This window comes from Thioalkalivibrio halophilus (assembly GCF_001995255.1).
In the GTDB taxonomy this organism is placed as follows: Bacteria; Pseudomonadota; Gammaproteobacteria; order Ectothiorhodospirales; family Ectothiorhodospiraceae; genus Thioalkalivibrio; species Thioalkalivibrio halophilus.
Genome location: NZ_MUZR01000040.1, coordinates 1 through 44,476, shown reverse-complemented (window position 1 = coordinate 44,476; position 44,476 = coordinate 1). Strand labels below are relative to the sequence as shown.

At 67.3% G+C, this 44,476-nt stretch carries 45 protein-coding genes, 5 tRNA genes and 1 pseudogene; 6 read left to right on the top strand and 45 right to left on the bottom strand.

Features of this window, described 5'->3' with window-relative positions; all coding sequences use genetic code 11:
• From B1A74_RS09880 to B1A74_RS09815, 14 genes are all read right to left on the bottom strand, one after another.
• On the bottom strand, positions 1-765 hold a 765-nt coding region (locus B1A74_RS09880), incomplete at its 3' end, for an FAD-dependent monooxygenase (RefSeq protein ID WP_077244526.1).
• A gap of 34 nt (positions 766-799) precedes the next feature.
• Positions 800-1,891 (bottom strand): lipoate--protein ligase family protein, encoded by a 1,092-nt coding sequence (locus B1A74_RS09875; RefSeq protein WP_018946875.1) that lies wholly within the window; start codon positions 1,889-1,891, stop codon positions 800-802.
• Positions 1,884-3,068: a radical SAM protein gene (locus B1A74_RS09870; RefSeq protein ID WP_077244524.1), complete on the bottom strand. Its 1,185-nt coding sequence runs from the start codon at positions 3,066-3,068 to the stop codon at positions 1,884-1,886. The genes B1A74_RS09875 and B1A74_RS09870 overlap by 8 nt, the downstream gene beginning before the upstream one ends.
• A gap of 107 nt (positions 3,069-3,175) precedes the next feature.
• Positions 3,176-3,613 carry a glycine cleavage system protein H gene (locus B1A74_RS09865; protein WP_077244523.1) on the bottom strand — a complete coding sequence of 146 codons (438 nt, stop codon included), beginning with the start codon at positions 3,611-3,613 and terminating at the stop codon, positions 3,176-3,178.
• 32 nt (positions 3,614-3,645) lie between these two features.
• Positions 3,646-4,053 (bottom strand): DsrE family protein, encoded by a 408-nt coding sequence (locus B1A74_RS09860; RefSeq protein ID WP_077244522.1) that lies wholly within the window; start codon positions 4,051-4,053, stop codon positions 3,646-3,648.
• Between the two features lie 9 nt (positions 4,054-4,062).
• Positions 4,063-4,509, bottom strand: a complete 447-nt coding sequence (locus B1A74_RS09855; RefSeq protein ID WP_077244521.1) for a biotin/lipoyl attachment domain-containing protein — start codon at positions 4,507-4,509, stop codon at positions 4,063-4,065.
• Between the two features lie 102 nt (positions 4,510-4,611).
• Positions 4,612-5,523: a CoB--CoM heterodisulfide reductase iron-sulfur subunit B family protein gene (locus B1A74_RS09850; RefSeq protein ID WP_018946872.1), complete on the bottom strand. Its 912-nt coding sequence runs from the start codon at positions 5,521-5,523 to the stop codon at positions 4,612-4,614.
• On the bottom strand, positions 5,516-6,232 hold the full coding sequence (locus B1A74_RS09845; protein WP_018946871.1) for a 4Fe-4S dicluster domain-containing protein: 717 nt from the start codon (positions 6,230-6,232) through the stop codon (positions 5,516-5,518). Before B1A74_RS09845 ends, B1A74_RS09850 begins: the two co-directional genes overlap by 8 nt.
• Positions 6,233-6,285: 53 nt before the next feature.
• Positions 6,286-7,158, bottom strand: a complete 873-nt coding sequence (locus B1A74_RS09840) for a hypothetical protein (protein WP_018946870.1) — start codon at positions 7,156-7,158, stop codon at positions 6,286-6,288.
• On the bottom strand, positions 7,097-8,146 hold the full coding sequence (locus tag B1A74_RS09835) for a CoB--CoM heterodisulfide reductase iron-sulfur subunit A family protein (RefSeq protein ID WP_018870322.1): 1,050 nt from the start codon (positions 8,144-8,146) through the stop codon (positions 7,097-7,099). Before B1A74_RS09835 ends, B1A74_RS09840 begins: the two co-directional genes overlap by 62 nt.
• On the bottom strand, positions 8,146-9,552 hold the full coding sequence (locus tag B1A74_RS09830) for a heterodisulfide reductase-related iron-sulfur binding cluster (protein ID WP_018946868.1): 1,407 nt from the start codon (positions 9,550-9,552) through the stop codon (positions 8,146-8,148). The genes B1A74_RS09835 and B1A74_RS09830 overlap by 1 nt, the downstream gene beginning before the upstream one ends.
• A 42-nt stretch (positions 9,553-9,594) precedes the next feature.
• On the bottom strand, positions 9,595-10,269 hold the full coding sequence (locus B1A74_RS09825; RefSeq protein WP_018870324.1) for a 4Fe-4S dicluster domain-containing protein: 675 nt from the start codon (positions 10,267-10,269) through the stop codon (positions 9,595-9,597).
• A 182-nt stretch (positions 10,270-10,451) separates the two neighbouring features.
• Positions 10,452-10,682, bottom strand: a complete 231-nt coding sequence (locus B1A74_RS09820; RefSeq protein ID WP_018870325.1) for a sulfurtransferase TusA family protein — start codon at positions 10,680-10,682, stop codon at positions 10,452-10,454.
• 104 nt (positions 10,683-10,786) lie between these two features.
• A complete protein-coding gene (locus B1A74_RS09815) occupies positions 10,787-11,116 on the bottom strand; it encodes a rhodanese-like domain-containing protein (protein ID WP_024328731.1) in 330 nt (109 codons plus the stop codon).
• A gap of 235 nt (positions 11,117-11,351) precedes the next feature.
• Here B1A74_RS09815 and B1A74_RS09810 point away from each other — a divergent pair, with 235 nt between their 5' ends.
• Together B1A74_RS09810 and B1A74_RS09805 are read left to right on the top strand one after the other, a co-directional pair.
• Positions 11,352-11,663: a hypothetical protein gene (locus tag B1A74_RS09810; protein ID WP_018946866.1), complete on the top strand. Its 312-nt coding sequence runs from the start codon at positions 11,352-11,354 to the stop codon at positions 11,661-11,663.
• 55 nt (positions 11,664-11,718) lie between these two features.
• On the top strand, positions 11,719-13,146 hold the full coding sequence (locus B1A74_RS09805; protein ID WP_077244520.1) for a M48 family metalloprotease: 1,428 nt from the start codon (positions 11,719-11,721) through the stop codon (positions 13,144-13,146).
• Positions 13,147-13,182: 36 nt separating this feature from the next.
• Here B1A74_RS09805 and hepT read toward each other — a convergent pair whose 3' ends face one another.
• The 6 genes from hepT to B1A74_RS09775 form a co-directional block, all read right to left on the bottom strand.
• Positions 13,183-13,596, bottom strand: coding sequence for a type VII toxin-antitoxin system HepT family RNase toxin (gene hepT, locus B1A74_RS09800; RefSeq protein WP_018946864.1), 414 nt, complete (start codon positions 13,594-13,596; stop codon positions 13,183-13,185).
• Entirely contained in the window at positions 13,583-14,002 is a 420-nt protein-coding gene (gene mntA / locus B1A74_RS09795; RefSeq protein WP_018946863.1) for a type VII toxin-antitoxin system MntA family adenylyltransferase antitoxin, read from the bottom strand. Before mntA ends, hepT begins: the two co-directional genes overlap by 14 nt.
• 174 nt (positions 14,003-14,176) lie before the next feature.
• Positions 14,177-14,252: transfer RNA gene (locus B1A74_RS09790), tRNA-Lys, on the bottom strand.
• Between the two features lie 27 nt (positions 14,253-14,279).
• Positions 14,280-14,355: transfer RNA gene (locus tag B1A74_RS09785), tRNA-His, on the bottom strand.
• Positions 14,356-14,398: 43 nt separating this feature from the next.
• Positions 14,399-14,475: transfer RNA gene (locus B1A74_RS09780), tRNA-Arg, on the bottom strand.
• Positions 14,476-14,521: 46 nt separating this feature from the next.
• A tRNA-Pro gene (locus tag B1A74_RS09775) sits at positions 14,522-14,598 on the bottom strand.
• Between the two features lie 174 nt (positions 14,599-14,772).
• On the opposite strand from B1A74_RS09775, the gene folD reads away from it, so the two are divergent.
• Entirely contained in the window at positions 14,773-15,636 is an 864-nt protein-coding gene (folD, locus tag B1A74_RS09770; protein ID WP_018946862.1) for a bifunctional methylenetetrahydrofolate dehydrogenase/methenyltetrahydrofolate cyclohydrolase FolD, read from the top strand.
• A gap of 25 nt (positions 15,637-15,661) precedes the next feature.
• Here folD and gltX read toward each other — a convergent pair whose 3' ends face one another.
• Positions 15,662-17,104: a glutamate--tRNA ligase gene (gene gltX, locus B1A74_RS09765; protein ID WP_077244519.1), complete on the bottom strand. Its 1,443-nt coding sequence runs from the start codon at positions 17,102-17,104 to the stop codon at positions 15,662-15,664.
• A 153-nt stretch (positions 17,105-17,257) separates the two neighbouring features.
• Here gltX and B1A74_RS09760 point away from each other — a divergent pair, with 153 nt between their 5' ends.
• Together B1A74_RS09760 and B1A74_RS09755 are read left to right on the top strand one after the other, a co-directional pair.
• A complete protein-coding gene (locus B1A74_RS09760) occupies positions 17,258-17,770 on the top strand; it encodes a peptidylprolyl isomerase (RefSeq protein ID WP_026279534.1) in 513 nt (170 codons plus the stop codon).
• A 4-nt stretch (positions 17,771-17,774) separates the two neighbouring features.
• Entirely contained in the window at positions 17,775-18,530 is a 756-nt protein-coding gene (locus tag B1A74_RS09755; protein ID WP_077244517.1) for a UDP-2,3-diacylglucosamine diphosphatase, read from the top strand.
• Between the two features lie 29 nt (positions 18,531-18,559).
• On the opposite strand, the gene B1A74_RS09750 is transcribed toward B1A74_RS09755, so the two are convergent.
• From B1A74_RS09750 to rnr, 15 genes are all read right to left on the bottom strand, one after another.
• Entirely contained in the window at positions 18,560-19,384 is an 825-nt protein-coding gene (locus B1A74_RS09750; protein ID WP_077244516.1) for a ferritin-like domain-containing protein, read from the bottom strand.
• Between the two features lie 25 nt (positions 19,385-19,409).
• Positions 19,410-20,966 (bottom strand): multicopper oxidase family protein, encoded by a 1,557-nt coding sequence (locus B1A74_RS09745; protein ID WP_208855992.1) that lies wholly within the window; start codon positions 20,964-20,966, stop codon positions 19,410-19,412.
• Positions 20,963-23,479, bottom strand: a complete 2,517-nt coding sequence (locus B1A74_RS09740) for a heavy metal translocating P-type ATPase (RefSeq protein ID WP_077244515.1) — start codon at positions 23,477-23,479, stop codon at positions 20,963-20,965. Before B1A74_RS09740 ends, B1A74_RS09745 begins: the two co-directional genes overlap by 4 nt.
• Positions 23,480-23,491: 12 nt before the next feature.
• The gene (locus B1A74_RS14255; RefSeq protein ID WP_158076024.1) at positions 23,492-23,644 is read right to left on the bottom strand and encodes a hypothetical protein; all 153 of its coding nucleotides are present in this window, start codon (positions 23,642-23,644) and stop codon (positions 23,492-23,494) included.
• 108 nt (positions 23,645-23,752) lie between these two features.
• Positions 23,753-24,097 carry a hypothetical protein gene (locus B1A74_RS14250; RefSeq protein WP_158076023.1) on the bottom strand — a complete coding sequence of 115 codons (345 nt, stop codon included), beginning with the start codon at positions 24,095-24,097 and terminating at the stop codon, positions 23,753-23,755.
• 65 nt (positions 24,098-24,162) lie between these two features.
• Positions 24,163-25,635 carry a cardiolipin synthase gene (gene cls / locus B1A74_RS09730; protein WP_077244513.1) on the bottom strand — a complete coding sequence of 491 codons (1,473 nt, stop codon included), beginning with the start codon at positions 25,633-25,635 and terminating at the stop codon, positions 24,163-24,165.
• A 27-nt stretch (positions 25,636-25,662) separates the two neighbouring features.
• Positions 25,663-26,856 (bottom strand): O-succinylhomoserine sulfhydrylase, encoded by a 1,194-nt coding sequence (locus B1A74_RS09725; protein WP_077244512.1) that lies wholly within the window; start codon positions 26,854-26,856, stop codon positions 25,663-25,665.
• Positions 26,857-26,911: 55 nt separating this feature from the next.
• Positions 26,912-28,018 (bottom strand): alanine racemase, encoded by a 1,107-nt coding sequence (gene alr, locus B1A74_RS09720; RefSeq protein WP_077244511.1) that lies wholly within the window; start codon positions 28,016-28,018, stop codon positions 26,912-26,914.
• Between the two features lie 7 nt (positions 28,019-28,025).
• Positions 28,026-29,390 (bottom strand): replicative DNA helicase, encoded by a 1,365-nt coding sequence (gene dnaB, locus B1A74_RS09715; RefSeq protein WP_024328719.1) that lies wholly within the window; start codon positions 29,388-29,390, stop codon positions 28,026-28,028.
• A gap of 85 nt (positions 29,391-29,475) precedes the next feature.
• A complete protein-coding gene (gene rplI, locus B1A74_RS09710) occupies positions 29,476-29,925 on the bottom strand; it encodes a 50S ribosomal protein L9 (protein ID WP_018946848.1) in 450 nt (149 codons plus the stop codon).
• 94 nt (positions 29,926-30,019) lie between these two features.
• Complete coding sequence (locus B1A74_RS09705; RefSeq protein WP_077244510.1) at positions 30,020-30,958, bottom strand: YybS family protein; 939 nt, start codon at positions 30,956-30,958, stop codon at positions 30,020-30,022.
• 52 nt (positions 30,959-31,010) lie between these two features.
• The gene (gene rpsR, locus B1A74_RS09700) at positions 31,011-31,235 is read right to left on the bottom strand and encodes a 30S ribosomal protein S18 (RefSeq protein WP_018870342.1); all 225 of its coding nucleotides are present in this window, start codon (positions 31,233-31,235) and stop codon (positions 31,011-31,013) included.
• A gap of 38 nt (positions 31,236-31,273) precedes the next feature.
• The gene (rpsF, locus tag B1A74_RS09695) at positions 31,274-31,672 is read right to left on the bottom strand and encodes a 30S ribosomal protein S6 (RefSeq protein ID WP_018870343.1); all 399 of its coding nucleotides are present in this window, start codon (positions 31,670-31,672) and stop codon (positions 31,274-31,276) included.
• Between the two features lie 84 nt (positions 31,673-31,756).
• The gene (gene rlmB / locus B1A74_RS09690; protein WP_018946846.1) at positions 31,757-32,539 is read right to left on the bottom strand and encodes a 23S rRNA (guanosine(2251)-2'-O)-methyltransferase RlmB; all 783 of its coding nucleotides are present in this window, start codon (positions 32,537-32,539) and stop codon (positions 31,757-31,759) included.
• An 82-nt stretch (positions 32,540-32,621) separates the two neighbouring features.
• A complete protein-coding gene (rnr, locus tag B1A74_RS09685) occupies positions 32,622-35,378 on the bottom strand; it encodes a ribonuclease R (RefSeq protein ID WP_077244509.1) in 2,757 nt (918 codons plus the stop codon).
• Between the two features lie 211 nt (positions 35,379-35,589).
• On the opposite strand from rnr, the gene B1A74_RS09680 reads away from it, so the two are divergent.
• Positions 35,590-35,676, top strand: a tRNA-Leu gene (locus tag B1A74_RS09680).
• 174 nt (positions 35,677-35,850) lie between these two features.
• On the opposite strand, the gene B1A74_RS09675 is transcribed toward B1A74_RS09680, so the two are convergent.
• The 9 genes and pseudogenes from B1A74_RS09675 to B1A74_RS09635 all read right to left on the bottom strand — a co-directional run.
• The gene (locus tag B1A74_RS09675; protein ID WP_018946844.1) at positions 35,851-37,146 is read right to left on the bottom strand and encodes an adenylosuccinate synthase; all 1,296 of its coding nucleotides are present in this window, start codon (positions 37,144-37,146) and stop codon (positions 35,851-35,853) included.
• A complete protein-coding gene (locus tag B1A74_RS09670) occupies positions 37,146-38,336 on the bottom strand; it encodes an ATP phosphoribosyltransferase regulatory subunit (RefSeq protein ID WP_077244508.1) in 1,191 nt (396 codons plus the stop codon). The genes B1A74_RS09675 and B1A74_RS09670 overlap by 1 nt, the downstream gene beginning before the upstream one ends.
• 129 nt (positions 38,337-38,465) lie before the next feature.
• Complete coding sequence (hflC, locus tag B1A74_RS09665) at positions 38,466-39,365, bottom strand: protease modulator HflC (RefSeq protein ID WP_018946842.1); 900 nt, start codon at positions 39,363-39,365, stop codon at positions 38,466-38,468.
• On the bottom strand, positions 39,365-40,561 hold the full coding sequence (hflK, locus tag B1A74_RS09660; protein WP_077244507.1) for an FtsH protease activity modulator HflK: 1,197 nt from the start codon (positions 40,559-40,561) through the stop codon (positions 39,365-39,367). Before hflK ends, hflC begins: the two co-directional genes overlap by 1 nt.
• A 37-nt stretch (positions 40,562-40,598) precedes the next feature.
• Positions 40,599-40,886: pseudogene (locus tag B1A74_RS09655) on the bottom strand (rhodanese-like domain-containing protein); the annotation flags it as partial.
• 43 nt (positions 40,887-40,929) lie between these two features.
• Entirely contained in the window at positions 40,930-42,303 is a 1,374-nt protein-coding gene (gene hflX / locus B1A74_RS09650; RefSeq protein ID WP_018946840.1) for a ribosome rescue GTPase HflX, read from the bottom strand.
• A gap of 50 nt (positions 42,304-42,353) precedes the next feature.
• Positions 42,354-42,617: an RNA chaperone Hfq gene (hfq, locus tag B1A74_RS09645; RefSeq protein WP_018870352.1), complete on the bottom strand. Its 264-nt coding sequence runs from the start codon at positions 42,615-42,617 to the stop codon at positions 42,354-42,356.
• 72 nt (positions 42,618-42,689) lie between these two features.
• A complete protein-coding gene (gene miaA / locus B1A74_RS09640) occupies positions 42,690-43,625 on the bottom strand; it encodes a tRNA (adenosine(37)-N6)-dimethylallyltransferase MiaA (protein ID WP_077244506.1) in 936 nt (311 codons plus the stop codon).
• The coding region (locus B1A74_RS09635) for a DNA mismatch repair MutL family protein (RefSeq protein WP_483028314.1) at positions 43,625-44,476 on the bottom strand (852 nt) is incomplete at its 5' end. The genes miaA and B1A74_RS09635, both read right to left, overlap by 1 nt.

Below are 44,476 nucleotides of genomic sequence, written 5' to 3'. Positions count from 1 at the left end.
GACCAGCTGGTCGCGCAGGCCGCCCACCGGGATCGCGCCGCCGGTGCGATGCACGATCTCGGTGCCCAGCAGCCCCTGCTCCACCAGCTGGGCATGCAATGCTTCCAGCGGGGTCTTCATGTCGCGCTCCAGACGCTTGTCGGCGCCCAGCCCCAGGTTGGCCCATTCACCCTTGGGGAACAGCCAGGCGTACCCGCCGGGGAAATCATCCGACAGCCAGACGTCGGTCGCGGTGTAGGGCCGCAGCAGCGGCACGGTGTACTGGCGGGTCTGCACCACCGGCAGCGGATCCAGGCCCAGGGCCGCGGCCACGGGGGAATGCGGGCCGTCGCCGGCCACCAGGAAGCGGAAACCGATCTCCTGCTCTTCACCCGCGTGCTTCACCCGGGCGACGCGCCGTTCCGGATCCACACCGATCAGCGGGGTGGACATCGCCACCTGGGCCCCGGCAGCCTCCGCGGCGCGGATGATCGCGCGGTCGAACTCGCCGCGGTCGACCATCAGGCCGGGGAAATCGGAATGCTCCACCGCGCCGGAGGGGAGAAAACTCTGCATGGAATCGATGCGCTGATGCAGCACGCCGTCCGGCTTCGCATAGGCGCCCATGGGGTTGGGGATGAACTCGGCGCATTGCACCGGCTCGCCGCGTGCACGGTTGCGTTCCACCGCCAGCACCGACAGCCCCGCCTCGGCCGCCACGCGCGCCGCGGAGGCCCCGCCGGGCCCCAGCCCGACCACCAGTACGTCGACCGAAGCGGGCAGCATCAGGCGCACCCCGCCGGGTTGGGGATACCGTTCATTATTCGGCGGCCTCGTCGGTTTCCGCCTGCGCCAGGGCCTCGCGCAGGGCGGCGATGAAGTCTTCCGGCGTCAGCTGCAGCATCTCCACCTCGCGCTCGGCGAAGAAGGCGCGCACGCGGTCCTCCATCTCGGTGACGGGAGTATCCTTCAGGCTGGCCTCCAGATCCGCGATGGTGCGGGTCGGCTTGACGAAGACATCGCCGGTGATCCAGACCTGCTTGAGATGGCTGCGCTCGGGGTCCACCGCCGCGCCCACGCGCATCAGGCCGCCGTCGCAGCGATACACCGCTTCGTGCAGCGGGGCATCGGTCGCGGGACGGTTGCGCTGGTAGACCCATTCGTCATTGTCGATTTCGGCCAGCGCCTCGCGGAACGCGGCGTCTTCTTCCGCCAGCAGGTCGGCCGGTGCCGCCTCCACCGCAAACTCGCGCGCGATCGCCTCGGCGATGGTGCGTTTCACGTGGTCCAGATCCGGGGTCTCGCCCAGCAGGGTCGCCATATTGGCCACGCGATCACGCGCCGACTCGATCGCCTTGTCGGAGAGCTTCTCCGCCGGGATGCGCAGGATGCGCAGCATGTCCTCGACGTCGAACTCGATCAGCAGCGTGCCCTGATAGAGGATGGACTCGCCGTCGAAGGCGCCGCCGGTACCGGAGATCTTGCGCCCGTCCACCTCGATGTCGTTGCGCGGGCGGAAGCGGGCATCCACGCCCAGCTTCTGCATGCCCTCGGCCGCTGCAGTGCAGATCCGTTCGGCGATCCGGCCCATGTCGGCGGTGCCGAGGAACTGCTTGTCGAGGTAAAGCTCCCAGCCCAGCTGGGTGCTGTCGAAGTAGATCGCGCCACCGCCGGTGATCCGGCGCTGGATCGCGATCCCTTGCTCGCGGCAGTAATCGGCGTGGATCTCCTGATCCACGTTCTGGTGGAAGCCCACCAGCGCGCAGGGCTCGAACTGAAGAAAGCGCAGGGTATGCGGCGAATGGCCCTCCTGGTGGCACTCCAGCAGGGCGCGGTTGAACGCCATGTTCTCTGCGGCCGGGCGCAGTCCGGTATCCAGGATGCGCAGCGTCTTCTGATCACGTTCAGGCATGACAGCCACCCCCCGAGGCCACGGCCCCGCCTTCGGTCACGATGCGAATGCCACCCAGGCCCTCGCGCGCCTTGCGCTCCTGTTCGCGCCGGCGGGCCTCTTCGGCAACGATGGTGTCCAGATCCAGTTCAACCCCGCTGGCGTTGTCCGCGGCCTCGGCCATCACCTCGTCGCCCACCGCGATGGAACAGCATGCGGGCGTGACGCGGACGTTCTTGCCCAGGCGCGCAGCCAGCTCCACCACACCCTCGGCCGGATGCGCGATCCCCGACAGCCCGGCCATCACGGCATAGCTGTCGATCTGGCTCTTGGCCTCGCCCGGCGGCCGGGCGCACCCGAGCAGCAGCGAGGTGTCGCCCAGGCGTTCGCGGGCGTCATGGAAGAACCGGCCCACCGCGTGCACGTCCGGGGTTTCGAACGGCCGACTGGCCGGGGCATAGAACGGCATGACCACCACCAGTACCACCGCATCGGGCAGATGCCGGGCCAGCATCTCGAGCGCGTTCCACTCGCCCAGCAACTTGCCGTAATGCAGGCCCACCACGATGTGCGGCACCACCTTCATGTTGGTCTTCACCAGGCTTTCCAGGGTCTGCTCGAAATCGTCGACGCTGCGGCGCAGATGGTAGACCTGCGTGATGGTGTCCTGCGCACCGATCACGTCCATCATCGCCGCGTCGATCCCGGCCTGCTCCATGGACAGCGCGATGTCGTCGTCGACCAGGGCGGTGTGCATCGCGATACGGAAATCCGGGAACTCGTCCTTGATCCGGCGGATGGTCGAGTAATAGAGGTCGTATTCCACCTCGTTGCGGTGGTTCGAGCCGCCGGTCAGCAGCATGCCCTGGGCGCCCGATTCGATCACCTGATTGACCTCCCGCCACAGGTCTTCGGGGCTGCGCACCGGGATCATGGGTTCCAGGATCTTGGCCTTGCAGTGGTCGCAGGCCAGCTTGCAGTCCCCGCCGGTGATCGACATGGCCGGCCAGGCACTCTTGCCGCAGTCGGCGATCTCGCTGGTCTGGTAGGACTTGAACGTCGGGGTGTAGAAATGGACCGAGTCACTGCCCGCAGTCGCGCCGCCTCCCCGGGCCTGAAGATCCTCCACCAGCAACGGATCCACGGGGACGTCTTCCAGGGGTTCAACCCGCCGGATCACATCGTTCCAGCTCGTCATCGGCTCTCTCCGGGTGCGCGCAATTTGTTGAACGTTTTACTGCGGTATTAGTGACAAAAAAGAGGCCGCCGATCCCTCGGGAACGACGGCCCCTTCGCGAAAGACCTTCAGCAGCCGCCGAAGCCGTCCGCTTCCATCTTGGCTTCGAACGCCGCCAAAGCGTCGGAACCGGTCTTGAGTTCGGCGCTTTCGCCGTCCCAGTCTTCCGGCTTCAGCTTGATCAGCCAGCCTTCACCGTAGGGATCTTCGTTGATCAGGCCCGGGTTCGCGGCGACCTTGTCGTTGGTCTCGGTCACTTCACCGGTGACCGGGGTCTTGGCCGGGCCGACCCACTTGCCGGATTCCACGGTAGTGCAGGACTTGTCCTTCTTGACCGATTTGCCGACTTTCTTGGGGGTGTACGACACAATCGTACCGGCCAGCGAGCAGGCGTAGGAGGTCAGGCCGACCGTCGCGGTCCCGTCGCTCTCCTTGCGCACCCAGACGTTGTTTTCAACGTTGTACATCAGATCTTCCGGAATATCACAACCCCGAACAGCGCCCATAAATGCCTCCTGGATAAATAAAGCGGGAAAGACTAGAAAGTTATCGTTTTGTCACTACGCAGTATCAGGTCAGCGAGCTCGCTGGCCCGATTGACTTCATCGACCTCGGCGACGAGATCGGAAGACGCGTCGATTTTATACCCCGGCAAAGCGGGCTGGCAAACGTGCAGACGCACGCCCGCACGCTTGGCGTCCTGAATGAATTCGCTGATGAGCTTGCCGCCTTCCATTGCCCGCAGATTCTCTGCGACACCCTGCTCCATCAGCTTCACCCCTTCCATGGTGAAAAAGATGTACACGTCCACGTCCATCGACGCCATCACCGCGCCGAGATAGAACGGCGTGGCGCAGCGGCCAGGGGTGGACGGCCCCGAGGTCATCACGAACACGACGGTCTGCTCGTCGTTGTCCAGATAGTAGTCGTCGTCGAGATCGGCCATCTTTACCCCTCAGCGCAGCTTGCGCTGGCACTCGATATCATCTTCACGCGCCCGCCGGCAGTAACCTTCGTGCGCCTTGTCGCCGGTGACGAATTCCGCCAGTGCCGCATCAGCGCCGTTGGTCGCCTCGACCCGCGCGATCCACGCACTGTAGGGGTCCGAGTTCAGCAGCACCGGATTCTCCAGCACCTCCTCGTTCCCCTCGACGATCTTGCAGTCGATGAAGTTGGGGATCGGACCGGCCCACTTGCCGCTTTCGATGGTGGCCACCGGCTTGCCCGGCGGCCGCCGCGTCCCCGGCCGGCGCACCCGCACATGGATGATCTTGCCGGCGATCGTCTGTGACAGGTCAGTCATCCCCACTGTGAGGGTGTCGTCGTCCTCGCGCCGAAGCCAGATCTGGTATTCGTCGTCGTAGAACAGTTCAGGATGGAACTCGCAGCCGTTGCAATCCATGATTCGCCTCGTTCCCGGACGCCCGCGCGCCCGTGCTCCACAAAAAAACGGGCGCAGCGCGCCCGTTTTGTCGTATCAAGCCTGAATGCCGAAAGAAGGGGATCAGAGGACCCCCTTCTCCTTCAGCAGGCCGATCGAGTCACTCACGTTCTCGTGAATGCCCAGCTTGCGCGGCGACAGCCCCATGGCCAGGCCCAGCAGCTGCGTGAAGTAAAGCACCTTCACGTCGGTCTTGATGCCGAACTCGGTTTCGGCACGCACCTGGTGCATCTCCAGACCGGAGTGGCACGTCGGGCATTCAGTCGCGATCACCTCGGCGCCGGAGTCCTCGGCCGACTGCAGCAGGTTCAGCACCAGCTGGGTCGAGGTATCCGAGTCGGACAGCGTATGGGCACCGCCGCAGCAGGAGGTCTTCAGCGGGAAGTCCACGTTCACGCCGCCCGCAGCGCCCAGCAGATCGTCCATGAAGTGCGGCTGATAACTGGACTCCGAACCCGGGCCGTTGTCCTTCTCCGGGAAGATCTGCCGGGGACGGGTGTACATGCACCCGTAGTAGTTGGCGATCTTCAGGCCGTTCAGGCTCTTGGTCATCTTCTGTTTGATGCCCTCGGGACCCAGTTCCTCCATCAGCCATTCCAGCAGGTGAAGGGTGCGCACGTCGCCGGAATACACCGGGTCATCCGACTTGCGAGCCAGATCCTGAACGGTATTCATGGCGTCGTCGGAGGTCGCGGTCTCGTACTCGGCCTTCTTCAGGTTGTGATAGCAACCGTTACACGGCGCCATCACCGTATCCATGCCCATCTGCTCGGAGGCGATGGCCATGTTCCGGGCCGAGAGGTAGGTCTGCAGCATGGGGTGAACGTTCTTCACCTCCATCGCGCCACAGCAGTTCCAGTCACGCAGGTTTTCCATCTCCAGGCCCAGCGCCTTGACCAGCACGCGGGTCGACCGGTCATACGGACCTCCGGAACCCTCGAGTGCGCACCCGGGATAGTAAGCAACCTTAGCCATGAGCGGCCTCCTTCTGTTCGCGCACGTAGTTCTTCAGCACATCCCCGGTCTTGCCCCAGGACTTGGTGCGCGGCGTATGAACGGTATTGAAGCCCATCGTCATGAGGTGCTTCACCGGCAGGTGCTTCATCATGCGGAAGACGAACACTTTCAGCCATTCCTGCAACAATGGCTGGCCGGTCTTCTTGAAGAAGTTCTGCATGACCTTGCCGTCCTCGATGCGCCCGGTCTTGTAGATCTGGTCCGCGAACTCTTCGTCAAAGATGGTGGACGGGGCCTTCTCGGTGATCCCCTCTTCCTCCATCCAGTGCGCCAGCGCCTTCATCACGCCCTCGGGCTTCACGTCCTTCGGGCAGATATTGGTGCACTTGTTGCAGGACACGCACTGCCAGATGATGTCCTTGTCCTTGACCAGCTCTTCCTTCATGCCCAGCCGGGTCAGGTAGATCCAGTAGCGCGGATTGAACTGTACGTTCTGCGCATACATGGTGCAGGAGTTGGTGCAGGACCCGCACTGCCAGCAGCGGTGCACGTACTCGCCGCCGGTGTAGCTCTGGATCTTCGTCTCGAAATCGTCGTCGTAGTCGCGGACCGTGCGCGGGGCAATCATGGTGTTCCAGTGCCCGGACACGTCCACGCCGTCGACCACCAGCTCGTCGTGCTGCTGGAGCCGCTCGTCCTCGATCAGTGCCTTCTCGTGTATTGCCATGACGTCTCTCCGAAAACCTGTCCAACCAGGCTCAAACTCGATTCAGTTATTATTCAGTGCAACGAAGCCTGCTCGCCCTTCAGGCGCCCCTCGGGAGAATCGATCCCCAGCAGTTTCACCACAAGCTCCAGCGGATCCTCGCGGGCCCCGAACTGGGCATCGATCAGTCCCAGGCTCATCGACAGCGACTTGGCGTAGTCGGAATACGCCTGCACCCAGAGCAGATCCGTGACGAAATGGAGATCACGGTAGAACCCCATATCGTGCAGGGCCTCGTAGAACCATTGCCGCATGCCCAGCAACGCTGCATAGCCATCGTCGATCGGAATCTCCCGCAGGGTGTCGTTCCCGCGGATGAATTCCCGCATCGCGCCGGCCGTGGTACCGGAGTCCCAGACCCAGCGATTGGCCAGTGGCAGCGCTTCCGGATCCGCGAAGTGCAGGATCTCCGAACCGAAGTCCCACAGTCCGCGGCGCAGCTTGCGGTCATCGCCGGCGAGATCGGCGAAGGACTGCAGCCGTTCATCCGGATGGAAATCCGGCCGTACCAGGCTGCGTACGCCTTCGACCACCGCGCCCTGACGCTCCGCCAGCAGCGGCCCCAGCTTGCGCCGCACCGAGAACACCAGCCCGCCCAGGGTCCGCACGTCGGTGTCGTCGATCTCGTCACCTCTGGCGACGACCCCGGCGAACACCTCGTGTTTGGACTGCAGCGCCTCAATGAAGGTCTGCAATCCCTGAACCCCGCCGGCGTCGGCGATGTTCTCCTGCAGCGTGTTCAGCTTCGTTGCAAGGATGTCCCTGTCAAAGGTGACACGAGGCGGTACCGGCGTCAGATCCGGCACCGCCTCGTCCTTGACCACCTCAGCCGGCTTTCTGAACCAGCGCATGCAGGTCCGCCACGGCCCGGCCACCCGCGGCCGCACCCTGCGCGATCGAGTCGTCGATCGTCTCGGGGCCGTATGCCGCGCCGCAGGCATAGATGCCCTTGCGCGTGGTACCGCAGGTGTTGGTGTACTGCTCGGCCTTCTCGAGGAAGCCGTGCTTCTCGAGACCAACGCCGAACACCTGGGAGATCTCCGGGTTGTCGGCGTTGGGGTCCATGCCGATCGCGTGGACCACCATGTCGAACGGGATCACGATCGGGCGCTTGACCAGGGTGTCCTCGCCCTTGACCAGCAGGCGGCCATCACCGGAGGACGTCACTTCGGCGATACGCGCCTTGACGAACTTGGTCTTGAACTCTTCCTGGGACTTCCAGTAGTACTTGTCCTCGTACAGACCGAAGGTACGGATGTCCATGTAGTAGATGAACACGTCGGTCTCGGGGGACAGTTCCTTGATCTCCATGGCCATGTTCGCGGACACGGTGCAGCAGATCTTGGAGCACCACTCGCGACCGATCTGGCGGTCACGCGAACCCACGCACAGCAGGATGCAGACCCGTTCGGGCACACGGCCGTCGGAGGGGCAGGCGATGTTGCCCGAGGCAACCATCTGTTCCACCTGGGTGGTGGTCAGCACGTCCTCGTAGGTGCCGAAGCCCCACTCCGGCTTGTTGATCGAGTCGAAATGGGTGAAGCCGGTGGCCAGCACGACCGAGCCGGCCTGCACGGTCTCGCCGTTGGTCAGCGTGGCGGTGAAGTTGCCCGCCTCGCCATCCAGCTTCTCGACCTTGGCACTCTTGTGCACGGCCACGCTGGAGTCATCCTCGACGCGTTTGACCATGCGGCCAATCGCCTCGGAAGCCCACTCGCCGGAGGGGACCAGCTTGGCATAGCCCGACAGGATCGGGGCACCGCCCAGGACGTCTTCCTTTTCGACCATGACGGCCTTGTAGCCGGCCGAGGTCACGTTCGCGGCGGCGGACAGGCCCGCCGGACCTCCGCCAACAACCAGTACAGTATCTTGCATCACACCTTGCCCCCGTATGCGAGTTCAGGATTGTAGAGGTATTCGATGTTCCCGGCCTCGACCTCCTTGAGGTACTCCTGGAAGGTCTTCTTGGCTTCGGACCAGGACATGCCCATCTTCTCGACCAGATCTTCGCAGGGCGACGCGTGCCACTGCAGCTGGACGATCTTGAACGGATCCGCGCCGCAGGCCAGGGCCGCGAACTGGACTTCCGCCATGATCGGGATCTGGAAGTTCTGGTTATGCGCCTTGCCGATCCACTGGTTCTTGTCCATGGTCGTGACGCACCCGGTGTCGTTGGCCAGCATCACGTCGGCATTGGCCTCTTCGCGCGCCACCCGGATCTTGCGGTCCATCGTGAACGAGCGGGTGAATTCGCGCTCGGAGATGATGTGCCGGAAGCCGAAGCCGCAGCAGTCGTACCAGGTGGAGTAGTCGATCACCTGGGCACCCAGCGCCTGGGCGGTGGAGGTGATGATGGCGGTACGGTTACCACCGAGCACGGACTGATCATAGACCGCGTCCTCGTGGACCATCTTGTAGTAATGGCAGGCCACGTGGGCGGTGGTCCGGATGTTGGACACGTCGATCGTCTGCAGCTCGGAGGCGATACGGTTGCGCATCACGTGCACCCACTCGGAATAGTGGATGATCTCTTCCGGAATCACGAGCTTGCCGTCGACCAGGCGACCCAGCTTGCCGAGGATCTTGGTGACCTTTTCGCGCAGTTCCGCCGACTCCACCAGGAACTTGCGGATCTCCTTGTAGTTGCCGAAGGAGGTGCCGCAGTGGACCAGCGGGTAGAAGTGGCCGAGCTCGTGGCCGTGCTGCTTGCCGGAGACATAGGCCTGATGGAAGTTGCGCAGGAATACCGCGGCCAGCGACTCGACGTTGCCGATACCGGAACCGTGGTAGTTCCACGCGGTGCAGGACGTCTGGTCGGTCTCGTCGAGGTAGTCCTTGCCGGGCTCGAAACCGAACTGGTTCATGAACCACAGCAGCGAGGTCGGATAGCCCGGGATGTTGCCGCACTGGCCGCAGGACTTGTGGTGCCAGAGCTGCTTGGTCGGGATCTGCTTGTCCCAGCCGAACAGGGTTTGCACGGTCTTGGGATCATGCTCGTCCTTGATCCGGTGGATGATAATCTGGCCGTCCTTCTCGAGCTCGTACATGTGCTCGCGGACGTCATCCATGCGGTCGCCGAGGTCGATGGTGCGGCGGTCGACATGCTTGCGCACCCAGTCGGTGGCCTTGACCGCCTCTTCCTGCGACAGATCGGTCGCCTGGAAGAAGGAGCCGTGACCGGCAACACCCTGGCCGTCGGTGTTGTGATAGCCCGGCTTCATGGCGCCGGCGCCGGCACCCTCACCGTTCTGGTTGTGATTGCCTGGGGTCTGTTCACTCATAACGCTTCTCCTGATGTCGCGGAACCGGAGGGACGCCGACGATTACTCGTCGTCTTCCTCTTCCTGCTCCTCGAGCCAGTCTTCGTAATCCTCGCGCTTCTCGTCGATGAAGTCCTCGATCACGTCAAAGAGGTTTTCATCCATCAGTTCGAGGGACTTCAGAACGCCGGTCATTTCCCAGATGGTGTACATCTCGACCGAAGTCTTGAGCGAGACCTCCCAGGCCGTTTCCACGGTCTGCAGGGTCTTCACCGGGATGGCCTTGCGCAGCACCTGGAGATCGCCTTCCACCTTCTGGATATTGGGACCCCAGTCCGGGAAGTGATCGGGCTGGATCATGTCGGGCGAAAGCTGGTTACCCGTCGTGATCAGCTTGAGCATCACGCGCCCGAACGGACGAAGAACGTCCTTGGCCGACTGCATCTCGTGCTTGATGGCCACCTCGCGCATGATCGCGACGAGACCGCCGGGGGAGTTCTTGAACGGGCAGCGGGCGGCGCAGGTCATGCACTGGGCGCAGGCCCAGATCTTTTCCTGCATCGCGTCGTAGATCTGCTCGACGTTCTCCGTCCAGAGCAGCTGGACGATCTCGCGCGGGGAGTAGTCGTAGAACTGGGCGGAAGGGCACGTCGCCGTGCAGATCCCGCAGTTCAGGCAGCCGTTGAGATCATGGTCGTAGCGAAAATCTCCGCGGATGTCGTCGAAGATTTGCTGCATCTCAGCATATGTCGCCATATGTCACCTCTTCGCTGTGGGCGAGCAGGCCTCTTTTGTACGGACCTTGCAGCCAGCCTAGATCGGGTCCAGGCATCAATCCAGTTACCTCACGGTAACCGCGTCTACCGGCAGCCCGGGGCCGTTCGCGAGACCGGCCCCGGGCTTCGATGCGTCAGGAGACCTCAGGCCTTCTTGACCAGGAAGTAGAACTTGCCGCCCTCTTCCTTGTGCTCCATCAGTTCGTTGCCGGTCTGCTTGGCGAACGCCTGGAAGTCCTTCACCGCGCCCGGGTCAGTGGCGATGATGTGCAGCACCTGACCGGCATCCATGGAGGCCAGCGCCTTCTTGGCACGCAGGATGGGCAGCGGGCAGTTCAGGCCGGAGGCGTCGAGCTCTTGATCGAAGTTGGCCATGGCTTTCTCTCCTTTGTGAGTCTTCGTAATGGTTGACCGTTACCGGTCGTGGATCCGCCGAACTCCCCCTTATAGGGGAAACGGAATCGGAATACAACCAGATGCTAATCGGGCGTAACAATCGAGCGGCCGGACTGCGCCCAGCCCATGATGCCGCCCCGCAGGTTATACACGCCCTCCACGCCCTGCTGGGACATGAAGGCGCAGGCCTGGGCCGAACGCGCCCCGCTCTGGCAATAGAACACCACGGGGGTCTCATCTCCGCTGAACTCGTCCTTGCGCGGCGGCACGGCCGCCAGGGGCACGAGTTCGGCGTCCGGGATCACCCCGCGGCCGGTCTCGGCCGGCTGACGCACATCCACCAGCCGGAAATCCCGACCCTCAGTGCGCCACTGCTCCAGTTCATCCGGGGTGATTTCCGAGAATCCGTACACGGCCAGCTCCAGTTTCCGGTTGATTTCCGGGCGGTGTAGCAGGTGCGCGCTACCCATGCATAAAGGCCACGCACACGGTGGGCGCGGAGCATATCGAAACCGCGCACAATTGCAAATGGTTGCGGGCGACTGACGTTACCATTCGGCAACACCGGCCGAGGGAACCGGTCTCGCCCGCGGCGGTCAGACGTGGTAAGGTCACGCCCGCCTAAACAGTCCTGCGGAGGATTTTCCGGTGGAAAAGAGTGATTTCCAGGTAGACGGCCACTACGCCGTGACGATGAAGGATGGCCAGGGCAAGCTGCGCCCGGCGAACATCTACGTCCATCGCATGGAGGACGATCACATGATCGTTCGCTACACCTCCGGCGGCGACGTGGGCCTGCTGTTCAAGCTCAAGTACGACAACGTGGTGAAGATTGCTCGCACCCACAAGGTCCTGGACCGCAAGAAATTCATGGTCCCGGAGTCGGTGCTGCAACCGAAGCTGTGGAAGGACCGCGACAGCATGCGGGCCTACTCCTCGGCCCCCGGGCTGGGCAAGTAATACGCAAGCGGCAGCATCACGCTGCGGGGGTCGGCCCACCACCGGCCCCCGTATCATGAAAAAGACCCTCCTCACGTTCCTGATCCCGCTTCTTCTGGTGCTCTTTCTGGCACCGGCGAGCACCTCTGCGGATACCTCCCTCCCGCGCCTCGGCGAAGCCTCGGGCGGCGTCCTGACACCCGCCGAAGAAAGCGAGCTCGGCCGCTCCCTGCTGCGCGAAGTACGTCGCTCCCTGCCGGTCGTGGACGATGCGGAAATCCGCTTCTACGTGGAATCGCTGGGCCGCCAGCTTGCCAGCCACAGTGACGGCGAACGCATCACGTTCCACTTCATCCCGATCGACAACGATCAGGTCAACGCCTTCGCGATGCCGGGCGGCATCATCGGGGTGCACACCGGGCTGATGCTGGAAACGCGGGACGAGGCGGAACTCGCCGCGGTCATGGCGCACGAGATCGCCCACGTGACCCAGCGCCATCTCGCACGCATGTTCGCCCGCGGCCGCGAGATCAACTTCCGCACCGGCCTGGCGATCCTCGCCGGGGTCCTGGCAGCGGGGATCGACCCGCAGCTCGGTCAGGCGGTGATCACCGGCGGCGTCGCCGGCGGCATGCAGTCCCGGATCAACTTCACGCGCGCCAACGAGGCGGAAGCCGACCGGGTCGGCATGCGCATTCTGGCCGCCAGCGATTTCGACGCTGATGCGATGGCCGATTTCTTCGAGCGCATGCAGGAGCTTTCCCGGGGGGCGGGCGACGCGGTACCCGAATATCTGCGCACCCACCCGGTCACGCTCGACCGCATCACCGACACGCGCAACCGCGCACGCGACAAGCCCGAAGGCGTGCGCAACCAGGGCCCCGAATTCGCCTGGATGCAGGCCCGCGCCCGGGCGCTGAGCGATCCACGGCGCGCACTGGACCGAATCGGCGAGGATGCCTCCGCCGCGGAGCTGTACGGGGGCGCGATCGCACAGCTTGAACGCGACAATCCGCGCGAGGCCCGCCAGCTCCTGGACCGTATCGACGCGCCCGACGCCCCCACACTCACCCTGGAACTGGCGCGGATCGCCGTGGAACGCGCAACCGGGGAACACGAAGCAGCCCTCAACAGCCTCGAGGACCTGGACGCCGTCTACCCCGGCCACCCGGTGGTGCGCGAGCGCATGGCCCGCGTCCAGCGCGATATCGGAAACTACGACCGGGCGCTGCGGATCACCTCGCGCATGATCCGCGAGACCGAAGCACCGGAACCGGCCCTGCTGCGCCTGCAGGCGAACATCGCCAGCGAGGCCGGCCGCGAGGCCCTGCGCCACGAGACCATGGCCGAGTATTTCTTCCATCGCGGCCAGTACGAAGAAGCGGTGCGGCAGTTCGAGGTGGCCCTGGAGGCCGGGGACGCCAGCGAGCGCGACCGCCAGCGCATCGAGGACAAACGCGAGACGGCCAGCCGCACGGCGCGCGAATTCCGCGAGGAGCGGTAACAGCCCTGCGCGCGCACGCAGACGACACCCACTCGGTCAGAGGAAACTCGCGAATGTCCGCTGCAGGGCACGAATGTCAGCGAGGTCATTGCACAGGACCTGGTACACCTGCCTGCGATCCAGCTGCAGGTAGGCATGGACCAGGATGTTTCGGAAACCGATCATCCGCAGCCATTTTTCTTCCAGCGCGCTGTCAATGTACCCGTGTTCGCGGAACAGACGGGGGATGTCCCGCCCCTGGTTCACCGAGCCCAGACCATTGTCCGCGATCACGTGGCTGCCCATGTCCAGCAGCGCTTCCAGCGCAAGCTGGAGGAAGCGTTCGGCGCTACCGTAATGCTCCGGGTCAGCGAGGAACTCGTCCTCGTCGTACCGCGCAAGCCGTTCGAGGACCTCGAGGTTCTCAGAGACGGCCTCGATGCGTCTGCGGATGACTTCAGGCCTGACCATCGAGCAGCCTTTCCTTCAGGGCCTCGCGCTGGACACGGAGGTAGGGTTCGAAATCGAAGTATTCCCGCAGCGCAAGCGAGTAGTAACTGCCCCGATCGAAGTCGGGCCCGGCATGCAGCAGGCAGTTCGGCCGTACGGCCTCGAAACGCAATGCCGGATCCGCGCCATCGAGCAGCACCAGATCCACCGCATCCAGCCCTTCCCGCGCCAGATCCGTCAGGATGTCCAGGCGGCGCGGCTCGATCGCCCCGGCGGGGCCGACCAGCGCGAGATCGATGTCACTGCCCTCCCGCGCCCGACCCTCCGCGCGAGAGCCGAACAGAAAGACCGCATCCACTTCGCGGTAACGCGCGAACACCCTCTGGACCCGCTCGGTGATCGTCTCGATTGTCAGGGCATCCGTCATTGATCGTGCTCCGCACCGCGCCGCAGAGGCCATCAATGTAGCATGGCGCAATCCGGCTTCGGGCAGAACCGCCGGTGGGGGAAGCATGCGGGAGGGAGAGGGAACTCATGGCGCGGCTGCGAGGCCGGTGGCCGCCGGACCGCTCGGGTCGCCATGCGGAAAGACACGTAAAGATGGTGGGCCGTGAAGGAATCGAACCTTCAACCAATGGATTAAGAGTCCACTGCTCTACCAATTGAGCTAACGGCCCCCGGTACGGACGAGCACAAGCGAGGGATGGGGTGACCGATGGGACTCGAACCCACGACAACCGGAGTCACAATCCGGGACTCTACCAACTGAGCTACGGTCACCACCGTATTGTTTCACTGCTTCGGCCATTGCCGATCCGGGCTCTGGCGCGCCCGGCAGGACTCGAACCTGCAACCGCCGGCTTAGAAGGCCGGTGCTCTATCCGGTTGAGCTACGAGCGCGTTTGCCGCCGGGCATCCGGGTTGTTCCAGCCGGTTGCGTCCGCCATGGTCGGGGTAGAGGGATTTGAACCCCCGACATCCTGCTCCCAAAGCAGGCGCGCTACCAGACTGCGCTATACCCCGTCGAGCCGTTCCCGCAATGGGTCCTGCACAGCGAGTGCGAAATCGTAGCGCCGGGAGGCCCCCGGGTCAAGCCATGGCCCGCGTCGCAGCCCCGTGAATCGTCTCCGACCTTCCTTGAGGACCCGGCTGTGCCATGGGATCATCGCGTTCAGCCCTCCTGCCGGACGAGACCGAATGACAGCCCAGACCATCGACGGACGCGCCATCGCGCAGACCCACCGCGCCCGCATCGCCACCGAGATCGAATCCATGACCTCGCGCGATCTGCGCCCGCCGGGTCTCGCTGTGGTCCTGGTGGGGGCCGATCCGGCTTCGCAGGTGTACGTGCGCAACAAGCGCAAGGCCTGTGAACAGGTGGGCGTGGTCTCGCACTCCTATGACCTGCCGTCGGGCACGCCGCAGACCGATCTGCTGGCGCTGATCGACCAGCTCAACGCCGACCGCACCATCGACGGGATCCTGGTCCAGCTGCCGCTGCCGGAGCACATCGACCCGGAAACCATCATCGAGCGCATCTCCCCGGCCAAGGACGTGGACGGCTTCCATCCCTACAACGTCGGGCGGCTGGTGGCGCGCATCCCGCGCCTGCGGCCCTGCACGCCCTGGGGCGTCATCCAGCTGCTGCGCCATATCGAGGAGCCGTTCAAGGGGCGCACGGCCTGCATCATCGGCGCCTCCAACATCGTTGGCCGGCCAATGGCGCTGGAACTGCTGCTGGCCGGCGCCACGCCGACCATCTGTCACCGGTTCACCCCGGATACCGCGGCCATCGCCCGCCAGTCCGACATCCTGGTGGCGGCGGTTGGCAAGCCCGGGCTGGTCAAGGCCGACTGGGTCAAACCGGGGGCCACGGTCATCGACATCGGCATCAACCGGCGCGATGACGGCACGCTGTGCGGCGACGTGGAATTCGACGGCGCGGCGGAGCGCGCGGACTGGATCACCCCGGTCCCCGGCGGCGTGGGCCCGATGACGGTCGCCATGCTGCTGGACAACACCCTGCGGGCGCGCGCGTTCGGCACCCACGAGGCGGCCTGAACGGCCACCCCGCTGACCCGGCGGATCAGTCGGCGGCCGCGGCCGCCACGTCGCGTGCGGCCTGCAGTCGAACGCGGGTGCGCTCCGGGCCCAGATATTCGCGGATGCGCGGCAGCTCCGGCCCGAAGGTCTGCCCGGACAGCGCCGCGCGCAGCGGCATGAACAGGCCGCGCCCCTTGCGACCCGTGGCCGCCCCTGCCGCCTTCGCCACCTCGGGGAAGTCCGTACTGGTATCCAGCGCCTCCAGGGCGGCCTCGAACAGGGCCGGCCCGGCGCCCGCGATCTCGTCGCGGGCCGCGTCGCTCAGCGGCGCCGGATCCTCCGCAAAGGCCGCTACCCAGCACCGCGCATCTTCCACCGATGCGATGTTGTCGCGCGCCAGCGCGATCCAGGCCGCACGCGTCGCTTCCGGCAGCGGGTCCAGCACGCCCAGCCCCGCGAGATGCGCCTGCAGATCCGTGTCCGACAGCGCGCGCAGGGCCTCGGCCTGCCAGTGTTCCAGCTGGCGCGGGTCGTGGCGCGCGGCGGAATGGCCGATGCGCCCCTGGTCAAACCCCTGCGCCAGCCCCTCCAGCGACAGCAGCCCCTCCTCCTCGTAGCGATGACCCAGCCGCGCGAGGTGGTTGAGGATCGCCAGCGGCAGCACCCCGGCTTCGCGCAGCTCGCGGATGCTGGCCGAACCGTTGCGCTTGGACAGCGGGGCCCCGTCATCGCCGTTGACCAGCGGCAGGTGGTGATACCCGGGCGCCGGCAGTTCCAGCGCCTCCAGCAACAGCAGCTGGCGCGGGGTGTTGGCGATGTGATCCTCGCCGCGCACCACGTCGGTGACCCCCATCAGGGCATCGTCCACCGCGTTGGAGAAGAAGAACGCCGGCGTGCCGTCCGAACGCCGGATCACGAAGTCGCCGATCTCGTCGGTGCGGAACTTCACCGCGCCGCGCACTCCGTCCTCGAAGCGCACCGTACGCCCCAGCGGCACCCGAAAACGCAGGGTCGGGCGCTGCCCTTCGGCCTCGCGGCGTCGCGCCTCCTCCGGGTCCAGTCCGGCACAGGTGCCGGGGTAGCGCGGCGGCTTGCCCTGGGCACGCATGCGCTTGCGCCCGCGCTCGAGTTCTTCCGGCGTGCAGAAACAGGGATACGCCAGGCCGGCCGCGATCAGCCGGTCGTAGTAGGCCTGGTAGAGCCCCGTACGCTGTGACTGGGCATAGGGGCCGGCGTCGCCGGCGGCCGCGCCGTATCCTTCGTCCCAGTTCAGCCCCAGCCACTGCAGATCCTGCTGCAGCGCCTCGACGAACTCCGCACGCGAGCGTTCCGCATCGGTGTCCTCGATACGCAGCAGGAAATGCCCGCCGCGCGCCCGCGCCAGCAGGGCGCTGAACAGCGCGGTGCGCAGATTGCCAAGGTGCAGCAGCCCGGTGGGACTGGGCGCGAAACGGGTGCGGGTCACGGTTGTCGTCATGGCGCGCATGGTAGCCGAGCATCCGGGTGACTGGAACCGGCGGGGGCCCGCGGTTACCATGCCGGCTCCTGATTCCGGAGTGTCGTCATGCCCCGTCCTGTTCCGCCGGCCGGCATCGCCGCGGCCCTCCTGATCCTCGTCCTCAGCTTTCCGGGAGCCCTCATGGCCGAATCCAGCCCCAAGGTCGCGCTTGAAACCACGCACGGCCGCATCGTCCTGCAACTCGACGCCGAAGCCGCGCCGGAGACCGTCGCCAACTTCCTGCAGTACGTCGACGACGGCTTTTACGACGGCACGCTGTTCCATCGCGTGATCCCCGGCTTCATGGTCCAGGGCGGCGGCATGGACAAGGACATGCGCCAGAAGCCCACGCGCGACCCGATCCGCAACGAAGCGGACAACGGCCTGAAGAACAAGGTCGGCGCGGTCTCCATGGCCCGCACCCAGGACCCGCATTCGGCCACCGCCCAGTTCTTCGTCAACGTCAACGACAACGACTTCCTCAACCACACCGCACCCAACCCGCAGGGCTGGGGCTACACGGTGTTCGGCGAAGTGGTCGAGGGCATGGACGTCGTGCGCACCATCGAGGGCGTGCCCACCGGCCGTTCCGGCATGCATCAGGACGTGCCGCAGGAACCCGTGGTCCTGGAAAGCGCCCGCCGCGCCGAGTGATCCCGTGAGCGAGACCGCGCCCGCCCTGGTCATCTCCGACCTGCACCTGGAGCGCGAACCCGGCCCGACGCTGAACGCCGCGCTGGCGTTCCTCGACGGCCCGGCGCGGGCCGCCTCGGCCCTGTACATCCTGGGCGACCTGTTCGAGTACTGGGTCGGCGACGACGCCTCGCATCCGGCGGCAGAGCAACTGGCGGCGGCGCTCTCCGCGCTGGAGGCGCCGGTCATGTTCATCCATGGCAACCGCGACTTCCTCGTGGGCCCGGACTACGCCGCCCGCGCCGGCATGACACTCGCCCCCGAGCCGCTGCACGCCACGCTGCCCTGCGGCCCGGCCCTCCTGATGCACGGCGACTCCCTGTGCACCGACGACAGCGAACACATGGCCTTTCGCCAGATGGTGCGCAGCGAGGCCTGGCAACGGGATTTCCTCGGCCAGCCACTGGAACAGCGCATCGCGCGGGCCGAAACCATGCGCGAGGCCAGCCGTCACAACGGGCAGATGAAGGCCGCCGCGATCACCGACGTGAATCGCGAGGCCGTGGCCGCAACCTTTCGCGAGGGCGACGTCCCCCTGCTGATCCACGGACACACCCACCGCCCCGCGATCCACGATCTGGAGGTCGCCGGCCAGCCGCGTCAGCGCTGCGTGCTGCCGGCCTGGGACGAGCACCCCGGCTTCCTGGAGCTCGGCCCGGAAGGCCCGGTCCTGCGCCAGCTGGACGAAACGCCCTACCCCGCACACCTGCTCCACGCCTGAGACTGTCGCGGGGTTACCCCGGGGCTGCTTCAGCGCCGACCCTGCTGCTCCAGCGCCCCCATCTCCGACTCGGTGAACCCCGCCGCCAGGCGGGCCTCGTGCGCGAACGGCGGCCGGACCCGCCCCGGCATATGTTCGGCCAGCAGCGCCAGGAACAGCGGCTCGGGATCGAACCCTCGCGCATGCGCCAGCTCGCGGAACCAGCGGGTGCCGATCGCCACGTGCGCGACCTCTTCGCGCTGGATGATCTCCAGCAGCGCCACGGTCGCGTGATCGCCCGCCGCCGTCAGGCGCTCGATCATGCCGGGCGTCACATCCAGCCCGCGCGCCTCCAGCACGCGCGGAACCAGCGCCATGCGCACCATCACGTCGTGATCGGTCGCCAGCGCCGCCTCCCACAGGCCGTTATGGGCCGGCAGGTCGCCGTAGTCCGCACCCAGCTCGTGCAGGCGCGCCCGCAGCAGCCGGAAATGGCGCGCCTCCTCCGCCGCGACCTGCAGCCAGTCGCTGACGAACGGCGCCGGCATGTCGCGAAAGCGATACACGGCATCCAGCGCCAGGTTGATCGCGTTGAACTCGATATGCGCGACCGCGTGCACCAGCGCCACCCGCCCGGCCGTCGTGTGCAGCCCGCGCCGCGGCAGCTCCTTCGGATGCACCAGCACCGGCCGCCCCGGCCGCCCCGGCACCTCCATGCGTTGCGGCGCGGGGGCATCCGTTCCCTCCAGCTCATCCGCCCACCAGGCGCGCGCCAGCTCCAGCACACGCTCGCACTTGGCCTCCGGGTCGCGCTCGCGCAGCGCGGCCTCGGCCGCGCGGTAGACGGCCGGGTGCGGCCGCGGTCTTTCGCTCATGGCATCCCTCTGTCGCTACGCACGGTCAGGCCCGGACGCGCACATTCACCATCATGTCGTTGTCCTCGTGCTCCAGATTATGACAGTGGAACACGTAGAGCTGATCGCCAGCGTAGTGATGGGTGAAGTCGAGCGCGATACGCACCGTCTCGCCCGGCCACAGCAGGACCGTGTCCTTCCAGCCCAGGTCCGTGACGGCCAGGCCTTCATCGTTCACGGCCTGCTGGCGCACGAAGTCCGGACCGCCCGAGCGCGACAGCACCTGGAACGAGAAGCCATGGATATGCATCGGATGCGGCATGCTGCGGTCCGCATTGCGGATGGTCCAGACCTCCCGCGTGTTGGCATCCACCTCGATCGGCACCCGGTCAGGATCGTACGTCTCTCCGTTGATGCGCCACTGCATCGGCGCCATGTCCAGACGGATATCCCGCTGGCCGGCATCCGTCACGTCGATGGGCTCGATCCGCGACAAGCGCTCGGGCACCTCGGCGGTGACCGCCTCGCCCTCCTGGACCACGAACTCGAGCAATGCGAGCGGATCGCCGTCGTGCATGCCGCCACCCATCATGCGACCCATGCCGCCGCCCATGCCGCCACCGGCCATCGGGTCGAATTCCAGGCTGTGCAGCTCGACCCGGTCGCCTCCGGCAAACGCGGCGAAGTCGACCAGGACCTCCAGACGCTCTCCCGGCGACAGGAAGGCCTCGTGGGCCTCCCGAGGCGAGTCCAGCAGCCCCGCGTCCGTACCGATGACCCGAAACGGAATGGCCTGCCCCTCCGCGCGCAGGGCCAGCCGGTAGATCCGGGCGGTGGAGCCATTCAGCAGGCGCAGGCGATGGATGCGCCGCTCCACCTCGTGCGTCGCGGCCGGTGTCATATTCACCAGCACCGCGTCGCCGAGATAGCCCATCATCCGCTGCATCGGGTTCGGCTGGTACACCAGATGACCGAGCCGGTCGAAGCGCTTGTCCTGCAGCACCAGCGGCAGGTCGGTCTTGCCGAGTTCCAGCCCCAGCGCCTCGTTCAGCGCCTCGTTGTCGTCGTCGCTCACCAGCAGGAAGCTCGCCAGCCCCTGGTGGGCCTGGCGCGCAGTCCGGTGATGGGCATGGGTGTGATACCAGTAAGTACCGCCACGATTGGTCACTTTAAAGCGGTATTCGTACTGCTCACCGGGGTCGACCGTCTGCATCGGATGCCCGTCCACCCGGCCCGGAACGTGCAGGCCATGCCAGTGGATGATCGTGCCCTCGTCGAGCTGGTTGTCCAGGGTCACGTCCAGTTCATCGCCGGTGCGCAACAAGAGGATCGGATTCTGGTATTCATGGCCGTTCATCTGCGTCCGGTACCAGAGGAACGGGGTTTCCTCGCGCCCCGGCGCCGGCAGCCACCCCTGCTCCGCGACCAGGGTGAACGGCGCGTTGGGTGCGAGGACCGCAAACGGGCCGTCGGCGCCGGGCAGAAACAGGGCGTTGTCGAACCGGGGGGCGGACACCGCGTGGTTGAACAGGCTCCAGCCGCCGAATGTGGTGATCACGGGCAGCGCCGCGGCCAGCCCCAGAAACTGACGTCGTCTCATCATTGCTTGTCTCCAGTACCGGCTGCCGGCATGCTCCGGCGCAGCAGAATGGAATTGCCGATGACCGACAGCGAGCTGGCGGTCATCGCGACCACACCGATCATCGGGTGCAGCAGGCCGGCCGCGGCGATCGGGATCGCGGCGCTGTTGTAGGCCCAGGCCCAGAACAGGTTCTGCACGATCTTGCGGAAGGTCAGCCGCGACAGCTGGACGGCCTCGACGACCTTGGTCAGCTCGCCGCGCACCAGGGTCACATCCGCCGCCTCGATCGCGACGTCGGCGCCGGCCCCGATCGCGATCCCGACATTCGCCTGCTGCAGGGCCGGGGCGTCGTTGATGCCGTCGCCGACCATCGCCACGTGCTCGCCGTACTCCTTCTGCAACTCGCGGATGGCCTCGACCTTGCCCTCCGGCAGCACCCCGGCGCGCACCTCGTCGATCCCCACCTGGGCAGCCACGGCCTTGGCGGTGCGCTCGTTGTCGCCGGTGACCATCACGCAGCGGATGCCGAGACCATGCAGTTGTTCGATCGCGGCCTGCGACTCTTCCTTGAGCGTGTCGGCGACCGCGACAATGCCGGCCGGCCGGTCGCCGATGGCCACCAGCATCGCGGTCTTGCCGGCATCCTCCAGTTCCCGCAGGGAATCCAGCAGGGCCGACGGATCCAGGCCCTGCTCCTCCAGCAGCCGTTGGCTGCCCACCAGCACCCGTTCGCCGTCCAGGCGGGCCTCCACACCGCGCGCGGTGTGCGACTGGAACTGCTCGACCTCGGCGACCTCCAGCTCCCGGTCGCGCGCGCCCTGCACAATGGCGTCGGCCAGCGGGTGCGCGGAACCGGCCTCCACGGCCGCCGCAGCCCGCAGCACGCGGGACTCGTCGAAGCCCTCGGCCGGGATGACGTCGGTCAGCGCGGGCTTCCCCCGGGTGATGGTGCCGGTCTTGTCGAGCACGATCACCGCAATGTCCTTCAGGGTCTGAATCGCGGATCCCGAGCGGATCAGCACGCCGCGCTCGGCGCCCATGCCGGAGCCGACCATCAGCGCGGTGGGCGTGGCCAGCCCCAGCGCACAGGGGCAGGCAATGACCAGCACGGCGATCGCCGCGAGGATCGCCAGCACCAGCGGGGGACGCTCGGAATCCACCCAGGGCAGGAAACCCTCGCCCCAGATCAGGATCGGCTGCAGCGCCCCGGAGAACGCCAGCCAGGCCGCGAACGCGGCCAGCGCGATCACCAGTACGGCCGGCACAAAGCGTGCGGTGATGCGGTCCGCCAGTTCCTGCACCGGCACGCGCGAACCCTGCGCCTCATTCACCAGGCGGATCACCTGCGACAGGAAGGTGTCAGCCCCGACGCGGGTCGCACGCACCTTCAACCGCCCCTGCTGATTCAGGGTCGCACCGAGCACGGTGTCGCCCTCGCCCTTGTCTACCGGGACCGACTCGCCGGTGGCAATGGACTCGTCCACGGTGCTTTCGCCCGCCACCACCTCGCCATCGGTCGGCACTTTCTCGCCCGGGCGCACGATCATCACGTCGCCCACCTGGAGCGACTTGACCGACACCTCGACCTCCTCGCCATCACGCTCGACCCGGGCGGTCTTCGCACCCAGATCCAGCAGCTTGCGGATCGCCGAAGACGCCTCGCCCTTCGCGCGGTACTCCAGATAGCGACCGAGCATGTGGAAGGCCATGATGGTCGCGGCCATCTCGATGAACGAGGTCATCGGATAGACGAAACCGACCAGTCCAATCAGGTAGGGCGGCAGGCTGCCCATGGAGATCAGCACGTCCATGTTCAGATTGCCACTTTTCAGCGAACGCCAGGCGGAACGATGGGTGGCCGCGCCTCCCGCGAGGAACACCACCGGGAAGGCCAGCAACGCAATGATCAGCAGATAGCCGGGGATCGGCTGCCAGAACATGTGCGGCATCATCAGGACCATGATCGCGATGGTCGGCACCATCGCGAACCACAGACGGTTCCAGGCCTGCTTCACGTAAGCGGCGTCGATCGCCGCGTCGTCCGCCTCGCTGGCGGCATCGTCGGTCTCCACCGCCGCCACATCGTAGCCGGCCCCCTCCACAGCCGCGCGCAAAGCCTCGCCATCGGGCCCGGCCGGCGTCACCTCCACCGTCACCCGGTGATCCGAGATGTTGGTGCGTATGGATTCGATCCCGTCGAGCTTCTCGATCGCCGCGCGCACGATGCCCGCGCAGTGATCCGAGCCCATGCCCGGCACCACCAGCCGCACCGAACCGGAGCCCCCGGCCTCGCCCTCGACCTGCGCGACGTCGTAACCGGCGCCCTCCACCGCGGCGCGCAGCCCCTGCGGGTCGACCTGGTCGGGGTCATACCCCACCGTCACCCGGTGCCGGGCGATATTGGTCCCCACCGAGGTCACCCCCGGGGTCTTTTCCAGCGCCGAGCGCACGATGCCCCCGCAGTGGTCCGACCCCATGCCGGGGACGATGACCACCGCCTCGCGGGCGTCCGCCTGCTTCGTTTCCGTTTTCATCGCGAAACTCCTTTAGCGACTGCTGATCAGGTACTTGATCAAGGCCGCGCCCCCGAGGATCAGCAGCATCAGGATCAGGGGTCCGATCCAGCCGTGGCCGAAGCCGAGGGCTGTCGTCCAGACAAAACCCTGGTCATGCATCATCGTGTATTGGTCATTCATCATGGTGTAGTCCTCCCGGGGCATAGATACAAACGACGATGCGCGAAACGGCGCACCGCGGCGGCGATCAGCGATCACCGAATGCCAGGCCGGGGCCCGGCCGGGGAGGACTCAGAGAGGGGGGCGCAGGTCCGGACCCGCGCGGGCATCGAGGGCCATGGCCACGACACCCGGAACGGGGCCGGAGAGATCGGCAGTGACCGACAGAGTAACGCTGGAAGGCAGGGCCGAAACCCCGCAGATGCCACAGACCGCGCACGGCACCTCGCAGGTCGGGCCTTCGATCGGGATCAGAGAGGCATCCGTATGTAAAACGGCGCCCGGGTCGGCACAGTGGGCTTGCGCGGTCATTGCCGCTCCAGGTTCGCCGTGCAGCATCTCTCCACTGGCCACCGACGTCGCGAACAGCGCGGCGGCAATCAACAGAGTCAGCAAATAGTTCAGGGCTCGGAACACGGGCGGGCCTGAAAGAAGCATTCCAAATGAAAGTATAGCACCGGCGCGGGCAGGACGCCCACGAACTACAGCACCGGCGCCAGCAGATAGGCGGCGCGCGCGGCCACCCGGCGCCATAACGGAAGGTCGTCCACGTCCTGCCGGGTCATCTCGCGCGAACGCGCAAAATCGGCCTCGAACATGCGGGCGGTCTCGCTGGCAAAGGCCGGGTCCAGCACCAGTGCCGTGACCTCGAAATTGAGCCGGAACGAGCGGTTGTCCAGGTTCACGGTCCCCACCGCCGCGCCCATGTCGTCCACCACGAACGCCTTGCCGTGCAGGAAGCCTTCCTGGTAACGGTAGACGCGCACACCGGCATCCAGCAGTGGTCCCAGGAAGGCATAGGCCGCATGCGTGGTCAGCGGGTTGTCGGTGACCTCGGGGATCAGCACGCGCACGTCGACGCCGCTGAGTGCGGCCAGCTTGAGCATGCCCTGCACGCCCTCGTCGGGCACAAAATACGGGCTGGCGATCCAGATGCGCCGCTCGGCGGAATGGATCGCCTGCTGCATCATCAGGCTGGCGGTCTCGAATTCGTCGGCCGGTCCTGAGGGCAGGATCAACACCGGGACCCCGTCCTCCGCCATGGTCGCCGGCTTCCATTCCAGCTCCGGGACCGCCTCGGTGGCCCAGTGCCAGTCCTCCAGGAACACCGACTGCAACGCGAGGGCGGACGGCCCCGCAATCCGCAGGTGGGTGTCGCGCCAGGCACCGATTTCCGGATCGCCGCCCAGGTACTCTTCGCCCACGTTCAGCCCGCCGACCCAGGCCTGCTCGCCATCGGCGACCACGATCTTGCGATGATTGCGGAAGTTCAGCTGGAAGCGATTGCCGCGTCCGCGGGTGGAGTGAAAGTGCTGCACATGGACGCCCGCCTCCCGCAGGGTGTCCAGGTAGCTCCCGGGCAGGCGGTAGCTCCCGATCTCGTCATACAGGAAATAGACGTCGACGCCGGCCTCGGCACGCTCCACCAGCCGCCGCTGGAGTTCGCGCCCGAGATCGTCGTCACGCACGATATAGAACTGCACCAGCAGGTAGCGCTCGGCCTGCTCGATCCCCCGGAAGATGCTGTCGAAGGTCGCCTCGCCGTCCACCAGCAGCTCGACCTCGTTACCGTGGAGAAACGGCCAGCGGGCGAGCTGCTGTACGCCGTCCAGGTGCTTGCTCGGTTCCTGCGCGACGTACTGGTGTGACCACAGCTCCTCGGTCTTCGGCTGCAGCGCGCGGGCGAGACTCGAGTCCTCGTCGCGCCGCGCCACGACATAGCCGCGAAACTCGCTGGCGCCGAAGACCCAGTAGGTCGGCACCGCCACATAGGGCACGGTGTTGAGCGAGACGATCCAGGCAACCGCCCCTTGCGGCGTCCGGGTGGACATCAGCGCATCCAGCGACGAAAGGAACCCCAGCAGGTGGAACCCGATGACGACCGTCAGCAGAATGCGCCAGCGCGGCCGGCGGCGCGCAGACTTGACGCACCGGTTGTCCGAGTCGCTCGACATGCCCGCGGGACCCGTCAGGCCAGCGGTTCAGAGCGCGTCGAGGCCGCGGGCCAGATCACGCTGGATGTCGGCGACCGCCTCCAGCCCGACGGCCACGCGCACCAGGGCTTCGGTGATGCCCTGGGCCTCGCGCTTGTCCGGGTCCACGCGGCCGTGGGTGGTAGTCGCCGGGTGGGTGATCGTAGTCTTGGCATCGCCCAGGTTGGCGGTGATCGACAGGAACCGGGTGGCGTCGATCACCGACCAGGCAGCCTCACGTCCTCCGGCGACCTCGAAACTCAGCACGCCACCGAAACCGCTTTGCTGCTGCTTCGCGATCGCGTGCTGCGGGTGATCCTCGAGGCCCGGGTAATGCACCGCCGTGACCTTCGGGTGGGCCTGCAGCCACTGCGCCAGGGCCAGCGCATTATCGCTGTGGGCACGCATGCGCAGGGACAGGGTTTCCAGCCCCTTCAGGAACACCCAGGCGTTGAATGGCGACAGCGTCGGACCGGCCGTGCGCAGGAACCCGTAGACATCCTTGCCCACACGCTCGGCGTCGCCCACCACCGCGCCGCCCAGACAGCGGCCCTGGCCGTCGAGGAACTTGGTCGCCGAGTGGATGATAATGTCGGCACCCAGATCCAGCGGGCGCTGCAGAATGGGGGTGCAGAAGCAGTTGTCCACCGCCAGCAGCGCGTCATGACGATGCGCGATCTCCGCCAGCGCGGCGATGTCCACCACCTCGCCCAGCGGGTTGGAGGGCGTCTCGCAGAAGTACAGCCGGGTGTTCGGTTGGGTCGCGGCCTCCCAGGCCTCGAGGTTCGAGAGCTCGACGTAGGTCACCTCCACGCCGAAGCGCCCGAGGTAGTTGTTGAACAGCACCGTGGTGGTGCCGAACACCGAACGCGAGCAGACCACGTGATCGCCGGCCTTCAGCAGCCCCATCATGGTCGCGAGGATCGCGGACATGCCGGAGGCGGTGGCCACACAGGCCTCTCCGCCTTCCAGCGCCGCGAGCCGCTCCTGGAAGGTCCTCACGGTGGGGTTGGTGAAGCGCGAATAGATGTTGCCGGGGACCTCGCCCGAGAACCGCGCGGCGGCCTCCGCCGCGCTGTCGAACACGAAGCTGGAGGTCGGGAAGATCGCCTCGGAGTGTTCCTGTTCCGGGGTCCGACGGTAGCCATGGCGGATGGCGACGGTATCGGGGGCGTAGTCGGCGGGATCGAATTCTTCGTGCATCGGGGCTTCCTGGCTCGCGTGAACGGGCCAGTTTACGGATGCCCGCCGGCACTCGCTACGCTGGCCGCAGACGCCCGGCCACCCGCGTGAGCAGCTCGTAGCCGATCGTGCCGGCAGCACGCGCCACGCGCTCCACCGGCAGGCCCTCGCCCCACAGTGTCGCGAGATCCCCCACCGCGGCCTCGGGCACGTCGGAGAGATCCACCGCGAGCATGTCCATCGAGACCCGCCCGACCAGCGGGCAGAGCTGACCGCGTACCCGCACCGGCGTGCCGGTGGGGGCGTGGCGCGGGTAACCGTCCGCATAGCCCATGGCCACGATGCCGATGCGCTCGCCGCCATGCGCGGTCCAGGTGGCGCCGTAGCCGACCCCGTCGCCGGGGGCCGGATGCTGGATCCCGATGATCGGGGCCTGCACGGTCATCACCGGGCGCAGGTCGGCGTCCGGACCCTCCGGCGGCGTCTCGGCCGGTACCGAGGCCGGGTGACAGCCGTAGAGCATGATGCCGGGACGGGCGCGGAAGGCCTCGTCCGCGCCGTGGCCGACCCCGCGCCCCCAGCCGGCGAACAGCGACGCCGAATTGGCCAGGGAGCGCGCGCCGGAGCGTCCCGCCACGGCCGTGGCGAAGGCCGACAGTTGCGCCGCGTTGTGGTCATCCGCCGGGTCGTCGGCACAGGCCATGTGGGTCATCCAGTGCAGGCCGCGCCCGCCGTGACCGGCCGCCCGCAGGGCACGTTCCACGGCATCGGCTTGGGCCGGGGCGAATCCCAGTCGATTCATCCCGGTGTTGAGCTTGATCCAGACCTCGGGCAGGACGACGCTGGCGGCGTCCAGCGCTTCCAGCTGCGCCGGAGCATGCACCGCCGGCTGCAGCGCGAGCTCCGCACAACGGCGAAGCCCGGCGGAGTCCCGCCCGCCCTGCAGCACCAGCAGCGGGCCATCGAATCCGCTCCGCCGCAGGACCTCGGCTTCCTCCACCGCGGACACGGCCAGCCCGTCGGCCACTTCGCCCAGTGACTGCGCCGCCCAATCGAGACCATGGCCATAGCCCTCGGCCTTGATCACGGGCCACATCGCGACCTCCGGGGCGAGCCCGCGGGCCACCTCCAGGTTGTGGCGCAGGGCTCCGGAATCGAGCTGGATGCTGGCCGCCCGTTGCATGTCGTGACTAGCCCTCCGGGCCCACCTCGCCGTACACGTCCGGGGCGTAGTTCTCGAAACGGGTAAACTGGCCGCGGAAGGTCAACCGCACGGTGCCGATCGGCCCGTTACGCTGCTTGCCGATGATGATCTCGGCGGTCCCCTTGTCCGGCGATTCCTCGTTATAGACCTCGTCGCGATAAACGAACGCGATGATGTCTGCGTCCTGTTCAATCGCTCCCGATTCGCGCAGGTCGGACATCACCGGGCGTTTGTTGGGGCGCTGCTCCAGCGAACGGTTGAGCTGGGACAGGGCGATCACCGGCACCTCCAGCTCCTTGGCCAGACCCTTCAGCGAGCGCGAGATCTCGGAGATCTCGTGCGCGCGATTCTCGCCGGAGCCGGGGTGCTGCATCAGCTGCAGGTAGTCGACCACGATCAGCTTGAGGCCCTGGTGCTCGCGCATCAGGCGCCGCGCACGGGCACGCAGCTCGGTGGGCGTCAGGGCCGGGGTGTCGTCGACGAACAACGGCGCCCCGGAGAGCATCTGCACCGCACTGGTGAGGCGCGGCCAGTCGCCGTCGTCCAGGCGCCCGGAACGCAGCTTCTGCTGGTTGATCCGGCCCATGGAGGACAACAGGCGCATCGCGATCTGCTCGCCCGGCATCTCCATGGAGAAGATCGCCACCGGTTCCTGATTCTTCATCGCCACGTATTCGGCGATGTTCATCGCGAAACTGGTCTTGCCCATCGACGGGCGCCCGGCCACGATCACCAGGTCCGAGGGGTTGAGCCCGGAGGTGAGCTCGTCCAGATCCTGGTAACCGGTCGCGATGCCGGTGATCGGGCTGGTGCTCTCGTAGAGGAACTCGATCTGCTCGACGGCGGACGCCAGCAGCGGCTTCATGCCGCGAAAGCCCTGGGCCCCGCGGGCGCCCAGCTCGGCGATCCGGAACACCTTCTGTTCCGCCTCGTCCAGCAACTGCTTGGAATCGCGGCCCTCGGGCACGAACGCCGAATCGGCGATCTCGGTGCCGACCGTGATCAGAGAGCGCAGTATGGAGCGTTCGCGGACGATGTCCGCATAGGCCACGATGTTCGCGGCCGAAGGGGTGTCACTGGCGAGCTGGCCAAGATAGGCCATGCCGCCGGCGGCTTCCAGTTCGGCAGTGCGTTCCAGCTGTTCGGAAACCGTCACCACGTCGAACGGAGCATTGCGCTCCGCCAGCTGTCCGATCGCCCGGAACAGCACGCGGTGGTCGTGGCGATAAAAGTCGTCCGCCGTTATGCGGTCGGCGACCCGGTCCCATGCCCCGTTGTCGAGCATCAGACCGCCGAGGACGGACTGCTCCGCCTCCTGGGAATGCGGCGGGACGCGCGGCATGTCGGTCATCGCCATGCCGTGTCCCCGCCGCCATCATGCGGGCCCGCGGCGGCAGCGGCCCGCCCGGCGGTCCGCCCGTCCGCCATCGGGAGCCTCACTCCTCGGGGGTGACGATGACGCGGATTTCCGCGTCGACGCCCGAGTACAGGTGAACACCCACCTCGAACTCGCCGGTCGCCCGCAGCGGGCCCTCGGGCATGCGCACTTCCTTTTTCTCCACTTCCACGCCCTTCGCGGTCAGCGCATCGGCGATGTCGGCCGGGCTCACCGAGCCGAACAGCTTGCCTTCGGCACCGACCTTGGCCCGGATCTCCAGATCCATGCCGTCGAGCTTTTCGCGACGGGCTTCGGCGGCCGCCACGGCCTCGGCCGCGGCCTTTTCCAGCTCGGCACGGCGCGCCTCGAATTCGGCGATGTTCTCCGCGGTGGCGAAGGCCGCCTTGCCCTGCGGCAGGAGGTAGTTGCGCGCAAAACCGGGGCGCACGCGGACGCGATCGCCCAGCCCGCCCAGGTTGTCGATCTTTTCCAGCAGAATGACTTCCATCTTGGTCTTCCCGTCAACGATTGAACCAGCGACCCGAGGTCGGGCCGTATTCTACACCGTGTGCCGCGCCGGCCGAACCGCGCGCGTCACACGCTCAGGATTCCGGGGGATCGTCGCCGGCATCGCGCTCGCGACCGATCCCCATGCGCCGGCGGATATCCGCCCACGCGTCGATGACCCCGATGCTGGCCAGCAGCAGGAACATCTGCGGCAACGCCAGGGCCATCAAAACGTACATGCCCACCAGCCAGAACACGCTCATGCCCTGGCCATGCGTCAGCGCATGCATCAGGGCGATCCCCTGGAGGAAGAACAGCACCCCCAGGATGAACGCCAGCTCCATCGCCAGCGGCGACGGCACCAGCTGCCCCACCGCGAGCAGCACGACCGCGGCGGCGCTGACGCCCGGACCCAGCTGCAGGGCGCGGAATTCCGCGCCGAAGGCCCCCGGGTTGTACAGCGCCGCCTGCCAGTAGCGGGCGATCAGCATCGCCAGGGTCACGCTCAGCAGCACGATGCCCGCCAGCAGCCCGGCCAGGTAGGGCGCGAGGTCGGCCAGCACCGCCTCGAGCTCTTCGCGCGCGGCCGCCTCGCCGGTCTCCACCAGCGGCGCCAGCAACTCCATGCCGGCCCGCACCCAGAAGGCCTCGGCATCCGGCACCAGGGCGTGCATCAGCAACACTCCGGCGCCGGCCACCAGCGCCCCGGCCTTGAGGGTGATGCGCCAGGACACCGTGCGCCGCAACAGTTCCGCCAGCAGGGCCACCGGCAACCACTGGATGACACCGGCCAGCAGCACCGCCGGTCCCGGTGTTCCGGGGCTCGCACCCCACAGGGCGGCGCCCAGCAGGCCGGAGGCGATCGCGAGGACGATCAGGGCCTGAGTCAGCCCCAGCCGCAGCCCGACCAAGGCCACCAGGGCACTGCTAACGATGGACACCGGCGGCAGGAACAGCCCGGCAATACCAAAGCCGGCGACCGCACCCACGGCGCGGCCCCGGCTCTTCATCGCGAATTCGGCGAGGATCTGCATGACCGTTGCACTCCGCCCGGCGGGCGGCGATCAGGCAGCGTTCAGGCGCCGATCAATGCGTATCGCTGTACGGAAGCAGCGCGAGAAAACGCGCGCGCTTGACCGCCGTGGACAGCTGACGCTGGTACTTGGCGCTGGTGCCGGTGACGCGGCTGGGCACGATCTTGCCGGTCTCGGTGATGTAATTCTTCAGCAGGTTCAGGTCCTTGTAATCGATGTACTCGATACCTTCGGCGGTGAACCGGCAGAACTTGCGACGACGCGGGAAACGGGCCATGTCCGATCTCCTTCAGTAAACGGGGGTGGGGTTCGGGATCACTCGTCGGCGGGGGCTTCGGCCGACTCGTCCGCGGAGGCGTCCTCGCGGCGACGGCTGCCCTTGCCTTCTTCTTCCTCGCGGCCCTTGGCCAGCGGGGACGCTTCGGTGATCGCACGATCCATGCGGATGGACAGGTGACGCAGCACCGCATCGTTGAAGCGGAAGGCGCTGTCGAGCTCTTCCATCGCGGCCTCGTCGGCCTCGATGTTCATCAGCACGTAGTGGGCCTTGACCAGCTTCTGGATGGGGTAGGCGAGCTGCCGGCGGCCCCAGTCCTCCAGACGGTGGACCGTGCCGCTGTGGCCTTCCACCAGACCCTTGTAGCGCTCGATCATCGCCGGGACCTGCTCGCTCTGGTCGGGATGGACCAGAAACACGACTTCATAGTGACGCATATCCAACTCCTTGCGGGTAACAGCCTCCCGGTGCGCCGGTGAGGCAAGGAACCGCCCTAACGACGGGCGGAAAGGCGCAATACGTTAACCGATGTTGCCCGCGGTCACAACACGGCGCTGGCGCCGGACTTCGAACAGCGACACGCCGGTGGCAACCGAAACGTTCAGGCTCTCCACGGTGCCGACCATGGGAATGTGCGCCAGATGATCGCAGGCCTCGCGGGTCAGGCGCCGCAGGCCCTCGCCCTCGGCGCCCATGACGATCGCGGCAGGGATGCGCAGATCGACGTCGTACAACGCCTGCTGCGCCTCGCCGTCCAGCCCTGTGGCCCACATGCCGGCTTCCTTCAGCGCGGCGAGGGTGCGGGCGAGATTGCCCACGCTCACCACCGGCACGGTCTCCGCCGCGCCGGAGGCGACCTTGATCGCCGCCGGTGTCAATGGAGCACTGTGGTGGCGCGGGACGACCAGGGCCCCGGCGCCTGCGGCGTCCGCCGTGCGCAGGCAGGCGCCGAGGTTGTGCGGATCGGTGACGCCATCCAGCACCAGCACCAGATCCAGGCCGGCCTCCACGCGTTGGCGCAGCTCGCGCTCGTCCACCACCGGGCGGGGCGTACAGTGCACGATCACGCCCTGGTGCTGAAATCCGGGGTGCTGCTGGTCCAGGCGCTCGCGGGCCACCCGCTCCACCGCCACTCCCCGCGTACCGGCGCGCTCCAGGATGCGCTGCAGGGATGCATCCACCTCGCCGCGCGCGAGCTGCAGGCTCTTGATCCGCTCCGGAGCACGCTCGAGCAGCGATGCCACCGCATGGATCCCGCCGAAGGCCTCGCCCCGGGAGCGCCCCTTTCCGCCGCTACGGCTCATCCCGCACGTCCCCGCACTTTCGGTGGCGGTACGGACATGGCGCCCGCAACGGCGCCGGTAACGCCAGGCATCCGTGCATCACTCAGGAGGAGGAGGCCGGGCGACGGCGACGGCTCCGGCGCCGCCCCGGCTTGCCCCCGGTTTCGCCGTCTCCGGAGCCGCCCTGGCCGGTGGCATCCTCGTCAGGGATGGTGTTGCCATCCTTGTCCGGAACGGCCTCGGCCTCCGGAAGCCGCTCGTTGCCCGGCTCCGGGGCATCTGCGGAGTCCTCGTCGGAGGCACCCCCGCCGGCACCCTGCGCGGCGGCGTCACCTTCCTCCGCGGAAGGCTTGCTGCGCCGACGGCCGCGCCGCCGGCCCTTCTTCTTCGGTGCGTCGTCACCGGCGGGCTCCGGCGCCAATTCAGGGACCGATTCAGGGGCCGATTCCGCGGCTGCGTGTTCGCCTTCGCTGTCGGCGGGTGCCGAATCGTCGGACGCCGGGCCCGCATCCGGGCCAGCAGCCGCCCCCCCGCCCGCCTCCGCATCGCCTCCTCTGGCGCGACGCTTGCGACGGGCGTTGTCGCGGGCGCTGCCACGCTTCTTCCCGCCGGCACCGGGACCTCCGCCCGGGCCCTTGCGACCGGCCGGGCGCGCGGCGGGTGCAGCCTTCTCCGCCGGCTTCGACTCGCCGGCCAGCGCCAGGTCGATCTTGCGGTCATCCAGACTCACCCGCACCAGCTGGACCTGGAGCTCGTCACCGATGCGGAACACGCGACCGGCGCGCTCGCCCGTGAGGGTATGGCGCTTGGGATCGAAGTGGTAGAAATCGTTATCGAGGCTGGAGACATGCACCAGGCCTTCGATGTACACCCCCTGAATCTCCACGAACAGGCCGAAGCCGGTCACGCCCGAGACGATGCCGGTAAACACATCCCCGACCTTGTCCTGCATGTACTCGGCCTTCAGCCAGGCCTCCACATCGCGCGTGGCGTCCTCGGCACGGCGCTCGGCCATCGAGCAGTGCTCGCCGAGGCCCTCCATGCGCTGGTGGGTATAGGGGAAGCCCTTGTTGCTGCCATTGCGCAGTACGTGCCGGATGCCCCGATGGACCAGCAGGTCCGGATAACGCCGGATCGGCGAGGTGAAGTGCGCGTAGTCATCCAGCGCCAGACCAAAGTGGCCGCCGAGCTCCGGCGAATACACCGCCTGCGACAGCGAACGCAGAAGCACGGTCTGGATCAGCTTCTGGTCCGTGCGCTGCTTCGCCGCCTTGAGGACCTCGGTGTAGTCCCGCGGGGTCGGCTCGTCGCCTCCGCCCAGGGACAGACCCGCGCCATTGAGGAATTCACGCAGCTCCTCGACCTTCTCTGCGGGCGGCTGATCGTGGTTGCGGTAGAGCGCCGGGACCTTGTGCTTCTTGAGGAAGCGCGCCGCGGCCACGTTGGCCATGATCATGCATTCCTCGACCAGGCGGTGGGCATCGGTACGCTCCACCGGGACGATGCGTTCGATCTTGCGGTCCTCGCCGAACACGATCTGCGTCTCGGTGGAATCGAAATCGATCGCACCACGGCGGTTGCGCGCCGCGTGCAGCGCCTTGAACACCCGGTGCAGTTCCTCCACGTGCGGCAGCACCTGCGCGTTCTGCTCGCGCAGGCCCTCATCGCCCGCGAGCATTGCGGCCACATCGTCGTAGATCAGGCGGGCATGCGAGCGAATCACGCCCTCGTGGAAACGGTAGCTCTTCAGCGCCCCGCGGGCACCGATCTCCATCTCGCAGACCATGCTCAGGCGGTCGACGTCCGGATTCAGCGAGCACAGCCCGTTGGACAGCGCCTCGGGCAGCATCGGGATCACCTGCTCGGGGAAATACGCCGAGGTCGCGCGATTGACCGCCTCGCGGTCCAGCGCCGAGTCCGGCTCGACGTAGTGCGACACATCGGCGATCGCGACCCACAGCCGCCAGCCCTTGCCTTCGGGCTCGCAATACAGGGCATCGTCAAAGTCCCGCGCATCGCTGCCGTCGATGGTCACGAACGGCTTGTCGCGCAGATCCAGCCGACCCTTCTTCGCCTTTTCCGGCACCGAATCACCCAGCTTGTCCGCCGCTTCGGTGACCTCCTCCGGCCATTCGAACGGCAGCCCCTGGGCACGGATCGCGATGTCGATCTCCATCCCCGGTGCCATGTGCTCGCCCAGGACCTCCACCACATCACCGCGCAGACGCGACTTGCGCGACGCCATCTCGCGGATGCGCACGACCACGATCTGGTCGTCCTGCGCCTCGCCCAGACCGTCCGGCGGTACCAGGATCTCGTGGGTGATGCGCTTGTTGTCCGGGGTCAGCAGGCCCACGCCGTCCTCGATGCGCAGACGCCCGACCACCTGGGTGGTGTTACGCTCCAGCACCTCGACGATGCCGCCCTCACGACGCCCGCGCCGGTCCACGCCCATGACGCGCGCCACCGCGCGGTCCCCGTGGAACACCCCCCGCATCTGCTTCGGCGACAGGAACAGGTCGTCATCCTGCTCGTCCGGCACCAGGAAACCAAAGCCGTCGGGATGGCCGATCACGCGCCCGCGGATCAGGTCTTCCTGATTGACCGGGAGGTAGGCACCCCGACGGTTGCACAGAGCCTGACCGTCACGCTCCATTGCCTTGAGCCGCCGGCGCAGGGCCTCCAGACGTTCCTCGTCCTCGATACCGAGACGCCCGGCGATTTCCTCAAAGGACAGCGGATTCCCCTCGAGCTGCAGCAGGTCGAGGATGTACTCGCGGCTGGGGATGGGGTTGTCGTACTTCTGCGCCTCGCGTTCGAGGTTGGGGTCGATCTGCGGCTTGCTGCGTTTTCCTGGCATTCAGTGAACTCTTTCTTCTGGTGTTGTGCCGCGCACCCGAGGTGCCTGCGGCAGTGACAGGCCGGAGCCGGCCCGGTGCCCATTATGGCCCCGATGCGGCGCGGGCGCATTTCTTTCACCTGCGGATGCCGCAGGGTTTGACAGATCCGCCAGCGCGGATTACCTTACGCGTTCCTGAAGCGCAGGCCCCCTTACAGGGCCGACCTCAAGTGCCGAGGTGGCGGAAATGGTAGACGCGCTAGCTTCAGGTGCTAGTGGGGGTAACCCCGTGGAGGTTCAAGTCCTCTCCTCGGCACCATTCTTTATTCGCTTCCCGCTTCCTTCCCGAAGCAATCCGCAGCCCCCACGTCCGCAATCGCTCGCATGGCAACGGCCTGCGGGGAATTTTCGCGCGCGCGGTCGTCCGTCGGCCGACGGATCCGTGAGCGGGAACCCCCCTTCCGGCCCGCATCCGGACCGGAAGGGATATCCGTCAGCCCCGGAAAGGATCCCGCATCACCAGCGTCTCGTCGCGATCCGGACCGGTGGAGATCATATCGACGGGCACACCCACCACCTCGGACAGGCGCTCCAGATACGCACGCGCATTGGCGGGAAGCTTCGCGTACTCGCGCACCCCGACGGTGGATTCCTGCCAGCCCGGCATCTCTTCGTAGACCGGCGTACAGGACCCGTAGGCCTCGGCACCCGCCGGTGGCACCGCCACTCGCCGGCCGTCGACATCGTAACCGGTGCAGATCTGCACCGTCTCCAGCCCGTCCAGCACGTCCAGTTTGGTCATGCACAGGCCACTAATGCTGTTCACGGCGACCGCGCGACGCAGTGCCACCGCATCGAACCACCCGCAGCGGCGTGCACGCCCGGTGGTGGAACCGAATTCGTTGCCCCGGCGCGCGAGGTGTTCGCCCATATTGTCGAACAGCTCGGTGGGAAAGGGGCCGGCCCCGACCCGCGTGGTGTATGCCTTGGTGATCCCCAGCACGTAATCCAGATTGCGCGGCCCCACCCCGGAGCCGGTGGACGCCCCGCCGGCGGTCGTGCTGGAGGAGGTCACGAACGGATAGGTCCCGTGGTCGATGTCCAGCAGCGTGCCCTGCGCCCCTTCGAACATCACGTCACGATCCGCGGCACGCAGCTCGTGCAGACGACCGGCGACATCCGTCACCATCGGCTTGAGGCGCTCGGCATGCTCGAGGCACTGCTCCAGCACCTGCTGATGGTCCACCGTCGCCGCCCCGAAGTAATGTTTCAGGGCAAAATTGTGATAATCCATCACCTCGCCGAGCTTGGCCGCCAGCCGCTCGCGATGGAACAGGTCGTCCAGGCGCAGCCCGCGACGTGCGACCTTGTCCTCGTAGGCCGGACCGATGCCGCGCCCGGTGGTACCGATGGCCGCCTTGCCGCGCGCTTTCTCGCGCGCGTGATCCAGCGCCACGTGGTACGGCAGGATCAGCTGACAGGAATCCGACAGCCGCAGGCGATCGGTCACCGGCACGCCGCGGGCCTCGAGCTCGTCCATCTCCTTGAGCAGGGCCTCCGGCGACAGCACCACGCCGTTGCCGATCATGCACTCCACCCCTTCGCGCAGGATGCCCGAGGGGATCAGGTGCAGCACTGTCTTCTCGCCATCGATCACCAGCGTGTGTCCGGCGTTGTGCCCGCCCTGGAAGCGCACCACCGCCGCGGCATCCTCGGTCAGTCGGTCGACGATCTTGCCCTTGCCTTCGTCACCCCACTGACTGCCCAGTACGACTACGAAACGTCCCATCAGTGTTCCACCACCATCCATTGTTCATTGCGGTACTCCAGGCGTGCGTCCGCATCCGTCACCGGCGTCTCGCCCCGCAGCTCGCGAACCACGCGTACGCCGCGCCCGCGCAGCTCGCACACCGCCGCCTCCAGCTCCGGATCGGTTCCGGCGGGGGCGAGCACGCATTGGCGTGGGCGCTCCGGATCGCCACGGGCGTCGCCGTGCCGGGCCAGCTCGCGCAGGTCGGTACTGAACCCGGTGGCCGAACGCGCCCGCCCGAACACGCGGCCGATCTCGTTGTAGCGCCCGCCGCGGGCGACCGCCTGTCCCGACCCCGGGATGAACGCCGCAAACACCAGACCGGTGTGATAGGCATACCCGCGCAGCTCCGCGACATCCACGTGCAGATCCACCTCGGTCCCCAGCGACTGCAGGTCCTCCACGATCGCCTCCAGGTGGTCCAGGGCCGCGTGCACCTCGGCGGGTGCCCTGCCCAGCGCGGCGCGCGCGCTCGCCAGGACTTCGGGCCCGCCATTCAGGTCCGGCAGGGCACGCAGGGCATCGGCCAGGTCGGGGTCGAGCCCCGCCGCACGCCATTGCGCCAGGGTCTGTTCGATCTCGGGGATGCTCTTGCGCTGCAGCTGATCGAAGAAGGCGCGCTCCTGCTCCGGCTCCAGACGCGCGGCCCGGGCAAGACTGCGAAAGATCCCGACGTGCCCCAGATCCATGCTGGGCCGGTGCACACCGCAGACCTCCAGCGTAGCCAGCATCAGACGGATGACCTCGACGTCGGAGTCCAGACCGTCGTGTCCGAAAAGCTCCGCGCCCGCCTGCAGCGGACTGCGGGACCCCGACCACTCATCGGCACGGGCACGCAAAGTCGTACCGACATAGCACAGCCGGTTGGCACCCGCCACATGCTGACGGTGCGCGTCGATGCGGGCGACCTGAGGCGTCAGGTCCGCTCGCACTCCCATCAGCCGGCCAGTCAGCTGATCGGTCAGTTTGAACGTCTGCAGATCCAGCTCGTGGCCGGCACCGGTCAGCAACGACTCCAGGTATTCCGCCAGCGGCGGCATCACATGATCGTAGCCCCAGACATCGAAATGGTCGAGCACACGCCGCCGCAGGCCCTCCAGGCGCCGTGCCGAATCCGGCAGCGCCTCTTCGAGTCCGTCCGGCAGCAGCCAGCGATTGATTTCCGTCATGTCATCCTTGCCTGCACGGCCTGACCCGTCCACAGGCGGGCTGGCCAGAAGAAGGGCCCGCGGTGCGGGCCCGGCTTGTGATTGGCAGAACCTGCCCGCACCGGCCCCGAAGCGGGGCCGGCCGCACGATCACTCGGCGGGCTGCGGCAGCTGCGGAGTCCGGGACGGACGCTCGCCGCCCGGAGCGTTGAAGAACTGGAAGAACTCCGAGTTCGGTTCCAGCACGAACGTGCTGTTCTCGCCCTGCAGGCTGTTGCGGTAGGCGATCAGGCTGCGATAGAAGCGGAAGAACTCTTCATCTTCGCCGAAGGAGGTACCCAGGATCTCGGTAGCCCGGGCATCACCCTCCCCGCGGATCACCTCGGAGTCACGGTACGCGTTCGCCAGGATCACCGTGCGATCGCGGTCGGCACGCGAACGAATCCGCTCGGCCTCCTCCTGCCCCCGGGCGCGGAAGTCCTGCGCCACACGCTCGCGCTCGGCCCGCATCCGGTCGAACACCGACTCGGAGACCTCGTCCGGCAGATCCATGCGACGGATGCGCACATCCACCAGATCGACCCCCAGCTCCAGCGCCGTCTCCAGGGCGGCCTGGCGCACCGCGCCCATGATGGTCAGGCGCTCGCCGGCGACCACGTCCTGCAGCTCGTAGCGGGCGAATTCGTTACGCATGCCGTCCCGCAGGATCTGCGACAGGCGCTCCTCGGCCAGTCGTTCGTCACCGCGGGTGGCGCGGTAGAACTGACCGACATCGTTGATCCGCCACTTGGCGTAGAAATCCACGATGATGTTCTTCGCCTCGCTGGTCAGGAACCGGTCCGGCGGGATGTTCAGGGTCATGATCCGGGCATCGAACTTCTCGACGTTCTGGATCAGCGGGAACTTGAAATGCAGCCCCGGCTCCTGGTCCACCTCGCGCAGTTCCCCCAGGGCGAACTTGATCACGCGCTCGCGCTCGTCAACGGTGTAGGTCGACAGGGCCACGACGATCCCGATGACCACCACGGCAATTCCGGCAATACGCAGCATCAGCGAACCTCCCGCGAGCGCAGGCTCTCGGTATCACGGGTCATCCCGGTGTCCCTCTCAATCGCACGCCGGTCAGTGTCCAGTGGACGCGGCGTCGGCGCGCCACCCGAATTGCGGGTGCCCGACTGGCCGGAGAACATCTCGCCCAGCGGCAGCATCATCAGATTGCCGCTGGCGCCCACGTCCAGCATCAGCTTGCGCGAATCCTGGAGCACGGCTTCCACCGCCTCGAGGTAGAGACGGTCACGCGTGACTTCGGGGGCCTGCCGGTATTCGGTCAGCAGCTGGTCGAAGCGCGAGGCATCACCCTCGGCGCGGGCCACCACCTGATCGCGATAACCCTCGGCTTCCTCGATGATGCGGGCCGCCTGACCACGCGCCCGCGGGATCACGCCGTTGGCATAAGCCTCGGCCTCGTTGCGGAAGCGGACCTCGTCCTCGCGTGCACGGATGGCATCGGCAAAGGCCTCCTGCACTGCTTCCGGCGGCTGCGCCTGCTGCATGGAGACCGCGGTGACCACGATCCCGGCGCCGTAGGCATCGAGGTTTTCCTGCATCACCGTGCGGGTGGACTGGGCGATCTCGCCACGGCCCTCGCCGAGGATGAATTCGAGATTGCCCTTGCCGACCCGTTCACGGATGGCCGACTCCATGACCTGATGCACGGTGGCATCCGGATTGCGGACATTGAACAGGAAGTCGACCAGATCGAGGATGCGGTACTGCACCGCGATATCGACATCGATGATGTTCTCGTCGCCGGTGAGCATCAGCGCGCGGCTCTCGATGGTCCGCACGTTGTCCACGTTCTCGATCTCGATCCGCTCGATGGGATAGGGCAGGTGCCAGCCCGGCCCCGGACTCTTGACCTCCTGGAACGCGCCGAAGCGCAGCACCACGCCGCGCTCGCCTTCGGAGACGATGTGGAAGCCGGAGGCGATCCAGACCACCAGGGCGATGATCAGGCCGAGGCTGATCAGGGCCTGGGAACCGCGCCCCATGCCGCCGCCGCCCAGGCCGCTTCCGCCCTGGTTGCCGCCACCAAAGATGCCGCTGAGCTGCCGCGACAGTTTGCGCAGCATCTCCTCGAGATCGGGCGGCTGCTGGCCACCTCCACCACCGCCGCCACCGCCGCGGTTACCGCCTCCCCCGCTCCAGGGGTCGCGGTTGTTGTTTCCCGGTTCGTTCCAGGGCATGAATCAGGGACTCCGTCGATCGCTCGGGATGTGCCGATCAGGCACAGGGAGCGGACATTCTAGGGGGGCACCCGGGGGCGGGCAAGCGCACCCCTGCGGGAGTCGGGTTGTGACCGGGGCCCGCGGCCTCCCATGCGGCCATGCCACCGGCGACGTTCCTTACGTGGCCATAACCCAGCCGCTGCAGGATGGAGGCCGCGACCGTGGAACGGTATCCGCTGCCGCAGACCACGGCCACCGGTTCTTCGGGCGCCACACCCGGGACACCGTCGCGGGTTTCCGCGACCGGCCGATGCAGCGCCGCCTCGTCGTGACCAGCGGCGTATCCCGTGCCGCGTGGCTGCCCGGGACCCCGTCAGGGGGTGCGATCAGGCACCGGAGCCCGGTGCCGGGGCGCGCGCACCGGCGGCTTGCGCGTCCTCGGCGTCCCCGGGTTCCTCGCCCGGCCCCACGAAGGCCGTTTCCGGATCCAGCCCGGCCTCGCGGAACAGGTCCTGGAAGCGCCGCTCCGGCAGCTGCACCCGCAGGCGGATCGCACCCTCATCACCGGTCTGCTCGGCCTCCACGGCGTTCTCGTCGTACAGCCGCCCGCGCAGCCGCCCGGCGGACGGCGGCACCTCGACCCAGCCACGGCGCATGGATTCGGTGAAGGACTCGGCCAGGCGCTGGTACAGCCGCTCCACCCCTTCGCCGGTTTGCGCCGACAGCCAGAAGGCCTCCTCGCCCTCGCCACCGGCAAAGCGCTCCGCCGCCTCGTCGTCGCGCTCCGGCAGGGTGTCGATCTTGTTGTAGATCCGCCAGCAGGGCACGTCCTCGGCGCCGATCTCCGCGAGCACGTCCTCCACCTGGGCGATGTGCCGCTCGCGCTCCGGATCGGCGGCGTCGATCACGTGCAAAAGCAGCGCCGCCTCGCGGGTCTCGGTCAGGGTCGCCTTGAAGGCCGCCACCAGTTCGTGCGGCAGGTCGCGCACGAACCCGACAGTGTCCGCGAGGATCACCGACTGGTGCGGCGCCAGATCCAGCCGGCGCAGGGTCGGATCCAGGGTCGCGAACAGCTGGTCGGCCTGGTAAACGTCGGAATCGGTGAGGCGGTTGAACAGGGTCGACTTGCCGGCATTGGTGTAGCCCACCAGCGAGACCGTCGGCACCTCGTTGCGCAGGCGCGCCTGGCGCCCCTGCTCGCGCGTGCGCTCGACCTTTTCCAGTCGCCGCTCGATATGCTTGATGCGCGCCGCCAGCAGCCGGCGGTCGGTCTCCAGCTGGGTCTCCCCGGGACCGCGCAGGCCGATGCCGCCCTTCTGCCGCTCCAGGTGGGTCCAGCCACGCACCAGTCGGGTGGACATGTGACGCAGCTGCGCCAGCTCCACCTGCAGCTTGCCCTCGTGAGAACGCGCGCGCTGGGCAAAAATGTCGAGGATCAGCCCGGCGCGGTCCAGCACCCGGCACTGCAGGTGCTGTTCCAGGTTGCGCTCCTGGCTGGGCGACAGCTCGTGGTTGAAGATCACCAGGTCGGCCCCGTGCGCCGCCACCTGATCGCGAATCGCGTCCGCCTTGCCGGACCCCACGAACAGACGCGAGTCGGGACGATGGCGCGAACCGGATTCCACGGCCACCACCTCGGCCCCGGCCGAACGCACCAGCTCCTCGAATTCCTGCAGCTGGACCTCGAGATCGGTCGCACCGCCGATGGCCATGGCCACCAGCACCGCCCGGTCGCCACCGGTCTGCGGACGCTCAAACAACGCGCGACCACCCCCGATCCGGGCCCGGGCCACCCCGGAGGTGGACGCCCCTACTCATCCGCGGCCTCTCCGCCGCTGGCCGCGGCGCTGTCTTCATCCAGCGGCATGCGCACCTGCCGCGCAGGCACGATGGTGGAGATCGCGTGCTTGTAGACCATCTGCGACACCGTCGAGCGCAGCAGGACCACGAACTGATCGAAGGACTCGATCTGCCCCTGCAGCTTGATGCCGTTCACGAGATAGATCGACACCGGAATCCGGTCGCGGCGCAGCGCGTTGAGAAAGGGTTCCTGCAGCATTTGCCCTTTGGCCATCGGTACATTCCCTGGTTGCATTCGTCGGGGCCCGCGCTGCGGGCCGAAACCTGTAAAAAGAGTAGCATATCGTCAGCGTGATGCTGTCTCGCGCAGGGCCGCCAGGGCCTGCTCCGGATCGACGGTTTCCGCCGGCAACCGCGCGTGCAGCGGGAAGCGCCGCAGACCGGTCAGCTGGCGCTTGGCCAGCTGCCGCGTCGCGGCGATCGCCCGGCTGCGGAACGTGGCGAAATCGACCTCGCCGTCCAGCCACTCCCAACCCTGGCGATAGCCCACCGCCCGCTGCGAAGGGTGTTCCGCGGTCAGCCCGGGGCGCGCGCGCAGGGCCCGCAGCTCCTCCACGAACCCCGCCTCCAGCATGGCATCGAAGCGTTCGGCAATCCGCGCACGCAGACGTTCCCGATCTTCCGGCCACAATGCCAGCGCGCACCAGCCCGCCGGCAGCCGCGCCTCGCCCCCCTGCTGGAAGCTCGACAACGGCCGCCCCGTGGCCTCGAATACCTCCAGCGCCCGCAGGATGCGCTGCGGATCGTTGGGATGGATGCGCCCGGCGGCCGCCGGGTCCACCGCCTCCAGGGCCTCATGCAGGGCCCGGGCGCCTTCCGTCTCCAGCCGGGCGCGCACCGCGGCGCGCACCGCTTCCGGCACCGGCGGCATGGGGTCGATCCCCTCCAGCAGCGCCCGCAGGTACAGCAGGGTCCCGCCCGCCAGCAGGGCCACGCGCCCGCGCGCATGGATCGCGCGGATGCAGGCACGGGCATCCGCGGCGAAGGCCGCCGCGTTATAGGTCTCCTCCGGATCCCGGATGTCCAGCAGGTGATGCGGCACCCGCGCCCGCTCGTCCGCATCCGGTTTGGCGGTACCGATGTCCATGCCGCGGTACACCTGCGCCGAATCCGCGGTCACGATCTCGGCGTCCAGCCGCTGCGCGAGTTCCAGCGCCAGCCCGGTCTTGCCGGTGGCAGTGGGCCCGGCGAGCAGCACCACCGGCGGTTGCGGGACGTCCATCAGCGCCCGCGCATGAACAGCCCGTCGAGGGCAGCGTGATCCAGCTCCACCCAGGTCGGCCGGCCATGGTTGCACTGGCCGCTGCGCTCGGTGGCCTCCATGTCGCGCAGCAGCTGGTTCATCTCGGGCACGGTCAGCCGGCGCCCCGACCGCACCGACCCATGGCAGGCCATGGTGCTCAGCACCTCGTTGGCCGCCGCCTCGGTGCGCTGGCTGTGGCCGCTTTCGGCCAGATCCCCCAGCACGTCGCGCAAGAGCGCCGGTGCATCGCGGCCCCGCAGCAGCGCCGGCACCGCACGCAACCGCAGACGTTCGGGCCCGCAGCGGTCCACTTCGAAGCCCAGCCCGGCCAGCGTATCCGCCTGCTCCTCGGCGCGGTCGGCCTCGGCCGGGGTAACCTCCACCTCCTCCGGCACCAGCAGCGGCTGGGCGGTCACGCGTTCACGCTCCCATTCGCGCTTGAGCCGCTCATAGGTAATTCGCTCGTGCGCGGCATGCATGTCCACCAGCACCAGCCCGCGGACGTTCTCCGCGAGCACGAAGGTATCCGCGACCTGTCCGATCGCGAACCCCAGCGGGGGCATCTCAGCGTTGTTTTCCGTGCTGTCCGTGCGCCCCGCGCCCTCGGCGGCATAACCCGGCGCGGCACGTTCACCGACACCGGCAGCGGACGACGATTCCGGCGGCCGGAACGCAGCCCAGGCCGCGGCAAAGCCGTCACCGCGCCCGGGGTCCGCGCGTCCGCCACCCGCCCCCCCGGACCCGCCCCCGACACGGCCCGGTGCACCGCCGGGCCGTGTCGGGGGCGGGTCCGGGGGGGCGGGGGGCGGACGCGCGGACCCCGGGCGCGG

What these genes read in the sequence shown, in the direction of transcription:
- B1A74_RS09825 (WP_018870324.1), bottom strand. Translation starts at nt 10,269, where the DNA reads ATGCAGCAAATCTTCGACGACATCCGCGGAGATTTTCGCTACGACCAT.
- B1A74_RS09875 (WP_018946875.1), bottom strand. Translation starts at nt 1,891, where the DNA reads ATGCCTGAACGTGATCAGAAGACGCTGCGCATCCTGGATACCGGACTG.
- B1A74_RS09865 (WP_077244523.1), bottom strand. Translation starts at nt 3,613, where the DNA reads ATGGGCGCTGTTCGGGGTTGTGATATTCCGGAAGATCTGATGTACAAC.
- B1A74_RS09675 (WP_018946844.1), bottom strand. Translation starts at nt 37,146, where the DNA reads ATGGGACGTTTCGTAGTCGTACTGGGCAGTCAGTGGGGTGACGAAGGC.
- B1A74_RS09805 (WP_077244520.1), top strand. Translation starts at nt 11,719, where the DNA reads ATGAAAAAGACCCTCCTCACGTTCCTGATCCCGCTTCTTCTGGTGCTC.
- alr (WP_077244511.1), bottom strand. Translation starts at nt 28,018, where the DNA reads ATGCAACGGGCGGCCAGCATCCAGCTCGATTCCGGAGCCCTGCGCCAC.
- B1A74_RS09705 (WP_077244510.1), bottom strand. Translation starts at nt 30,958, where the DNA reads ATGCAGATCCTCGCCGAATTCGCGATGAAGAGCCGGGGCCGCGCCGTG.
- B1A74_RS09830 (WP_018946868.1), bottom strand. Translation starts at nt 9,552, where the DNA reads ATGAGTGAACAGACCCCAGGCAATCACAACCAGAACGGTGAGGGTGCC.
- rplI (WP_018946848.1), bottom strand. Translation starts at nt 29,925, where the DNA reads ATGGAAGTCATTCTGCTGGAAAAGATCGACAACCTGGGCGGGCTGGGC.
- B1A74_RS14255 (WP_158076024.1), bottom strand. Translation starts at nt 23,644, where the DNA reads ATGATGAATGACCAATACACGATGATGCATGACCAGGGTTTTGTCTGG.
- B1A74_RS09740 (WP_077244515.1), bottom strand. Translation starts at nt 23,479, where the DNA reads ATGAAAACGGAAACGAAGCAGGCGGACGCCCGCGAGGCGGTGGTCATC.
- folD (WP_018946862.1), top strand. Translation starts at nt 14,773, where the DNA reads ATGACAGCCCAGACCATCGACGGACGCGCCATCGCGCAGACCCACCGC.
- hfq (WP_018870352.1), bottom strand. Translation starts at nt 42,617, where the DNA reads ATGGCCAAAGGGCAAATGCTGCAGGAACCCTTTCTCAACGCGCTGCGC.
- B1A74_RS09725 (WP_077244512.1), bottom strand. Translation starts at nt 26,856, where the DNA reads ATGCACGAAGAATTCGATCCCGCCGACTACGCCCCCGATACCGTCGCC.
- hflC (WP_018946842.1), bottom strand. Translation starts at nt 39,365, where the DNA reads ATGCTGCGTATTGCCGGAATTGCCGTGGTGGTCATCGGGATCGTCGTG.
- B1A74_RS09670 (WP_077244508.1), bottom strand. Translation starts at nt 38,336, where the DNA reads ATGACGGAAATCAATCGCTGGCTGCTGCCGGACGGACTCGAAGAGGCG.
- B1A74_RS09860 (WP_077244522.1), bottom strand. Translation starts at nt 4,053, where the DNA reads ATGGCCGATCTCGACGACGACTACTATCTGGACAACGACGAGCAGACC.
- hepT (WP_018946864.1), bottom strand. Translation starts at nt 13,596, where the DNA reads ATGGTCAGGCCTGAAGTCATCCGCAGACGCATCGAGGCCGTCTCTGAG.
- cls (WP_077244513.1), bottom strand. Translation starts at nt 25,635, where the DNA reads ATGTCGAGCGACTCGGACAACCGGTGCGTCAAGTCTGCGCGCCGCCGG.
- B1A74_RS09745 (WP_208855992.1), bottom strand. Translation starts at nt 20,966, where the DNA reads ATGATGAGACGACGTCAGTTTCTGGGGCTGGCCGCGGCGCTGCCCGTG.
- dnaB (WP_024328719.1), bottom strand. Translation starts at nt 29,390, where the DNA reads ATGACCGACATGCCGCGCGTCCCGCCGCATTCCCAGGAGGCGGAGCAG.
- rnr (WP_077244509.1), bottom strand. Translation starts at nt 35,378, where the DNA reads ATGCCAGGAAAACGCAGCAAGCCGCAGATCGACCCCAACCTCGAACGC.
- B1A74_RS09870 (WP_077244524.1), bottom strand. Translation starts at nt 3,068, where the DNA reads ATGACGAGCTGGAACGATGTGATCCGGCGGGTTGAACCCCTGGAAGAC.
- B1A74_RS09750 (WP_077244516.1), bottom strand. Translation starts at nt 19,384, where the DNA reads ATGAGCGAAAGACCGCGGCCGCACCCGGCCGTCTACCGCGCGGCCGAG.
- rpsF (WP_018870343.1), bottom strand. Translation starts at nt 31,672, where the DNA reads ATGCGTCACTATGAAGTCGTGTTTCTGGTCCATCCCGACCAGAGCGAG.
- miaA (WP_077244506.1), bottom strand. Translation starts at nt 43,625, where the DNA reads ATGGACGTCCCGCAACCGCCGGTGGTGCTGCTCGCCGGGCCCACTGCC.
- mntA (WP_018946863.1), bottom strand. Translation starts at nt 14,002, where the DNA reads ATGACGGATGCCCTGACAATCGAGACGATCACCGAGCGGGTCCAGAGG.
- B1A74_RS09855 (WP_077244521.1), bottom strand. Translation starts at nt 4,509, where the DNA reads ATGGATTGCAACGGCTGCGAGTTCCATCCTGAACTGTTCTACGACGAC.
- hflK (WP_077244507.1), bottom strand. Translation starts at nt 40,561, where the DNA reads ATGCCCTGGAACGAACCGGGAAACAACAACCGCGACCCCTGGAGCGGG.
- B1A74_RS09850 (WP_018946872.1), bottom strand. Translation starts at nt 5,523, where the DNA reads ATGGCTAAGGTTGCTTACTATCCCGGGTGCGCACTCGAGGGTTCCGGA.
- B1A74_RS09835 (WP_018870322.1), bottom strand. Translation starts at nt 8,146, where the DNA reads ATGCAAGATACTGTACTGGTTGTTGGCGGAGGTCCGGCGGGCCTGTCC.
- rpsR (WP_018870342.1), bottom strand. Translation starts at nt 31,235, where the DNA reads ATGGCCCGTTTCCCGCGTCGTCGCAAGTTCTGCCGGTTCACCGCCGAA.
- B1A74_RS09820 (WP_018870325.1), bottom strand. Translation starts at nt 10,682, where the DNA reads ATGGCCAACTTCGATCAAGAGCTCGACGCCTCCGGCCTGAACTGCCCG.
- B1A74_RS09760 (WP_026279534.1), top strand. Translation starts at nt 17,258, where the DNA reads ATGGCCGAATCCAGCCCCAAGGTCGCGCTTGAAACCACGCACGGCCGC.
- rlmB (WP_018946846.1), bottom strand. Translation starts at nt 32,539, where the DNA reads ATGAGCCGTAGCGGCGGAAAGGGGCGCTCCCGGGGCGAGGCCTTCGGC.
- gltX (WP_077244519.1), bottom strand. Translation starts at nt 17,104, where the DNA reads ATGCGCGCCATGACGACAACCGTGACCCGCACCCGTTTCGCGCCCAGT.
- B1A74_RS09845 (WP_018946871.1), bottom strand. Translation starts at nt 6,232, where the DNA reads ATGGCAATACACGAGAAGGCACTGATCGAGGACGAGCGGCTCCAGCAG.